We start from the raw sequence: 57671 nt of genomic DNA, 5'->3' as shown, positions 1-57671 counted from the left end.
CTCGCCAAAACCGGGCCAAACTCACCGCCGAGCGCAGTTCCCACATCTTGGCATCCTGCACGCGGGCGACGTGAAGGGCACGGCGGAAGCACGCCTCGACTGCGGCTGGGTCGCGCTCCGAGTGCGATGATATGAGCTCGCCTTTCAGCCGATGTAACTCCGCCTCACACCAGCAGTTGTGAGTGCGCGAGACAATGGTAAGCGCCTCATCAATCAAGGTGTGGCCGTCAACAAACCGGTCGGCCTTGCCATACGCTTCGGCGAGCAAGCCCATCGCCCAAGGCTCGGTCATTCCTGACCCGATCGCCCGCATGCCAGCCAGCCCTTCTCGCAACCGCTCGATGCCTGCCGTGACCTGATCCCGTTCGACCAGCCCCCACCCCTGCAGGAAAACCCCTTGGGTGTGCCAGAATGGAAATTCGTGTTCGGCCGCGAACGCTGACGCCAACTCCGCCGCCTCTTGCGCCTTCGCGACATCCCGTCGATGTACGTGGAGAATTGCCGCCCATGTCAATACGTAGGCGCGGCTGAACGAATGTCCGAGCTTCGCAGTCATGGCGAGCGCCTCGTCCATCAGTTCCAGCGCCCGGCCTTCGTGGCCGAGATACCACAGCGCCATACCGCCGCGGCACAGGCAGATCGGCCCGCCATCCTGTCCATAAAGTGCCAGATGCGCCCGGTGCTGGGCAACGTCGTACTGGTTGATCCCGTGTTCGAAGTGCTGCCATGCCGAGGCGAATTCGCCTAGCCAGGAGCAGGTAATGCCCAACGCGTAGGACGCTTCCACCACGAGCACGGGATCGGAGATTTGCTGCGCCAACTTCAGAAGCCGTTCGCCAAGGCCCCGCGCCGCGGAAAGCTCAGATCGCACTGCATGATGTATGGTGAGGCCAAGAAGCACCGGGAACAACCTGGGCGTTTCTTGAACCCCCTCAGCCAGGCTGAGGGCACGCTTGTAGGCGTGCTCGACCTCCGGGTGGCCATAGCCCTTCGCGGCGGTAAGCACTTGTCCTAGGGTAGTCAACAATGTCAGCTCAAGCTCGAGGCGCTCCGGGTTCTCGGGCATCTGAGCGAGCAAATCGAGGCCCTTGGCCAAATGGCCGGCAGCCTCGGCATTCGCCGCCCGCTCACTGGCGTGCCCGGCGGCACGGTGCCAGAACACGACCGCTTGCGGCCACTGTCCGGCCTCCGTCAGATGATACGCCAAGAGCTCCGGCTGCGCGATCACCACATGTGGGGCCTGCTCTTCCAAGACCCGGGCAATACGGCGATGGAGCTCCCGGCGACAGCTCTTGAGGAGGGACTGATATGCCGTATCTCGGACGAGCGCATGCTTGAAGGTGTAGATTGCTTTGGGTGGCCTTCCGCGCCGAAAAACGAGCTCAGTACCCACCAGTTGATCGAGCCCCTGCTGCAGCTCTCGTTCATCGAGCACTGCTAACGCCGCAATCAACTCATAGGAAAACTCGCGCCCTATGCAGGCGCCGATCTGGGCCACAGTCTTAGCCCTGCCGAGGCGGTCGAGACGGGCCATAAGGGAGTCGTGCAGCGTTACCGGGATGGCCAGCGGCGGTATATGTGCAGTCAGTCCAAACTGATCGCCGGCACCTTCCAGGAGGCCGGAATCGAGCATGGTCTTGGTCAACTCCTCAAGGTACAGCGGTACGCCGTCAGTGTTGGCCAGGACATATTCGAGCACCCCGACAGGCAGTGCCTTTCCACCGGTCAGCTGGCCGACCAGCGATTGAGCTTGCATCCGGTCGAGACGATTCAGGACCACCTTTGTCACGTGCGGGTAACTGCGCCAAGGCGGCACGAATTCGGGCCTGTAGGTAATGACCAGCAGCACTGAGAGCTGTCGGATACGCTCCACGAATAAGCTGAACAGCTCTAGGCTGCTTGCGTCCAGCCAGTGCGCATCTTCAAGTACAACGAGCACCGGCTGCTTCGCAGCCAGTCTGGCAAGGTGGGCGATCAACACTTCAAAGGTCAGATTCTTGCGCTGCTGGGGCGCAAGATTCAGTCTTGGACAGCGGTCGGTGCTTGGGACTCCGAGAAACTCTGCCAGCAATGGGACCGCTTCAATCATTTCATCCCCCTGTTTTGCGAGCAGTGCCTGGAGCTTGGCGAGCTTGACGGTCGATGAATCATCGCGTTCAAATCCCGCTTCCTGTTCGAACTCCGTAATTACCGGACGAAGCGCGCTGTTGACGTGATAGGGTGAGGCGAAGTAGCGGCGTAACAGATGTGGTTCCCGAAAGAGGCGCTCGCGAAGTGCCAGCGCAAGGCGCGACTTGCCGATTCCGGCCTCGCCCTCGAGCAGAACAACCTGACCTTTGTTGGCCTTTGCCAGACTCCAGCGATCCACCAGCAGTGCGAGTTCCCGATCGCGATCAACCAACGGCAGCACCGTCGCGTGACCGGCCTCGAAGCGGTCCTCGCTCTGCACCTCACTCAGTACCCGAAAGGCCTCAGCCGCCTCAGCAAACCCCTTGATCGGTCGCATCCCAAGGCTCTCGAGCTTGAACTGGCCCCGCAGCAGAACGCGTGTCGCTTCGGCAATGACGATTGTGCCGGGCTCGGCGAGCGCCTGCAGGCGGGCCGCTAGGTTCGGCGTCTCACCTACTACGCTGCGTTCCTCGGTCTCACCGGCCCCAATGATATCGCCCACCACGACCAGACCAGTGGCGATTCCGATCCGAGCAGCCAAGCGTTCGCCTGCCGCATCCAGCCGATCGACAGCCTCGACGACCGCGAGGCCGGCCCTCACGGCCCGCTCGGCATCCTCCTCGTGAGCCTGCGGATAGCCGAAGTATACGAGGACGCCGTCGCCCATGTATTTGGCAACGAAGCCGTCGTACCGTCCGACAATCTCGGTGGCGCAAGTACGGTACGCGACGATCGACTGCCGGAGGTCTTCTGGGTCGAGGCGTGTGGAGAGTTCTGTCGATCCAACGAGATCGCAGAACATCACCGTAAGCTGTCTCCGTTCCGCCTCGCTGTGGATTGGCGATAGCGGGGGCGGTGTCGCCGCCGGAGACGACGACTGCTGAGCCAGGGTCGCGGCCGCCCTGAGAAACCGCTTGCGGTCACCAAGGGACAAACCGAGCTCCTTTAGCTCGGCATCGGCGAGATCGCCGACAACGTCGAGATCGATGCCATTCTTCAAGAAGGTTTCGCGATGTCGCTCAAGCCTAATGCTGGCGAGCCAATCTCCGATGTCGGGCATGACCTAGCATCCCATTTGACATGGTCGAATACGGCTTGTTCTGATGCGCTCTCCCACAGATCCGGGATATACAGGTTACACGTGCTGCCCGCTCAGTCCTCATCAATTCAATCACACGAGCAGCACGCGGCCGACCACCCACCGCGGTTTTTCAGGGCTCGTCCGGCTTCACGGTTTTGCGCCGCAAAACTAAATTCCCGGACCCGGATTGAAAGCATCGGAAATGCTCGCCATACCCGCCGCTTAGCGCCCAGTCCCTAATCTAATCTACTACATTATATTCTAAGAAACGCGACCGTTTCAGTTACCTTGGGCACTTTATTCCGAGAATTTAGTTACCGTTGGCTGCTCAACTCGCCCTCCTGCCCCAACACAGGTGACGCTAAACTGCACGTCCCGCAGCTTAAGGCTCTCTATCAGCTAGAGGTCCGCGATGGACCGACTTGCATTGTCGTGAGCTTCGGCCCGAACGACCGAGAAGAGACGTTCCCGAACTTAACTGCAGCGCTCGATTTCCGGCGTGTTGACGGCGCACGGCGGTTAGGTCGGGCTGACTCAAAGGCAACGCTGTGGCCTTTTGGCAAAATAGCGTGGCGATCGACAATTGCGATATGCCGGAGCCTATTTACCCACCCATCGCCGCGACGGTGCGGTCACCGAATTGCGAACCACCAGATCCGGCCTCAGGAGGATCTCCGTCTCGGCGGGGCGCCTGTCGGAAAGAAGGCCAAGCAGGAGCGCCATGGCCTGCTTTCCAATCAGCGTGCGCGGCTGACGGATCGTGGTCAGCGCCGGCGTCATGAATGTCGCCTGAGGCACGTCGTCGAAGCCGGTCACCGAAAAATCACCCGGTATGTCATAGCCGCGCGCCTTCAGCCCGATCATCACGCCGAGCGCCGTCTGGTCGTTGACGCACATGAACGCGGTCGGCAGCGTGTCGCGCACGAAGAGCCGCTCGACGGCCGCCCTTCCGCTCTCGAGCGTGCCGTCGCCCTCCTGGACGAGCCGAAGCTCCGTCGGCACGCCCGCGGCGTCCAGCCCCGCGTCGTAGCCTTCCCGTCGCCTCTTGTAGGCGAGCCGCGTGCGGGAGTCGCCGATAAAGGCGATCTTGCGATGGCCTTCGGCAATCAGGAGGTCGACCACCTTGCGGGCCCCCTCGATATCATCGATGCCGACATAGGGGATGCCGCCGTTGAAGACAGGCTCGAAGATCCCGACGCTTGGCGGCAATCGCGCCGTCATCGTCTCATGGCCGAACGGCAGAATGCCGGTGAAGAGGATGAGGCCGGCCGCCTGATTGGAGTTGAGGAACTTCAGATATTCGAGTGCGCGCTGGGCGTCGTTCTGGGTGTGTCCGATCAGCACGCCATAGCCATGCGACCGCGCTTCGTTTTCCAGGCCGACGAGAATGCTGGAAAAGTTGGGGTCGCCAATGTCCGGGGCAACGACCAGAATCATGTTGGACCGGCCGAGCCTGAGGCTGCGCGCCATGGCATTGGTCGTATAGCCGGTAATGGCAATGGCCTGGTTGACCTTCAGTCGCGTGGACTTTGCGACCTTCTCCGGCGTGTGGATTGCCCGCGATACCGTCGCGATCGAAACTTCGGCGATCCTGGCGACGTCTTCGATGGTTGCGGGCGTGGATGACACTGCGCTCTGCCTTGCGTCTCGGACTGCATGTTTCCTTAAATCGCCGATCTAAGGAAACATGCAGCCATCCAAAGTGCTACAGCGTCCTTTGCGCGTCTGATAAGACGCGCGGCGCTGTAGGTGGCCGGACACTACACACAGTTCCGGAGACGTCAAAGACCGCTCCGAGAATTCCTATGCATGCCATGATGTAAACCTTTACATGGCGTGTGTAAAGGTTTACATAAACTCATAAAGCGGATGGGAGCCGCAAGGGGGAATCGATGAATCCGGAAACGGTCGAGGCCGGGAGCGTCGTGCTGGAGGCACGTCGCATCAGCAAGTCGTTCAGCGGCGTGCAGGTGCTCTTCAGCGTTAATTTCGAGCTTCGCGCCGGCGAGATCCATGCGCTGATGGGCGAGAACGGCGCCGGCAAATCCACGCTCGTAAAAATCCTTTCCGGTTTCGAGCAGCCTTCCTCCGGCGAAATCCTGCTTGACGGCAATCCGGTGACGCTGCCTGCGAACGGGGCCGCCGAGGCACTGGGCATCGTCATCATCCATCAGGAATTCAATCTCGCCGAACACCTGACCGTCGCGGAGAGCCTCTTTCTCGGCCGGGAGGTGACGCGCTTCGGTGTGCTCGACCGCAAATATATGCGCGCGGAGACGCGTCGGGTTCTCGATCTGCTCGGCTGTCGCGTCGACGCGAACGCGCTGATCAGCAGCCTGTCGATCGCCGAAAAGCAGATGGTGGAGATTGCCAAGGCGATCAGTCGCGACGCGCGGGTCGTCTTCATGGACGAACCGACGGCCGTCCTCTCCCGCGAAGAGACCAGTTTCCTCTTCCGCCAGGTGCGCAAGCTGCGCGAGCAGGGCACGAGCTTCGTCTTCGTATCCCATAAGCTCGACGAGGTCCTCGAACTGACCGACCGCGTGACCGTGTTGCGCGACGGGCAATGGGTAAAGACCGCCCCGACCGCGATACTCGATGGGGAGTCGATCGCCCAACTCATGGTCGGCCGCGAGATGTCGAGCCTCTACCCTGCCAAGACAGAGCCGGACGTCGACGAAGAAATCGTCCTGCGCGTCGAATCCGTCTCCACCGATTACGTCAAGGACGCCAGCTTCGAGGTGCGCAAAGGCGAGATCCTCGGCTTCTCGGGCATGATCGGCTCGGGACGAACCGAACTGATGGAGGCGGTGGCAGGCCTCCGCTCACGCCTTTCGGGCGAGGTGACGATCCGCGGCGAAGCGGTGACGTCGGGCGACGTCCACGCCGCCAATCGGCAAGGCCTTGCCTATATGACCAAGGACCGCAAGGCAAAGGGCCTGCTCCTGAACTCCGGCATGACGGCGAACCTCACCCTGCAATCGCTCGGTCGGCATGCCCGCCTCGGGTATCTCGACCCCAACAGCGAAGCGACGGCGCTCGAAAGGGCGCGACGGCGGTTCGACATTCGGGTGCGCGACGGCAACGTGGTGGCCAGACGCATGTCGGGCGGCAACCAGCAGAAACTGCTGCTCGCCAAGGTGATGGAGACGGAGCCGGAGATCATCATCATCGACGAGCCGACCCGCGGCATCGACGTCGGCACCAAGCAGCAGATCTATCACTTCATTTCGGCACTGGCGCGCGACGGCCGCTCGATCATCGTGGTCTCATCGGAAATGCCGGAGGTCATCGGGCTTTGCACCCGCGTCGCCGTGATGCGCGAGGGACGGATCGTCGGCATGCTCGAAGGCGACGAGATCACCGAGCAGGAGATCATGCGCTATGCGGCGGGACTGAAGAGAATGGCTGCCGCCTGACGGTCCTGCCACCGGCCACAGGCAGTCGCACGAATAAGAAATTCCCCCGCGCATCGGGGTGGGAGGTTTGGTCTGGACATGAGCGTGAACGAGGAAAGCATCCAAAGCACAAGTCATCGCCGTACATGGCGGGACGTCGATCTCAGAGCCGTGGCGCCGTTTGCCGCGCTCGCACTGCTTTTGATCGTCGGTGCGATCGTCAATCCCAACTTCATCGGTCTCAACAATCTCGCCAACGTCGCCACCCGTTGCGCCTTCATCGCCATCATTGCCGTCGGTGCAACGTTCGTCATCTCGGCTGGAGACCTTGATCTTTCCGTCGGTTCGATGGTCGCCTTCGTGGCGAGCCTGATGATTCTGTTCATGAATTCCGGTGTCATCGCTGATCCGACGCTGATGCTGACGGCGGCCGTCGTCTTTGCAGTCGCGGCCGGTGCTGCTTGCGGCCTCGCCAACGGGCTGATCACCACCGTCGGCAGGATCGAGCCCTTCATCGCCACGCTTGGTACGATGGGTATCTATCGCGGCCTCACCACCTGGCTTTCCCAGGGCGGCGCGATCACGCTTCGCGAGCCTGAAATACAGGAGCTCTATCGCCCCGCCTATTTCGGCAGCATTCTCGGCGTTCCCGTGCCGATCGCGATCATTCTCGCGGTTACCGCCGTCGCCGCGTTCATCCTCTACCGCACGCGCTATGGCAGGCACGTGGTCGCCGTCGGCTCCAACAGCGACGTCGCGCGCTATTCCGGCATCGCCGTCAACCGGGTGCGGACCATCGCTTTCGTGATCCAGGGCCTCTGCGTGGCGATTGCCGTGCTGCTCTATGTGCCGCGCCTCGGTTCCACCTCGGCTACGACCGGCATTCTCTGGGAGCTGCAGGCCATCACCGCCGTCGTCGTCGGCGGCACGGCGCTCAAAGGCGGCGCGGGCCGCGTCTGGGGCACGATCTGCGGCGCCTTCATCCTCGAATTGGTCGGTAACATCATGCTCCTGTCGAACTTCATCAGCGAATACCTGATCGGCGCGATGCAGGGTGCGATCATCATCATCGCGATGCTCGTCCAGCGCTCGCTGGTACGCAAATCGTGACAATGCCGGATCCTTGCGATCCGGCCACATCAGCGAAGACCCTGACACATTGGGAGGAAAGAAAACATGCGAAAGGGATTAATGGGCATTGCTGCCGTCGCGATGGTGGCCCTGACGGGCGTGGCCCACGCGGAGGAGAAGAAGGTCACGATCGGCGTTTCGATCCCTGCGGCCGACCATGGCTGGACCGCCGGTGTCGTGTTCCATGCGGAACGCGTCGCGAAAACGCTCATGGAGCAGCATCCGGGCCTCAACGTCATCGTCAAGACCTCGCCGGATCCGGCCAGCCAGGCCAATGCCGTGCAGGACCTCGAAACCCAGGGCATCGACGCGCTGGTGATCCTGCCGACCGATCCCGATCCGCTGGTCAACGCCATCAAGGAAGTCAAGGGCAAGGGCACGTTCGTGGCGCTCGTCGACCGCGCGCCGTCCGTCAACGACAACAGCGTGCGTGACCTCTATGTCGCCGGCAACAACCCCGCGCTCGGTCAGGTCGCCGGCGAATACATCAAGGCAACGACGCCGGAAGCCAAGGTGGTCGTCATTCGCGGCCTGCCGATCCCGATCGACCAGCAGCGCCAGGACGGCTTCGACCAGGGCGTCGCCGGTTCGAAGGTGGAAATCCTCGACCGCCAGTACGGCAACTGGAACCGCGACGACGCCTTCAAGGTGATGCAGGACTACCTGACCAAGTATCCGCAGATCGATGTCGTCTGGTGCCAGGACGACGACATGGCCGTCGGCGTCCTTCAGGCGATCGAGCAGGCCAAGCGCACAGACATCCAGTATGTCGTCGCCGGCGCCGGTTCGAAGGAAATGATCAAGAAGGTCATGGACGGCGACAAGATGATCCCGGTCGACGTTCTTTATCCGCCAGCAATGGTCGGCACCGCGCTCGAAATGACAGCCGCCAACTTCTACGGCCAGGTTCCGGTTCGCGGCGTTTACACCATCGACGCGACGCTGGTCACCAAGGACAATGCACAGGACTTCTACTTCCCCGACTCACCGTTCTGATCGGACGCATCGGCGGTAGCCTAAGCGGAGACCTGCCCGGGATTTCACGGGCAGGTCGTTTTGTTTGGGGCCTACTTGTGGTCCGCGCCGGAATCGCATCGGATTGCAGCGGCGGGCGAAGGCGGATAATGGCACACACCCCTCTGCCCTGCCGGGTGGCGCAAAACGGCGGCGCCTCGGTTTACCCATCCTGCAGCCTCGGCGAAAACCTCGATGCTGGCTGATCTCCCCCCTTGTGGGCGAGATGTCTGGCAGGGCAGAGGGGAGTGTCGCGCTCGCCAGTTCGGAGAGTGGATGGCCAACAGCCTGCGAGCACGCGCATCACCCCGCCGGAAACGCCGCCACCACCTTCAAACCTCGCCCACCCTCGCCCTCCTCCAGGCGCATCGTCCCGCCGTAAAGCGTCGCGATCTCCTCGACGATCGGCAGGCCGAGCCCGGTGCCGGGCGCCTCGTCGCCGCCGCGCCGGAAACGCTTGAGCACCGCTTCGCGCAGCTCCGGTCGGATTCCGGGTCCATTGTCCTCGACCTCAAGCACAACAGCATCGTTGCGCGCTTCGACGCGCACCGTGACCTCGGCGCCCCGTCCGGCATAGAGGAGCGCGTTGCCGATCAGGTTCTTCAGAAGCTCGCCGACGAGCAGCGGCTCGGCGCGGATCCAGTGTTCGCCGTCGCCGGCGAAGCCGAGGTCGATTCCGGCCTCGCCGGCCGCCGGCACATTCTCGGCAGTGATCTCACGCGCAAGCCCGACGAGTTCGATGCGTTCCGAACCGCGCGCCTCATCCTTGCCCGCGGCGTCGATCTTCGCCATCAGCAGCAGCTGCGCGAGAATGCGCTCTGCATTCGCGACTGCTTCATCCGCCTTGCGCGCGGCCGCCCGCGTTGCCTCAATCGTTCCCGCTCTCTGCGCAAGCGCCAGCTGCGTGCGGATGATCGCCAGCGGCGTTCGCAACTGGTGACTGGCGTTGCCGGTGAAATGGCGCAGCGCGTCGAGCGCCGATTGCAGACGCACCATGAACGAGTTGACCGTGTCGACGAGCCCCTGAACCTCGCTCGGCACGCGCTCGCCGATCGGATGCAGGTCATCGGGACTGCGCTCGGCGATGGCGTCGCCAAGCCGATAGAGTGGTCTCAGCGAAAAGGTGACGGCGATCCAGACGATCATCGCCGCGCCGGCGATCATCAGGCCGAGGCGCAGGGCGGAGCGCAGAAGGATGGTCTGCGTCAGTTGCCGCCTCGCGATCGTCGTTTCGGCAACGGTGACGACAAATGGAACGGAGCTGACACCCGTCGAGGCGGAACGCCGGAGCGCCGCAATGCGAATGGGTTCGCCGCGGAAGACGGCATCGCCGAACGTCGTCGACTGGTCCTGGCCTTTCGCGAGCGAGGGCAGCGTCTGATAGCCGGTGATGAACTGGCCAGGCGGCCCGTCCACCCGGTAGAAGACCCGGTCCTGCGCTGCGGACGTCAGCATCTCCAGCGCGACATAGGGAATATCGACCTGAAGCGAGCCGTCCTCGGCGACGACGACGCGCTCGGCAATCGCCAGCGCCGAACCGGCAAGCACGCGGTCCGAGACGACATTCGCCGTCTTGACCGCCTCCCGGTAGGTATCGGTCAGCGCCAGCACCCCGATCACGGCGGTGGAAATCAGGAGCCAGCCGAGCAGCCTGCGCCGCAGCGAATAGACCACCGTCTTCATTCGGGGCTGGCCGTCTTGTCGAGATAATAGCCGATGCCGCGCGCGGTGCGCACCGTCAGACCGTAGGGCGCCAGGCGCTTGCGCAGCCGGCTCACATATTGCTCGATCGCATTGGCGCTGAGATCGTCATCGAGACCGGTGAGCGACTGCACGATCGCCTCCTTGGCGACCACCTTGCCGGCGCGCATGAACAGAAGTTCGAGCAGCCCGAGTTCGCGGGCGGGGATTTCGATCGGCGCCCCGGCGGAGGAGAAACTGCGCGAGGTCAGATCCAGCGAGACATTGCCGTAGCTGACGACGGAGGCCCGCAATCCTGCCTGGCGGCGAAGAAGAACCCGCACCCGCGCCTCGAACTCGCCGATGTCGAAAGGCTTGATCATGTAGTCGTCGGCACCGAGATCGAGGCCCTTCACCCGCTCCTCCGGCGAGCCGCGCGCCGTCAGGATCAGGACCGCCGCCCGGTTCTGCCGCCCCCGCATGGCCCGCAGCACGTCGAGACCGTCCATTTCCGGCAAGTTCAGGTCGAGGATCACCAGATCGAAGCTTTCCGCGGCGGCAACCGCATGCGCCGAGGCACCGTCGCTAACGACATCGACGGCATAACCGCTTCCGCGCAGGATGGCGGATAAACCCTCCGCCAGCGCCTGGTTGTCTTCAACGAGCAAGATTCGCAATGTCGCTCTCCCCCGATCACTTTATCGGCCGCAGGCTTGCTTGTGAACGGCAGGCGGCTACTGCATAATTCCTCAAATCGGAATTGATTTAGGGAGAAAAACATGCAGCACTTCAAGCCGTTACGGCGGCTTTTGCGTGTCTAGAACAGCCGCGCGACGCTGTAAGGCATTGTGGAATTATGCGATACCTGATCTCCCTGCTTTTCTGTCTCTTTCTTCCCGGGCTGGCGTTTTCGGCGCCCGTGTTCTTCCCGGCCCTTTCCGGGGACGACAAGGCCCCCGTTCTCGTCGTTTATTCCTCGCTCGACGAACCCCTCGCGCGGCCGATGATCCTTGGTTTTCAGAAGGCCAATCCGGACGTGGCGGTGCGTTACGAAGACATGCTGACCGGCGAGATCTATGACCGGATCGTCAAGGAGACGGATGCCGGTGAGAAGACGGCCGACTTCGCCTTCTCGTCAGCCATGGACCTGCAGGTCAAGCTCAGCAACGACGGCTATGCGCAACGCAGCGATCTGCCGATGAGCGGCCGCTGGCCAGCCTGGGCAAACTGGCGTAACACGGCCTATGCGCTGACCTTTGAGCCGGCCGTCTTCGTCTATCACAAGCCAAGCTTCAAGACCGAGCCGCCGCCTGCAACACGCGCGGAATTCGTCGACTATCTCAAGCGCAAGGGCAGCGCCGTCTTCGGCCGGATCGGTACCTACGATATCGAGCGCTCCGGCGTCGGCTTCCTCTTCATGTCACGCGACCAGGAGCAATTCGGCGACATCTGGAGTGTCATCCAGGCGATGGGAGCGGCAGGCGTCAAACTCTATTCGACCAGCCAGGCGATCGTCGAACGGGTGGCGGACGGCCGGTTCGTTCTTGGCTACAATATCCTCGGCTCCTATGCCGCCGACTGGGCCTCGCGCCATCCCGATGTCGGGATCGTGCTGCCGAAGGACTATACCGTCGTGATGTCGCGCATCGGGCTCGTGCCGCAGGCGGCCGCCTCCCCCGATCTCGGCCGCCGATATCTCGAATTCTTCATGTCGAAGGAAGGCCAGACCATCATGGCGCGCGAGCTGCAGATCCCGGCCGTCAGCCCGGAGGTCGCGGGCGAGAATACGGCCAATACCATGCAGGAGATGCTCGGCGGGCAATTGCGGCCCGTTCCGGTCAGCCCGGGACTGATGGTCTATCTCGACCAGGTCAAGCGCGCCCGCCTGATTGCGCGCTGGAACGAGGTGCTCAGGCTCCACTGACGTTTCTGCAAGCCGAACAATCCATTTACGCAAGACCGACTTGATGTCAGGTTAATGTCAGCTTTCTATGGTGGCTTAGGGAACGCTGATGATCCGTGGAGGCGGGCCATCAGCAGCGCATCGGGAGGAACCACCACCACGGTCAGCGGCTGGCGCAAAAACCAGCCACCTGCTTCTCCCGTACGCGACGATAATCAACGCACGCGCGATCAAACGCGCCCTACGGAGGACCGACCTTGAAACACTTCTTCCTGGCATCCATTCTCGCTGGCGCCCTGGCGCTTCCGGCATATGCCGCCGACTACACGATCATCGCGCCGGCCAACCCCGGCGGCGGCTGGGATCAGACAGCCCGTTCGCTGCAGACCGTCATGCAGCAGGAAGGCATTTCCGGCAATGTCCAGGTGCAGAACGTTCCCGGCGCCGGCGGCACTATCGGGCTTGCGCAGTTCGCCAGCCAGCAGAAGGGCAACCCGAACGCGCTCCTCGTCGGCGGCTACGTCATGGTGGGCGCCATTCTCACCAACAATTCGCCGGTGACCCTCAAGGATGTGACGCCGATCGCGCGTCTGACGGGCGAATACGAGGCGATCGTCGTTCCGGCAGCTTCCGAAATCAAGTCGATGGCCGATCTCGTCGCGGCGCTCAAGAAGGATCCGGGCGCCGTTTCCTGGGCTGGCGGCTCTGCCGGCGGCACCGACCACATCGCCGTCGGCCTCATCGCCAAGGCTGCTGGCGTCGATCCGACGAAGATCAACTACATCGCCTATTCCGGCGGTGGTGAAGCGCTGGCCGCCATTCTCGGCAGCCAGGTGACCGCAGGCATTTCCGGCTATGGCGAATTCGAATCGCAGGTCAAGGCCGGCACACTCCGCCTTCTTGCGGTATCGAGCGCCGAGCGCCTCCCAAGTATCGATGCACCGACACTGAAGGAATCCGGCGTCGACGTCGTGGTTGAAAACTGGCGCATGGTCGCGGCCGCCCCCGGCCTCACCGACGAGCAGAAGGCCGCCGTCTCCGCCGACATCGAAAAGCTCGCCAAGTCCGCAGGCTGGCAGGAGGTCTTGAAGACGAAGGGCTGGCAGGACACCTATCTCGCCGGCGACGCCTTCAATGCGCAGCTCTCGAAGGACGTTTCGGCAACCGAAACCGTCCTCAAGGACATTGGACTGGTCAAATGAACAAGGGGAACCACCCTTCCGTCGAGACGCGCCGCCCTGACAGGGCGGCGCTCATCATCGCCGTCGTTCTGGCACTCATCGCCGGCCTGATCTTCTGGGACGTTTCGCGCCTGGCTGGGCTCGCCGGCTATTCGCAGATCGGCCCCACCACGGTTCCCTATGTGATCGCCTGCTGTCTCATCGGCCTCGCGATCTGGACCGCCGTCGAAGCAGCGAGGGGCGACTTCGGTCACGAGCGAGAGCATCAGGAGTTCGGCCCTGTCTTCTGGATCGTCGGCGGTCTCGCCGCCCAGATGCTGCTGCTCAACACGCTCGGCTTCTCGATTGGGACCGGCATTCTCTTTGCCATGACGGCGCGCGGCTTCGGCAAGCGCATGCTCTGGGTCACCGTGCCGGTCGGCATCGCGGTCAGCTTCATCGTCTGGCTGATCTTCGCCAAGCTCCTGCAATTGTCGCTGCCCGCAGGGCCGCTTGAACGCCTATTCTTCTGAGGGACCCGACGACCATGGGTACTTTTGATTTCCTGCTGCAGGGCCTGCTCGTTGCGGTCCAGCCGATGAATCTTGTTTACGCGCTGATCGGCGTCACGCTCGGCACCGCCGTCGGCGTCCTTCCCGGCATCGGCCCGGCCTTGACCGTGGCGCTGCTGCTGCCCGTCACTTACAAGCTCGATCCGGGCGGCTCGCTGATCATGTTTGCCGGCATCTACTACGGCGGCATGTATGGTGGATCGACAACGTCGATCCTGCTCAACACGCCCGGTGAAAGCTCCTCAATCGTCACCGCGCTCGAGGGCAACAAGATGGCGCGCGCCGGACGCGGTGGCCCGGCATTGGCAACCGCTGCAATCGGCTCCTTCGTCGCCGGTCTCATCGCGACACTCGCGCTCGCTTTCATCGCGCCGTACATCGTCAAACTCGCACTCGTCTTCGGCCCGCGCGAGTATTTCGCGCTGATGGTGCTTGCCTTCGTCACGGTCTCTTCGGCTTTCGGAGACTCGACGCTGCGCGGCCTCACCTCCCTGTTTGTCGGCCTGACACTCGCCTGCATCGGCATCGACCAATTGACCGGCCAGGCACGCCTTTCCTTCGGCGTGCCCGACCTGCTCGACGGCATCGAGGTGACGACGCTCGCAGTCGCCATGTTCGCGATCGGCGAGACCCTTTACATCGCCGCCCAGGGCGATCGCGGCCCGGACAAGGTCGAAGCCGTGAAGGGCTCCGTCTGGATGAATGCTGCGGACTGGGCGCGCTCCTGGAAGCCGTGGCTGCGCGGCACCGTGATCGGCTTCCCGATCGGCGCCATGCCGGCCGGCGGCGCCGAAATCGGCACCTTTCTCTCCTATGCAGCCGAGAAGCGCCTGACGAAACATCCCGAAGAGTTCGGCAATGGCGCCATCGAAGGCGTGGCCGGGCCGGAAGCGGCCAACAACGCCTCGGCCGCCGGCACGCTCGTGCCGCTGCTGACGCTCGGCCTGCCGACGACGGCGACTGCCGCGATCATGCTGGCTGGCTTCCAGCAATATGGCCTCCAGCCCGGACCGCTATTGTTCGCCACCAATCCGCAGCTCGTCTGGGGACTGATCGCGAGCCTGCTGATCGCCAACTTGATGCTGCTGGTCCTGAACCTGCCGCTGATCGGCCTCTGGGTGAAGCTCCTGACCATCCCGAAGCCCTGGCTTTACGCGGGCATCCTTTTGTTCGCGACGCTTGGCACGATCGGCGCCAATCCTTCGGTGTTCGAACTCGGCATGCTGCTCGCCTTCGGCCTCCTGGGCTACGTCATGCGCGTCTTCGGCTATCCGATCGCCCCGGTCGTCGTCGGCCTGATCCTCGGGCCGCTCGCCGAGCAGCAGCTGCGCCGGGCGCTTTCGATCAGCCAAGGCGACATGACCGTACTCTTCACCTCGCCGATCGCGGCAGTGCTTCTGGTGATCGCCGCCTTGGCCCTCATCGTGCCGCTCATCCTGAGAGCTCGCGGGCGCGGCCAGGTGCTTGCGCAACTCGCGGCCAGCGAGGACTAGCCTTCCGCCTCCCAAGGCGCTTCACGGAGCGGGAAGAGGGAGGGGCAGCCCTCTTTCCGCTCCAATTTTCGTCCTCCCCCAAAGCTTTAGGGCCACCCGCCTCATCGCTCGCGGGCGTGCTTGCGCTGCATGGCTGGCGTGAGGTTTTGTGCATTGCAAAAACACCTGCCCGAACCCATCTTTTGCTCATCGAATAGAAAACGAAAGCGAGCAAAGAGATGACTGCCACCACCAAGAACCGCATGGGTTTCATTGGCCGCGCCTTCGCCGTTCTCGGTGCTGCGAATGCTGCTGCCGCCGCCGTCGAAGGCCACCGCCGCCCGAATGCGCGCGACCTGCGTACCCTCGGCATCGACCCGGCAACCTTCCCGGACATCCGCCGCGGCTAACGCCGTGCGGCACGCCAAGATCCTGGCTATCCAGCCGACTGCCGGATAGCCCGCCGAAATACCGTTCGGCGGGCGAAGCGCCTCGCTCGACGAAGCCGAGGTTACTCTAACGCTCGGCACCAGACCCCAACTCAATTCTGCCCCCGCGGTAGCACGTGGAAAATCCCAGTAGAAGCGAGCGACCGCGGCATTGATCGCCGGCTGGCACACAGCGCAGCCACCGGGTGACGCTGCGGATTGCCGGACCTTGACCCCGCACGCCTCCATGTCATCCTGCTCAGATGATCAGCGGTGTACTCTTGGACCTTGCTGGCGTCATCTATGACGGCGAAGAGGCCGTGCCTGGCGCAACAGACGCCGTTCGCCGCTTGCGGGACGCCGGCCTTCCCATGCGCTTCGTCAGCAACACCACCCGCTCAACCAAACCAGCCGTTCTTGACCGGCTCGCCCGGCTGGGCCTTTCCGTGGCGGCCGACGAAGTCTTCACGCCGGCTGAGGCGGCACGCCGATGGCTTGCCGAGCATGGCCGATCGCCACATCTGCTTGTCCATCCTAATCTCGTACAGGAATTCGCCGATCTCAGCGCCGGTCTGCCGAAGGCCGTCGTTGTCGGTGATGCGGGAGAGGCTTTCGATTATCCGGCGCTCAACGCGGCGTTTCGCGAATTGATTGCCGGCGCGGAATTGCTGGCGCTCGCCCCGAACAGGACTTTCAGGGATTCCGATGGAAAGCTCAGCCTCGACGCGGGAGCGTTCGTGACAGGACTGGAATTCGCCAGCCAGAAGAGCGCGATTGTGCTCGGGAAGCCGTCGCAGCCATTCTTCCGGTCTGCGCTCGCAACGATGAGTTGTCCGGACGACCAAGCCGTCATGGTGGGTGACGACGCCGAAACGGATGTGGCGGGCGCGCTGCAGGCAGGTTTGGGACATGCCGTGCTGGTGCGCACAGGCAAATACCGCGAAGGCGACGAGCGCCGGTTCGAGCCGGTGCCGACCGCGACGCTTCGTGATCTTTCCGAAGCGGTCGACTGGATCCTCGACACAAGAACGCCCTGAAAGCGGCGATGGGTATTCCTGATCGCCTGCGGATCCCGGGAGAGAAACGATAGTGACCGGGAGAAAGAGACACGGCGCCGACATTCGCGTCGGCGCCGCGGGGAGTGTTTATGCGACTTTCGCGACGCTGCCTTCGATCGGAACGGTCGAGATGGTCTTCAGGACCTGCGAAGCGATCTGGTAGGGGCAACCCTGGGAGTTCGGGCGGCGGTCTTCGAGGTAGCCGCGGTAGCCGTTGTTGACGAAGCTGTGCGGAACGCGGATCGATGCACCGCGGTCGGCCACGCCATAGCTGAACTTGTTCCACGGCGCCGTCTCATGCTTGCCGGTCAGGCGCAGGTGGTTGTCCGGGCCATAGACGGCGATGTGCTCATGCAGGTTCTTGTCGAAGGCAGCCATCAGCGCCTCGAAGTAGTCCTTGCCGCCGACTTCGCGCATATAGGCGGTCGAGAAGTTGCAGTGCATGCCCGAGCCGTTCCAGTCGGTGTCGCCGAGGGGCTTGCAATGCCACTCGATGTCGATGCCGTACTTTTCCGTCAGGCGCTGCAGCAGGTAGCGAGCCATCCAGACTTCGTCGGCAGCCTTTTTCGAGCCCTTGCCGAAGACCTGGAATTCCCACTGGCCCTTGGCGACTTCGGCATTGATGCCTTCATGGTTGATGCCGGCAGCCAGGCAGATGTCGAGGTGCTCTTCGACGATCTGGCGTGCGATGTCGCCGACGTTCTTGTAGCCGACGCCGGTGTAGTACGGGCCTTGGGGCGCCGGATAGCCCTGCTCCGGGAAGCCGAGCGGGCGGCCGTTCTTGTAGAAGAAGTATTCCTGCTCGAAACCGAACCAGGCGCCATCGTCGTCAAGGATCGTCGCGCGGCTGTTCGACGGATGCGGGGTCTTGCCATCGGGCATCATGACTTCGCACATGACCAGTACGCCGTTGGTGCGAACCGGGTCCGGATAGATCGCGACCGGTTTCAACACACAATCGGAGCTGCGACCTTCGGCCTGCATCGTCGAGCTACCATCGAACCCCCAGAGCGGGAGCTGCTCGAGCGTCGGGAATGCATCAAACTCCTTGACCTGCGTTTTTCCGCGCAGGTTCGGTACCGGGGTGCAGCCGTCGAGCCAGATATACTCGAGCTTATACTTTGTCATTGCGAATCTCTCATAACGTGGTGTTGCGAGGCTTTGAACAAATCCTGACGGACAGACACGCTTGCGAAGCGCTGACCGCCAGGGATCCGGAACTGCTCAAGCATTTTGCGTGCCAGTTCGGTCCTTGCGGCCCGCCGATGATGAACGAATTGAATGACGGCCCGGATCCCGGGTCCGAGCGCGGAGCCATCCACTGCCCGCTAGGCAGCTGGAACGCTGTAATAGAGTCAATCGGTTAGTTGATTTCGGCTCAGCCCCGCATCGCACCGGGCCAAGCTCCCGCCGCGTCGGACCGACGCCATCGAACCACACGGCGGGGCGAAGCCAGATTTGCGTCGGAAGCGTATGGCCGCCGTAAAAATTCCCGCGCCGCGGTTAATTTTTAATCGCGCGAAAGCACGTGCCCACAAATACGGCGCGCAATTGATTGAGTTTTCATCATTTCGCGCAAACTATGTGCAAATCGGATGCGATGCGCTATGATCCCTCACGGAACTCAAGGGAGACCAGACGATGGCCGAGAGTTTGTACCGCAGGTCGGCGACGATTTATCCGTTCCCCGCGAAACCCTTGAGAAGGGTGGAAAATCGCCGGGACGAGAAGGCGGATCTCGACGCGCAGGACATTTGCGCCGCCGCCATCGACGGTTGCTGGTACCACGAAGAGGCCGTTCGCGCCGAAACCAAAGATCGCCCCGGCATTCCGGGCAAGCTGAATTAACGCGAACGCACCGCCTATTTTTTGATCATCTGCATGAATCGCGGGCGGTGCCGGCCTGTCAGTAACACGGCTACCCTTTCACCGCACCCGACGTCAGGCCAGCGACGATCTTGCGCTGGAAAATCAGCACCAGCACCAGCAGCGGTAACGTGACGGTCACCGACGCGGCCATGATCTGGCCGAACGGATATTCGTAGCGGCTGCTGCCGGTGAGCAAGCCGATCGCAACCGGCACGGTCCGGTTCTCGTCGGTCAGGATGAAAGTGAGCGCGAACAGGAATTCGTTCCACGCCAGAATGAACGAGAGCAGCCCGGTGCTGGCGATCGCCGGCCCCATCAGCGGCAGCAGCACATGGGTCAGGACTCTCAGCCGCGAACAACCATCAATGAGCGCCGCCTCCTCGAGCTCGGTCGGCAGATCGCGAATGAAGCTCGTCAGGATCCAGGTGGTGAAGGGCAGCGTGAGAATAAGATAGGAGACGATGAGCGCTGACGGGCGGTTATAGAGCCCAAGCCAGCCGATAACTTCGAACATTCCCGAGAGCACCACCACCTGCGGGAAAATCGAGATCATCAGGACGGCAATCAAGATGATCCGGCCGGGTGAAAAATGCAGACGCCCGAGCGCATAGGCAGCGAGAATGCCGATCACCAGCGAGATCATCGTACTCGCGAAAGCGACGAGACCGGAATTTATGAGCGCGCCCATGAAAACCGGATTGTGGAACAACTGCCAATAGTTGCCGAAATCCAGTGATGGCAGCAGACTGAACTGATAGAGCGCCTGGCCGGATTTGGTCGACGATACGATCGCCCAGTAATAGGGAAAGAGCATGTAGACGAGCACGGCCGCAACACCCGCATAGAGGCCGAAAGTCTTCACGCGCCGGATCGTGCGGTAGGTGCTGTTGGAATAGCGTTTTGCCGTGGCAGCCGTCGTCATTGCCATTTTCGTCAACCCGTCGCGCGATCGAGGCGCAGGACGCCAACAATGACGATCGCAATCAGCCCGATGATCATGAACACCCAGGTGGAGGCCGCCGAGCCGAGGCCGAGGTCCTGGAAGCTGATCAACTGGTCGCGGGCATAGATCGACATCGTCATCGTGTTTTCATTGTTGGCCGCGAGCACATAGCTGAGGTCGAACATCCTGAGCGCATCGAGCGTGCGAAACAGCATCGCGACGCCAATCGCGGGCGTCGCGAGCGGCAGCGTTATCGACCAGAAGCGCTTCCAGTGCGGCACGCCGGAAACCTCAGCTGCCTCGTAGATCTCTTCCGGAATCAGCTGGAGCCCGGCGAGAATGAGCAGCACCATGAACGGCGTCGTCACCCAGACATCGATGAAGATCACCGTATAGAGGATGAGCGAGGGTTCGGCGGTCCAAGCGATGCCCTTCTCTACGAGGCCCAGGGTCACCAGCAGCTTGTTGACGAGGCCGAACTGGTCATTGAGCATCCACTCCCATATCCGGGTCGAGACAACCATCGGCATCGCCCAGGGAACGAGGATAGCTGCCCTGACGATGCCCCGGCCGACGAAAGCCCGGTGGAGCAAAAGCGCGATTGCCAATCCCAGCAGCGTCTCCAGACCGACGGATATGACCGTGAAGAACAACGTGTTCTGGACCGCGCGCCAGAACACTGGGTCCTCGGCGACGGTTATGAAATTGTCGAGCCCGACAAAGCCGTAGTTCGCCGGCGCGTCGAGGAAGGCGTCGGTGAAGGAAAAGAAGATGCTGCGCGCGAGCGGCCAGATCGCAACGCCGACGAGCGCGACGATCAGCGGCAGCAGAAACAGCCACGCTGTGCGGTTCTGCTCTCGCCGCATCCTCTCGGCCGCACTCACAGCGAAGCTCCCGATGCCAGTTGCATGGCGCCGCCGTGATCGATCCGTCGCCCGTCTTCGGCGAAGAGATAGAGGTTTTCAGGCTGCCAGGCGAGCCCGACCGGCTGCCCCTCTGCAAATGCCGGCGGGCTTCCGGTCGAGCGCACGGTCCAGACCAGCGTCTCGCTGAGGCGCACATAGCAGACATATTCGTAGCCGAGGTCTTCCATTCGCTCGAAGGTTCCGCGGATCGCGCCCTTGGTCTCGGCGCTCACCAGCTTGAGGGCTTCGGGCCTGAGGCCGATCTCGACAGGGCTGTCGGCGTCAACCGGTTCAGCGGCATGGTAAAAGCCGCCGATGCCCCGGAGCGCGCCGCCGGCAGAGGCGGTGCGGTCGAGCGGCGCGAAGTTCATGCGCGGACTGCCGAGAAAACCGGCGACGAACCTGTTTGCCGGCCGGTCATAAAGCTCCCTCGGCCGACCGACCTGCTCTATGCGCCCCTGATTGAGGATGACGATCCGGTCGGCGAGCGTCATCGCCTCGGTCTGGTCGTGCGTCACATAGATCATCGTCGTCTTCACGTCGGCATGCAGCTTGGCGATCTCGAAGCGCATTTCCATGCGCAGATCGGCGTCGAGATTGGACAGCGGTTCATCGAAGAGGAAGACCTCAGGCTGGCCGACAAGCGCGCGGCCGATCGCTACGCGCTGCCGCTGACCGCCGGAAAGCTGCCGCGGGCGCCGGTCGAGCAGATGGCCGATCTTCAGCATCTCCGCGACCTTGGTCACCCGGCGGCGGATTTCGTCCCTGCCGAGGCGCGCCGTTTCGAGCGCGAAGCTGATGTTGCGCGAAACGTTCATGTGCGGGTAGAGCGCATAAGATTGAAAGACGAAGGCAAGCCCGCGCTTCGATGCCGGGACGTCGGTCACCTGCTCGCCACCGATGAAGACGTCACCTTCGGAGACCGGGACAAGCCCGGCGATCAGGCGCAAAAGCGTCGACTTCCCGCAACCCGACGGGCCGACGAACACCGTGAACTCGCCATCCGCGATTTCCAGATCGATCGACCGGATGACGTCGTAGGCGCCGAAGCTCTTGCTGACGTTTTTCAAGGTGACTGAAGCCATTCCGCTGTCCTTCAAAGGCCTGCCGCGGCGCGGTCGGCCAGGATTTCTCTGTCGCTGCATTCGAGCACGATGGTCGCGAGCCAGTCGGCGTCGAAGTTGCCTGCCGTTGTTATGCGCCTCAGCGCCTCCCACTTACCGCCGCCGCTCAAAAACAGCCTGCACTTGCGCGCCTCGCTGATCGTCCTCAGCCCGACACTTATCCCATGCGTCGGCACCTCGTCGATGGAAGCGAATGCCCGAAAGGCGTGGGCCCGGTCGGGCAACCGAGAAGATAGCGTTTTCCATCGCGGGCAGCCCTGTCGATACCGGTCAGGATCTGCGCGGCAACATAGGAGCCCATTTCCTCGGGTCCGTCGAAGACAATAGGCTTCGCCATCGGGAACTCATCGCATCGAACTGCAATGTTTGCGAAAAGGCACCTCCGAAGGATCCCCTCGGAGGTGCCGCGTTCATCATTCGCCCGCTTTCACGTCGCGCTGCAGCCGCCGTTCGAGATCGGCGAGTTCCTTCGCGACATCGTCCTTGCCGGAGATGATGTCATGGACAGCACGGTAGAACGTGCGGGAAATGCGGTTGTAGTTCTTGCCGGTCGCCGCGGACGGACGGGCGACCGATTCCTCGAAGGCCGTCTTTGCCATGCCGAGGAAGGGGATCTTCGCCAGTACGTCGGCGTCTTCGTAAAGTGCCGCGACAGTCGGGTTGTAGCCGCCGTCGATCGCGCGCATCTTCTGGTCCTCGGAGCCTACCATGTAGCGTAGCAGGTCAGCCGCGAGCTCCTGCTTCTCGGAATACTTCGAGACCCCGAGATAGGCCGTGCCGAGCGAGCCGCTTGACTTCTGCCCCTCGACTCCGAGCGGAAGGGCGGAGACACCTACCTTGCCGACAAGCTTGCCGCCTTCCGCCTGCGACGTGCCCCAGACATAGGGCCAGTTACGATGGAACACGGCATTGCCGCTTTCGAAGAGGGCGCGCGAATTTTCCTCGTCGTAGTTGAGGACGCCCTCGGGCGAAATCGTGCCGATCCAGCCGCGCGCACGGGTGAGCGCCGCTTCCGTCACGGGGCTGTTGATGGTGACCTCGCCATCGTCGGAGATGATGGTTCCGCCGCCAGCCGAGGCGATCCATTCGAGCGCATCGCAGGTCAGGCCCTCGTAGCTGCGGCCCTGCCAGGCATAGCCCCACATATCCGGGTTTCCGGCCTTGCGCTCGGCGTCCTGGATCTCCTTCGCGGTCGCGGTCATTTCATCCCAGGTCTTCGGCGGCTCTTTGCCGTATTTCTCGAGCAGGTCCTTGCGATAGAACATCAGCCCAGTGTCGATATAGAAGGGCATCGCCAGAAGCTTGCCGTCGAGGCGCGCGGCATCCGTGGCGGAGGCGAAATGCGCCTTCACCTCGTCCTGCGGGATCATCGACGTGACATCGAGCAGATGATCCTTGAACATGCCAAGCCAGATGACGTCGATATAGAGCACGTCGATGTCCGACGATTGAGCCGCGAAAAGCTGCTGGTAGATCGGGATCGCATCATCGAGGTTCTGCGGCATGCGGTTGAGCTTCACGTCGTTGCCGGTTTTCTCCGACCACTTCGCGACGGCCCTTTCACACAATTCGTAGTCGGTCGCGGAGCAGAACATCGAGACCGTTTCGGCTTTTGCCGGGAGCGCCGATGCGAAGGCCACCACGGCCATGCCTGCCAGCATTTTCAGTTTGTGTTTCATGTCGTTCCCTCATTCGTTCTCTTGTGAACGTCGCTATATCGCGGCCTCCCGCCGCCGATATTTCGTAAGATCTTTCTCGAAAGGCAGATTGCGGCCGCCATAGCCGGTCACGGCGAGCGAACCGCAGATGACGGCGATTTCGATTGCGCCGCGCAGGTCCGGCTCGTTGAGCATGCCGTGGACGAAGCCGGCATTGAAGCAGTCGCCGGCACCGGTCGTGTCGAACACGTCGACGGCGAGCGCCGGCACGCGGCAGTTCTCTCCCTTCGAGGAGGCGATGGCGCCGTCGGCGCCGCATTTGATGACGACAGTCGGGCAGAAACGGGCGATCGAGGCGAGCGCGCGCTCGACGTCATCCTCGCCGGTCAATGCCTTCGCCTCGGAGGAATTCGGCAGGAAGACATCGATCAGCCTCAGCATCTCTTCAATGCCGGGCGTCGAGAGCTTGTAGTCAACGTGCTGCAGGTCGGAGCAGACGATAATACCGAGATCGCGCGCCGCCTGGACGAGCGTGCGCCGCTCCTGGTCGAGCGAGAAGCCCTGAAGCAGCAGGATGCGTGGCCTTATGCGATCGAGATCCCCCGGCTTCGGCAGCGGGTCCGGCTGCTCGGCATAGCTGATGAAGCCGCGGTCATGCGCGAACGAGAATGCCGCACTCACACGGCGCAACGGCTTGTCCAGATGGATGAAGAGGCCGTCGTCGATATTTTCCCGCCGCGCTTCGTCGATGATCATGCGGCTGAAGATGTCGTTCCCGAAGGTGCACCACCACCCCGCTCTGGTGCCGAGGCGAGCAAGCGCCAGCGCCGTCGAATAGGCGGCACCCGGCACCCACTCGAACTCTTCGGCCCAAAGATCGGCACTGATCTTCGGCACGTCCGGGAGACCGCGGAAGATCAGGTCGAAGTAGTACTCTCCGACCACCATCACGTCGTAGCGGGAACCAAGAGCGTCATTCACGACCAGTCACCTGCATATGGCGCGTGGGCAGCAAGATATTCGTCGACCAGTGGTACCGCACGCGAATAGGAGAGTACCAGCGGGTGCGCCATCAGCGCCTCGACGGCGAGTTTGTGGCTCCGCTCCTTGATCGCGCGGACGGCCAACCGCTCATAGCGCTTGACGTTCTGGACGAGCTGCGCCTGAGCTTCGGGCATGGCGCCGATTTTGAGCGGTCTGATACCGCTCTTGTCGACTACGCAGCTCACTTCCACGACGTCGTCGGCACGCAGGCCGTCGATCGCGCCCTCGTTGCGGACGTTGAGGCCCGTATAGCAGGGCTTTCCGGTCTGCAGCGCATCGACGAGATTGAGCGCGACTCCGGCGTAGCCTTCCCCCTCTTCGCCGGTCTCTCCTGCCACAACGCTTTCGACGAACTTGTCGGCCTCTTCCATGCTCGGCGCATCGGCAAGCGCGTAATGCATGTAGGTTGCGTTGCGTCGCCGCTCATAGGCATAGTAGGCGGCCAGCGCTCCCTCGGCGTCCGTCTCCAGATCGATCGTGCCGAGCTTGGCGATCAATGCCGCGTTCAGGTCCTTGACCTCTTCACCACGCGTGCGCTCGTCGGACTTGAGCGCCTCGACGGCCCTTTCCGCATAGTAGTAGTAATAGAGATACTCGTTGATCCAATTGCGCTGGTGGCGGATCAGCTTGCTGTCGAACATGCGCTGCGACGTCGCGCGGATAAAAGCGTCGTCGTCAAGCAGCGGCTGGAGCACTTCCTTGCCGTCGATCTTTGCGCTCCTCGTAAAGGAGAGGTGGTTCAGACCGTAGACCTCGGCATGCACGTCATTCTGCGGCACCTTGTACCAGCGCGCCAAGGCTTCCTGCGCACCGTTCGCGCCATCGCAGATGCCGACAGTGCGGTGATAACCTTCGTTCTGCAGAGCCTGCGCGACGAGGCCCGCCGGGTTGGTGAAGTTGAACAGCCAGGCATCGGGGCTGACCTTCTTCAGGATTTCCGCGTATTTGAGGATGACCGGAATGCTGCGGAGCGCCATCGCAAAGCCGCCCGGACCGGTGGTCTCCTGACCCAGCACGCCATGGGCAAGCGCGATGCGTTCGTCCTTGATCCGGCCCTCTTCATTGCCGGGCCGGACCGTGGTCACGACGTAGCTTGCCCCTGCCAGCGCCCGCTCGGCATCGGCAGACATCGTGATCCTGACCGGGGACTGCATGCGCCGGGCCAGCTCCTGGCTGATCCGTCCGAAGAGATCGAGCTTCTGCTCATTGATGTCCTGCAAGCAGATCTCGGTCAGACCGCTTCGTTCCGCGCGCCGCAGGGCAGATCCGACAAACAGGGGTGCCCGGACTCCGCCGCCGCCAATCAAGGTCAGTTTCATTCTTTACTCCGCCGTTCCGATTGTGATATCGCTACTGGATATAACCAGTTATGTCAATTCGATCTGCAGGCGCTTTTCCAGCGATCCACAAGGTGGTCCGAGAACGGTATGCGGGGAAGCAAGGTTGGATGGAATCTCACCCGGGCTCTTGTCTTCAATCTTGCCAGGTGCAATGCAGAGGGGCATCCGGCAACTGGCGGCTGAAACGAACGGCGCATGGCACGACACGCAAATCTTCCGGACGAAAATCCCATCGATCGCAATCACCCGGATGCGCTCTACGTGCAATTGCGAAACCTGCTCAAGGGCATGATCGAAAGGCGGGAACTTGCGGTCAACGACAAGCTTCCGTCAGAGCGGGAACTGGTCGCAGCCTATGGCGTCAGCCGCATTACGGTGCGCCAGGCGATAAAGGAGCTCGAGAACCTCGGCTATCTGCAGACGCGGCCCGGCAAGGGCATCTATGTCACCGAACCAAAGCCGATCTATGAGCTCGAGATCGTGCGCAGTTTCACCCAGACGGCCTATGCGAACAATCTCAAGCCCGGCATGCGCCTCCTCGCCGGCAAGATCATCCGCGCTGACGCCGAGGTCGCGCGGCCGCTGTCCCTGCCGACCGGCGCAGACGTCGTTTTCCTGGAGAGATTGCGCCTCCTCGATGACGTGCCGGTCGTCATCCAGCGGGACTGGTTTTCCGCCTCGCTCGCGCCCGGCATCCTCGACATCGACTGGACGGTCGAGAACCGGTCACTATATGCGGAGTTCGAGAACCGCTATGGAATCATTCCGTCGCGCGGCCAATCGACCTTGAGCGCCCGGCTCGCCACCGACACGGAGGCGTCATTGCTCCAGCTCGACGTACCTGCTGCGGTTCTGACCCTAGACCAGATCGCCTACGACACGCACAACCGCACGGTCAATGTGAGCGCCGCTGCCTACCATCCGACCCGCTATCCGCTGTCGTTGACCCAGTCCCACAGAAGGCTGTGATCCGTCGTCATCCGAGCGCCTTTTCTCTGCAACCATAGATCTGCGTATGGATCGGGGAATCTACCCGTTTGGTCTGTTCCCGCGGAAACACAAAACGCTCTCGGACTCGGCAATATATGGCAGCAAGAACGGCAGGGAACGTTCTTCAGGTCACGCAATACCGCATGACTTGCGAGGGGTTCGACTGGGGAGACACTCCGTGAAACGGCGCCGCATCTAGTCTATTCGACGCCTTGTCGCTCGCGACGATGAGCGACCGCCCATCATGGGCGCCTCTTCCAAAAAACCATCCATCACCACGCCGAGGCAGCCGCCTCTGCGAACAGCGACGCATGTCCCGATGCGCAGGAACAAGGAAACACATATGGCGAATATTATGGGAACTGTCGGCAAGGACGTTTTGACCGGCAGCGATCTTGAGAATGATTTCATCAATGCTCTTGCCGGCGACGACATCGTCAACGGCGGCATGGGCGGCGACATGGTGAGTGCCGGCGAGGGCAACGACACGGTCAGCGGCTCGTTCCAGGGTGACACCCTCATGGGCGACGACGGCAACGACACGCTGAACGGCAACAGCGGAAGCGACATGCTGAGCGGCGGAGCCGGACAGGACAAGCTCAATGGCGGCAGCGGTCGGGATACGATCACCGCCTTTGAGCTCAGCGAAGTCTCCGGCGATGTGGTCGATGGTGGCTCCGGCACCGACATGGTCATGCTCGATTACTCGGAACACGGTGCAAAGCTTAACATCGCGATCAAGGATTGGATCGCACCGCAAACGCTGACCGGAGGCATCCAGACGACCAACGTCGAGGCGTTCAGCATCACCGGAACGGCCTTTGATGACGTCGTTACCGGCGGTAACTACTCAGACATGCTGACCGGGGGACTCGGACACGACCGGCTTTCGGGCGGACGCGGTCATGACCTGCTCCAGGGCGGAGACGGCAACGATACGCTCAGCGGCGGCTACGGCTTTGACTTCCTGAACGGCGACGCCGGAATTGACACCCTGTACGGTGACGCCGGGAGCGACTACCTGAGTGGTGGCGACGGCGACGACAAGGTCTATGGCGGCGACGGCGCAGACTCGCTGTCGGGAGATGCCGGCAACGACGTGCTTTCCGGCGGCAATGACAGTGATGTCGTTTCTGGCGGCGTCGGTAACGACAGCCTGGCAGGCGACGCCGGCAATGACTCGCTGGACGGCGGCATCGGTGACGACAAGCTTGAGGGCGGCGCCGGCGACGACACTCTCAACTACATCTACGGCCAAGGCAAGGACACGATCACCGACGTGAGCGGCAGCGACCGGCTGGTGGTCCGCAACTTCTCCGGAAACTTCGCCGCGAAGGCAGCCACCGAAATCAATACCCTCGCCGGCGGCACGACGTTCAAGGGTGTCGAGCACTACTCGATCTACGCGAGCGGCTCGGGCATCAACAAGGTCGTGACCGGCAGCGGCAATGACTATGTCGATGCCGCGGCCGGTGACGACTACGTCGACGGCGGTGCCGGCAACGACACGCTCCTCGCCGGAATTGGCCGCGACACCGTCAACGGCGGCATCGGCAACGACTCCGTCACTTTGGGCGACGGCGGCGCCGACAAGGGCGACGGCGGCACGGGCACAGACAGGGTCGCGGTGGACCGCCGGTCGCTGACAACCGCGCAGACGTTCTCTGCGACCGGTGCCACGGCGACGCTCTCCGACGGTACGAGCCTCAAGAACTTCGAGCATTACCGCGTCGAGTTCGGCTCCGGTAATGACGTGGTGAAGTCCGTCGGCTCAGCGCTCAGCGTTGCCTTCTACGGCTACGGGGGCAATGACACGCTGATCGGCACCAACGGCAATGACACGCTCGATGGCGGAGAGGGAAGCGACACGCTCAACTCGGGCGCCGGAAACGATGTGATTCGCGATTTTGGTGGCAAGAACTCGATCACGGCCGGGGACGGCAACGACGTGGTCAGCGTCGGCGACAGCGCAACGGGAGCGGCCAGCTACAACACGGTCAATCTCGGAACCGGCGACGACAGCTTCGCGCGCGCCGCCTCGACCGGCACGCTGGTCGTTGACGGCGGGACGGGGACCGACTTCGCCTCCATCAATTTCAGCAAGTACACGCAGGGCATCACCTTCAAGCTTGCTGCATCGGTGACAGCTACGAATGCTCCGGTCACGGTGAAAAACGTCGAGCGGGTCGCCCTCGTCGGTGGGACGGGCAACGACGTCTTTGCCGGCGGCAGCCTCAACGACGATCTGCGCGGCGGCGCCGGTCACGACAGTCTCAGCGCCGGGGCGGGCAACGATCTCCTGTCCGGCGATGCGGGCAACGACACGATCCGTGCAGGAACGGGCAACGACACCATTTACGGTGACACTGCGACCACCACGGGCGGCAGGGATGTGATCTACGCCGAGGATGGCAACGACAAGGTCTATGCCGGCATCGGCGATCGCTCCGACGGCGGCACGGGCACGGACGTGATCAGGCTGAACGTCTCCGAGCAGACGAAGGATATCGCCTTCAACTTCTCGACCGGCACGGTCAATGTCGATACGGCGACATCCTTCAACGCCTTCGAAGCGCTCGACTATGTCGGCAGCAAGGGCAAGGACACGGTCACGGGCGGTACCCTCAACGACATCCTCGACGGCATGTCCGGCAACGATGTCCTCAGGGGCGGCAACGGCAATGACACGCTGCGCGACGGCGCCGGTGACGACCAGCTCTTCGGCGACGCCGGGAACGACGTTCTCACCCGCACCGTTCATTCCGGAAAGGATCTCTTCGATGGCGGCGTCGGCATCGATACGCTGAGCTTCGCGGAGGGAGCGACATCAGTCGTGCTCGATCTGCAGACCCAGGCCAAGAACAAGGGGCTGGCGCTCGGCCTCACCGTCAAGAATTTCGAGACCATCATCGGCAGCGCAGCCGATGACGAAATTCGCGGTGATGCGACCGCCAACACCCTCTATGGCAAGGGCGCCGACGATATCCTCGATGGCCGCGACGGCAACGATACCCTGGTCGGAGGCGCAGGAGACGACTGGTTGACGGGAGGCACCGGCAACGACCGGTTCGTCTTCGACCGCGAAGGGCGTGACGGCGAAGGCGATGTCATCACCGACTTCGTCCGTGGCCAGGACAAGCTCGTCATCGACCGTGCCGCCTTCGGCATCGCCGCCGGCGACACGACGGTGACGCTGGTCACCGGTGCCGACCCGGTCGCGACAAGCACCAAGGGCACGTTCCTGTTCGAGACCGACAATGGCCGCCTCTGGTACGATGCCGACGGCAATGCCGCGACGGCGGACCTGGAATTGGTCGCGATCCTGCAGAACGTCAAGACTCTCTCGACGAGCGACTTCTCCTTCCTCTAAGGGGGGCCTCAAAGGGGGCTCTCTAAGGTAGAGCGTCGCCAGGATGCGCCCGTCCCGCGAAAGCGGGGCGGGCGTTTCGTCGTTTTCAGGCTAGATCATTTCATTGTTTCATTGAAACAGTGAAATGATCTAACTCTTTGAAACTACGCAATTCCGGACGGAAAACCGTTATACACTTTTCCTGGAATTGCTCTAGTTCTCTCGAAGGTCACCTCCGGCGGCCGGCTCTTAAAGCCGGGAGCCGTGCCTGGGCTGCGGCTTTTCGATCCCCGGAATGAGCCCGATTTGCTCGACGAGAAAATCGACCAGCAGCCGCACCCGCGCGATGCCCGCGCGTTCCGGAACGATCAGCATGCTCAGAGGAACGGACGGAAGCGAATAGTCGGCCAAGATCGCCGTCAGCCGTCCGCTCGCCAAGAGGTCGTCGACCAACCATCGATGTGCGGGCGCAATGCCACGCCCGGCGACAAGCGCTTCGCGGGCTGCAAGGCCGTGATCGACCCGAAGCCGTCCCCCGAAGGGCACGGTATGGGACCCTCCGCCTGGCCCCTGCAGGGTGAGGACGTCGCTTCCCGCCACGTTCGACATCCGGATACCCTCATGGCCGGACAGGTCCTGCGGCACCGCCGGCACACCCCGCGCCGCAAGATAGCCCGGCGCCGCCACCAGCAGGCGCCGCGACTGGCCGAGCGCTCTGAGTTTCATGGAGCTGTCCGCAAGCGGGCCCAGGCGAAGCGCGATATCGAACCCCTCGCGCACGAGGTCGATCCGCTCGTCGGTGAGGCTGAGGTCCACCCCGATGTCGGGATAGCGATCCTGGAAAACGAAAATCAGCCGGCTGACATGCATGACGCCGAAGGCCGCCGTGCAGGATAGACGGATGGTGCCGGCTGGAGCGCCACGCGTGCCGCGCGCCTCGTCCGTGGCCTGCTCGACGAGGCGAAGGACTTGAACGCAGTTTGCGTAATAGCGGCTGCCTTCATCGGTCATGGTGACGCGCCGCGTGGTCCTGCTGATGAGAGGCACGCCGACCGCCTCTTCGAGTTCCCTGAGATGACGCGTGACCGTCGACTGGCCCACTCCGAACTCGCGCGCGACAGCCGACAGGCTCCCACGCTCGGCCACCCGGACGAAGGTGCGCATGCGTTCCAGCGTGACGTCCGACTTATCCATTTTTCGGCAAAATCATATCCATTATGTAGATCTAGCGGATCACTGCCGCGTTGGCTAGCTAAGCGTCGATTTTACTATTGGAGGCCGACCTCATGAAAGTTCTGCTCGTCTTCGCCCATCCCGAACAGCGTTCGCTCAACGGCGCGCTCCGCGATATCGCCATGAAGGAACTGGAGGCCCAGGGCCACGAGGTGCGCATATCGGACCTTTATGCCGACCGCTGGAAATCCGAGATCGATCATGCCGACTTTCTCTCGCTCGCCCCGGACGCGCGATTGAAGGTGGCCAAGGCCTCGGGCGAAGCGTTCGCCACCAACGCTCTGACCGAAGACGTAAAGGCCGAGCACGAAAAGCTCTTGTGGGCTGACGTCCTGATCCTGCAGTTCCCGCTGTGGTGGTACAGTATGCCGGCGATCCTAAAGGGCTGGGTGGATCGCGTTTACGCCTACGGCTTCGCCTATGGTGTCGGCGAGCACAGTGACAAATATTGGGGCAACCGCTTCGGCGAAGGAACCTTCGCGGGCAAACGCGCGATGTTGCTCGTGACCACCGGCGGCTGGGAGGAGCATTACTCCGCCCGCGGGATCAATGGGCCGATCGACGAACTCCTATTCCCGATCAATCACGGGATCCTATTTTATCCGGGCTACGACGTGCTTCCGCCGTTCGTCGCCTATCGGGTCGATCGTCTCGACGAGACCAGCTTCGATGCCGTAGCCGAGCGCCTGCGCGAGAGGATGCGGACCCTCGGCTCCACGCCGCCTATTCCCTACCGGCGGCAGAACGGTGGAGACTATGTGATCCCGACCCTTCAGCTTCGACCCGGCCTCGGCGATCCGGGTGCGAACGGCTTCGCTCTTCACTTGAACGGCACGCGCTGACCGCTCGTTTCGCTTCGAGCGTCGCAGGGCAATGGCGCGACGGGCCACTTGCTGCCGTGAGCAACTCGTACGCCACTGCGATAAGGGCGGTGTCGTACGAGGCAGCGATCGACCAGGTGTTCAAACGCATGCGGTCGTCTCGTTCGCCCTAACCGCAGTAAGCGGTCAGTAGTCCCACCAGGCCGGTACCCATCGAAAGAGATTGCCGGCGGCCGCCACATGGCCGACGGAAGGGAATGGCATGTGCGTGGACACCAGCAACGAACCGGTGTCCGCCAGTTCCCGCATAAGACGGAGCCGAACGCGGGTCGCCTCCTCCGGGTCGTGTTCGAAACCGTTGTGCCACTCGGGGTGATCGAACGAGGCCGGGAGCAGGGCGTCGCCGGCGAACATCAGCCGATCGCCGCCGGATGCCAGCCGAACCACGCTGTGCCCTGGGGTGTGGCCGCCGGTGCGAGTGACGACCACGCCCGGCGCCACCTCGGACTCCTCCTCGAAGGTTCGGATACGGCTGCGGTACTCGTTCAGGAACTGCCTGGACGCCCGGCAAATCACCTCCACAAACTCCGGCGGTATGGCGGTGCGGGAGAAATCGGGCGACTCCCAGAACCTGGTCTCTGCGGCGGACACGTGGACACGCAGGTCCGGACGCAACCGGTCCTTCACACCGTCGACGAGCAGCCCGCCAACGTGGTCAAAATGCATGTGGGTCAGCACCACGTCGGTCACGGACGCGAAATCGACGCCGGCAGCCTCCAGTCGATGGACAAACTGCCCGGCGCGCGGGTAGCCCGCGTATTCTCCTCCGAGCCCGCTGTCGATGAGTATCGTCTGGCCGCCGCTGCGCACCACGAACGCGTTCAATGCCCAATCTAGCTCATCCTGCGGGAGGAACCTGTCGTCCAGCCACGCCGCGCGGACGGCCGGGTCGGCGTTGGTGGCCATCGCCTCGGCCGGTATCCATATCATTCCGTCGCTGATCACCAGCACGTCAATCTCGCCGACCCGCACCGCGTAGCGCGACGGAACCAGTTCGTCGCGACCCTGTCTACCGGGGTGTGAGGTGCCCGACCTCATGTTTTTCTCCTGCTGCACAATCGTTCGACGTTTTGTTTCTGCCTGCGACATGATGTACTCCTATTTTGTGTGATCGAGGCGTGTCGTCACGAGCGACGTCGGACGGCATGTGGAAGCGTCGTGGCCTGTGTAGACCGCAACGAAGCTTTGACCTGGACGATTCTCGAAACCCACGGCGGATCCATTTGTGTGACGCCTAATGAACCCCGAGGCGCCCTCTTTCATTTCGCTCTGCCGGAAAGCGATGCGGGGTAGGTTGCCAAAATGTAGGCCGAGATCGATGGGGTCTCTTGCGCAAGCTGTCCGTGAGGAGCCCCGCGAGCGCGCTACGGCGCCGCGCGCCTGATCGGACGCTCAAAGGTCGCCGCAGCGCGTTGAATTGCTTAGCGATTAATCCTTCCAACTTAAGGAATCATGCAGTTGTTCGATCCTAACCCAACAAGCGGTCAGTAGTCCCACCAGGCCGGTACCCAGCGAAAGAGATTGCCGGCGGCCGCCACATGGCCGACCGAGGGGAACGGCATGTGCGTGGACACCAGCAACGAGCCCGTGTCCGCCAACTCCCGCATGAGACGGAGCCGCACGCGGGTCGCCTCCTCCGGGTCGTGTTCGAAACCGTTGTGCCACTCGGGGTGGTCGAACGAGACCGGGAACAGGGCGTCGCCGGCGAACATCAGCCGGTTGCCGCCAGACTTCATGCGGACAACGCTGTGCCCAGGCGTGTGGCCGCCGGTGCGAGTGACGACCACGCCCGGTGCCACCTCGGACTCCTCTTCGAACGTCCGCAGATGGCTGCGGTATTCGTCCAGGAATTGCAGGGATGCTCGCCGTGCCAAATCCGCAAGCGCCGGCGGCATGGCGGTGCGGGAGAAATCGGGCGACTCCCAGAACTTGGTCTCTGCGGCGGACACGTGGACCCCCAGGTCCGGGCGCAGCCGGTCCTTCACGCCCTCGACGAGCAGCCCGCCAACGTGGTCGAAGTGCATGTGGGTCAGCACAACGTCGGTCACGGACGCGAGATCGACGCCGGCGGTCTCCAGTCGATGGACAAATTGCCCGGCCCGCGGGAAGTCCGGATATTCCTCCCCTAGACCACTGTCGATGAGTATCGTCTGGCCGCCGCTGCGCACTACGACAGCGTTCAGTGCCCAATCGAACGCGTCCTGCGACAGGAACATGTCGTCCAGCCAGGCCGCCCGGATGGCCGGGTCGGCGTTGGTGGCCATTGACTCGGCGGGTGGCGTCAGCACGCCATCGCTGATCACCAGCACGTCAATCTCGCCGACCGGCACGGCGTAGCGCGACGGAACCAGCTCGTCGGGTACCGGTCTACCGACGTGTGAGATGTTGTCCAAGCTCATGTTTGTCTCCTGCTTACCAATCGTACGGGGTTTGGTTCTGCCTGCGACATGATGTGCTTCTTGTTCTGCGTGGCCGACACGTGTCGGTCGCGAGCCACGTCGCGAACGCTATGTTGGAGCGTGTTGGCGGTCGAGCTACACATGAGGATAGGTAGCCGTGGCCCAATGGACCGCAGCGAAGATTTGGTGGTGAAGAGGCTGGTATGAAGGAGTAGACGCTCTGGCCCGCCGAACGCTGCTTCGCGCTCAGCGTTGGCTTGAGGCCCGCGGCCGGCCCCGTGGGCCGGCACGCGCCGCTGAACTCGGAATTAGCTTGCTCCGTGCGCAACCAGTTCGGGATGGAAAACCGTTGCGCACCTCCCCTTGAATCGCGCCGGACTAATCCTCCCGGAACGCATGCCTCATCTGGTCGGTGAGCGGTTTCGTCAGGTAGGAGATCACGGTGCGATCGGCGATCTTGATGAACACCTCGGCCGGCATGCCGGGATAGAGCGACAGCCCATTGAGCTTGGCGAGGCTCTCCTTCTTCGGCCGGATGCGCAAAGGGTAGTAGCTTGCGCCAGTGCGCTCGTCGGTGACGAGGTCCGGCGCAATCGTTGCCACCTCCGCCTCGACCTCGGGAGTCGTGCGCTGATTGAAGGCGCTGAAGCGGATTTCGACCGGCTGGCCGACATGGATCTGGTCGATGTCATGGGTCGCAACGCGCGCCTCTACCGTCAGATCGTCGGCCTCGGGCACGACGAGCATCAGCGTTTCGCCGGGATTGACCACCCCGTTCACAGTATGCACTCCGAGCTGATAGACTCGGCCCGAAAGCGGCGCCGTGATATCGAGCCGACGCAACTGGTCGGATGCGGCGGTCCGCCGCTCCTCGTATTCGGCGATCTTCGCCTCGACATCCGTCAGATCCTTTGAGATCTCAGTCCGCCGATCCTCGTCGAGCTGGAGGATCTGCAGGTCGATCTCGCTGGACTTGCCACGCGCCTGGGCACGGGCGGCGATGCGCTGTCCGCGGTCACCCTCGAGTTCGGCGCGTTGGCGCTTCAGCGTCGTTACACGCTGCATCGGCACCAGGCCCTGGCCGTAGAGCGAATCGACACCGGTCAGTTCCTCCGCGATCAGCTTGAGCGCGTCCTCGATCGCCTGCAGCTGAACGGTCAGTCCTTCGATCTCGTCGGCCAACTGCGCCTTTCGGGAGGCAAGCTGGTCCTTCATGCCGATGAGCGCCGACCGGCGGCTGGCAAAGAGTCTCTGTTCGCCATCGACGAGCTTCGTCGCCGCGGCACTGGAGATGAATTTGTCGAGATCCTTGTCGACTTCGAACGAGACGGCGCCGATGCGCTCGGCCTGAAGCCGGGCGCGGCGGGCATAGAGTTGCGCCAGGGTGCTTTCGACAATCGCCAGATTGGCGCGAACGGTGGTGCCGTCGAGACGGATCAGCACCTGCCCCGCATGGACCCGGTCACCTTCGCGGACCAGGAGTTCGCCGACGATCCCGCCGGTCAGGTGCTGGACCTTCTTGACATTGTCATCGACCACGACGACGCCGCCGGCAACGATCGCGCTCGACAGCTCCGTCGTCGCCGCCCAGCCGCCCACGCCGACGACAAGGGCGATAGCCAATGTGGAGACCGCGATCATGTGGCGCCCGAGCGAGCGGCGGGCAGTCAACATCTGCTTCATCCCGTCGCTCATTTTGCCACCTCCTGGCCGTCCCCGACAATTTTGAGCGGCGCCGGCCGCTCCGCCTGCTGCACGCGTTCCCGGCGCAGCACCTTGCCCAGCACCTCATCCTTCGGTCCGAAGGCCTGCATGCGCCCGTCCTGCATCATCAGCACGAGGTCGGTGCTCGCAAGCGCGCTCGGCCGATGCGCGATAACGACAACGATGCCGCCGCGGGCGCGAACATTCATGATTGCCTCGCTGAGCGCCTGCTCGCCTTCGGCGTCGAGGTTGGAATTGGGCTCGTCGAGCACGACGAGGAAGGGCTCTCCATAAAGCGCCCTGGCGAGCGCTATGCGCTGGCGCTGTCCGGCCGAAAGCGCAGTGCCGCCCTCGCCGATTTCGGTTTCATAGCCGTTCGGTAGGCGAAGGATCAGGTCATTGACGCGCGCCGCCGTGGCAGCCGCAACGATCGCCTCGGGCGTGGCGTCTTCAGCGAAACGGCAGATATTCTGTGCAACCGTTCCAGCGAAAAGTTCCACGTCCTGTGGCAGATAGCCGATATGCTTGCCGAGAGCATCGCTGTCCCATTGGTCGAGAGCCGCGCCGTCGAGCCGCACGGAACCGCGATAGGCGGGCCAAACGCCAAGGACCGCACGGGCGAGCGACGACTTGCCCGACGCGCTCGGACCGATGACGCCGAGCGCGCTGCCGGCGCGAACGGTGAAACTGATGTCGGTGAAGATCAACCGCTGGGCCGCCGGCGGTCCGCTCGCCAGTCCCTCGACGCTCAGGCGGTCGCGCGGGGCGGGCAGCGCCAGCGGCGCCTCGGCCTCCGGCAGTGCCTTGAGCAGGTCCTTCAGCCGTTGCCAGCTCTGCCGCGCGGCGACGAGACCGCGCCAGTTGCCGATGGCGAGCTCCACGGGCGCAAGCGCGCGTGCCGTCAGGATCGAGCCGGCGATGATGATGCCCGGCGAGGCCTCGCCCTTGATAACCAGAACCGCGCCCGCCGCCAGCACACCGGACTGCAGCGCCATGCGGAAGACCTTCGACACTGCGCCATAGCCATTGCCGATATCGGATGTGCGGCGGTTTTCCACGCGGAATTCCTCGTTGCGCCGTTCCCAGCGGTCGGTCATCCGCCCTGCCATGCCCATGGCCTGAACGACCTCTGCATTGCGCTGCGACGCTTGGGCGAACGCGTTGCGCAGCCCTCCCGCCTCCGCCGCCTTCTTGGCCGGCGCCTGGGTGCCGCTATTGGTGAGATAAGTCAGCAGCGTGAGGATCAGCCCGCCGCCGATCGCTATGAAGCCGATAACGGGATGGAAGAGAAAGCAGATGGCGATATAGAAGGGCAGCCATGGCAGGTCGAAAAGGGCGGCCGGACCAGCGCCCGACAGGAAGGACCGCACCTGGTCGAAATCACGCAGCGCCTGCAAACCATCTCCCTGCATCCTAAGCTTCAAGGGTGCCTTGACGAGCGCCCGGTAGATCCGTCCACTCATCGTTTCGTCGAGGGCGCCGGCGATACGCACCAGCATGCGGCCGCGGATCAGCTCGAACGCGCCCTGGAAGCCGTAGAGCAGCAGTGCCAGGAAAGAGAGCGCGATCAGTGACGGAATGCTTCGGCTCGGCAGAACCCGGTCGTAGACTTCAAGCATGAAGAACGAGCCGGTGAGATAGAGAATGTTGACGAGCGCGCTGGCGATACCGACGCCGATGAAGGCCGCGCGGCAGCCGCGCAACGCTTCCGCGGGATCGATGCTCGTTCGATTTGATGCTGCTTTTGATTTAGGCACTGACTGAAATCTCCGCGCCGGCCCATCGGGCCGCTTGAAATCTGCTGACCGATCTATCCAGAGGCAGCAATGTAGAGTTGTTCCCCGGGAAACAATGATCCCTTCGAAAGCTTAAATATTGACTGCTGTCGGACCGGGGGTGCATGACCGCGCATTCCGGCGCAACGAGCATGTCACTCCGGCCGCTCGGCGGCCGTTCCTTGGCGCCCCCTCAGTATATCCCCGCCGCGCAAGCACGCCTGCGATAACACCATACCAAACGCAAGATCGGACGGACAGCGGCACCGATCTTGTGCTATCGGATGAATCGCACATCCCGTCCTCCAATCCGATATTTTTCGGCACCATTGACCGAACATGAAATACTATCTCCGCAACCTGACTGCGAAGGAACGCAACGAGGCGACCGATCGCCATCTCGCCTTCTACCTGACATTCGTCGCTGGGGCTGCCAATGCTGGCGGCTTCATGGCTGTTAATCAATATACGTCGCATATGTCGGGCATCGTCTCGGCGATCGCGGACAACATGGTCCTTGGCAATATTGCACTGGTTGTTGCCGGCCTTGCCGCGCTCTTCTCCTTCGTTGCCGGCGCTGCCACCTCCGCCATCCTTATCAACTGGGGCCGACGGCTGGAGTTGCAGGCAGAATATGCGCTTCCGCTGCTGTTCGAGGCATTCCTGCTCATCTGCTTCGCGATAAGCGGGGCATTTTTCCACCTCAGCGAAAGTATCGCCGTATCGGCCACGATAATGCTTCTTTGCTTCATCATGGGGCTGCAGAACGCCATCATCACGAAGCTCTCCGGCGCAAGAATCCGCACCACTCACGTGACCGGCCTGGTGACCGACACGGGCATCGAGATCGGCAAGCTTATCTACTGGAACTGCGACAGCGCCAAGAGCTCCAGACTGCATGTCCGCGCCGACCGCCGCAAGTTGCGCCTTCTCACGTCCTTGATCGGGCTTTTCCTGGTCGGCGGGATCTGCGGCGCTCTTCTCTTCAACAAACTGGGCGTTTCTGCGGCGCTTTTTCTTGCCGCGCCCCTGATGCTCATCGCGGCGCTCCCCGTGATCGAGGACGTGCGGTCTGCCTTGAAGCGATAAACGGATCGCCCGTCACCTCAATCCAATGAGGGCCGGACATCGAGAAAAGAGGGGATGTTGGCCGCAGCCGGTTCCGCCGACGCTTCCGACGCCAGCTCCTGGGTCTCGATGTTGCCGCCCCTGCCCCAGGTCGCGGCAAGGCTCATCAATTCATCCATCTCCTTCCTGAGCCGGTGCCATGTCAGAATGTCTTCGGCATGGGTCGCATTCGTGCGAGGATCGTAGAAGCGGCTGATTTCCTCGGCGACGTCCTTCCGGGCGGCCTCCAGACGGGCCTTCAGGACGTTGACTTCGTCCTTCACCAGGAAATAGCGCCGCATCACCGCAAGAAGCGCAAGATCGTTCGGATTGACGCTCAAAGACATCCCTCCCCGCCGTTTCATGACCGCCGACCTACAGCGCCGCGCCTCTCAGACGCACAAAGGACGCTGTAGCATTTTGAATTGCTGCATGTTTTCATCCTCAAATCGGCTACGATTTAAGGAAACATGCGGTAGGTCGAACGGATGGGTGCCCCCGCAGCCGTCCACCGGGCACACACCCCATTACGCGAAACTTTGACGCTTTTCCGGCAACGGCAAAAAAATCCCGGCGTTGTTGAGACGCCGGGCCGAAAACCTGGGAAACTGGAGAAAATTCGTGGCGGTTTGACCGCTTCGCTCGCTATTTGTTTCTATAGATGAGCACCGGGATCGTCGAATGCGTCAGCACCTTCGCGGCGACGCTACCGATGATCAGGGCGCCGACGCCGCCGCGGCCGTGCGACGCCATGATGATGAGATCGGCGCCGATATCGTCCGCTTTGTTGATGATCGCACGATAGACCTCGTGGCTGCGGGCCTGATCCGTTTCGCACGGTACGCCGGCCTGCTCGGATTTCGCCGTAGCGGCGGCAAGTATTTCCCCGGCATGCTGACGGGACAACGCCTCATAGTCCTCTTTCGTGCTGGCGAGCTGTTCCGCATCAGTCGAAAAGAGATTGAATGGCTCCATAACGGTCAACACCGTGATCTTCGCTCCGGCTTCGTTAGCAAAGGCAATGCCGGCATCCAGGGCGAGCGTAGCGAGCGGCGAACCGTCGGTGGGGATGAGAATGTTGCGGAACATGAAAACCTCCCGTTGACTTCGGAATTCAGGCTAACCGAATCGCCGTCAGTCACATTGACCCAGATCAAGGGGCTTAGGCACCGCTCGTTGAACCGCACCCGACCACAGCAGAAACGGCCCGGCGGTTATCCCGCCGGGCCGTTTCTCGACAACGGTTCTACAGCGCCGCGCGTCTCATCAGAGGCACAAAGGACGCTGTAGCGCTTTGAAATGCTGCAGTTTTTATCCTTAAACCGGATACGATTTAAGGATAAATGCAGCGGCGCCTTGCCTCGCTCTCAGGCCTCGACGCGAAACCGCTGCTTCGGCCCGTTTTCATTGACCTCTGCGTGGCGCCGATTGTGACGGATCGACGACCAGAGCGAAAGGCCGATGAGGCCCGCGCCACCCAGACCGGTGATGACCTCCGGAATGTGGATCAGCGTCTGGAAATACATCACCACCGAAAGGATCAGGATCGCGTAGAACGCGCCATGCTCCAGGTAACGATATTCGTTGAGCGTGCCCTTCTCGACCAGCATGATAGTCATTGAGCGGACATACATGGCGCCAATGCCGAGACCGATCGCGATGATGAACAGGTTCTGCGTCAAGGCGAAGGCGCCGATGACGCCGTCGAACGAAAAGCTGGCATCGAGCACCTCCAGGTAGAGAAATGCACCGAAACCACCCTTCGCCGCCGCGCTCATCGTCTGCTGAGAAGCATCGAGCAGACCGCCGACAACCTCGACGATAAGGAAGGTAAGCAGACCATAGATGCTCGCGTAGACGAAGGTGTGCACATGCTCGGCTTCGAGCAAGGACGAGAACGCCAGGATGATGCTCAGTACAAAGGCGATCTCGATGCCCTTGATCGTTGCAAAGCGTGCCATCTTGCGCTCCAGCCAGGCGATCCAGTGCACGTCCTTCTCCTGATCGAAGAAGTAGGTGAGACCGACCATCATCAGGAACGTTCCGCCGAAGGCGGCGATCGGCAGATGCGCGTCGTTCATGATGCGGGCGTATTCTTCGGGGCGCACCGCCGCCAGGATGACCGCGTCAATCGGCCCGATATTGGCGGCGATGACGACGATCAGCAGCGGAAAGACGATACGCATGCCGAAGACGGCAATGATGATGCCCCAGGTCAGGAACCGGTGCTGCCAGACCGGCGTCATGTCCTTGAGCTTGTTGGCGTTGACGATGGCGTTGTCAAAGGAGAGCGAAATTTCAAGAACAGCGAGCACCGCGCAGATGAAGAAGACGGTCATGGTGCCGCTGAAAGTACCGGTCGACTGCCAGCCGAGCCAGACGCCAAGCAGCAGACCGAGGCCCGTCACGATAAAGGCCCACTTGAAATAGCCGAGGCTGGTCGTGTGCGAACGGGACTGGATCATGGACGACCCTCCCCGGCACGATGCGCCTTGGCGATTGCAAACGAGAGATCTTCAGTAGGGAAAAAGCGCACAGCCGAACAGGCGCATGCGTTGGGCATGAGTTGAGTTTTCATGGTAGCTAATCCGCCGGCTCATTTGCTGGCGGTACCGACATCACGAGAGCGCCGTAAAACTCTCGCCAGAGGGGCCCGGCACCAATGTTCGTCCCGCGGTTCGATGTCTAAAAGGCGGGATCGTTTCTTACTTAGCAGCGGCAAGCGTCTCGTCAAGAGGTGGGCACGTGACCGGCACACTACTGCGCCGTCTCATAGGGCGTGCGCAGAAGCGGCAATTGCGCGATAATATCGCACGGTTCACATGTTACGGATGGAACCAAAGCCGCCCCCAAAGGGTTTGAATTCCAACGATAACAACCCTGTGAGGCAACACGCCATGCACAGTTTCTGGTGGGACAGGAGTGTCCAGTTGGAACTCGGTGACGCAGGCAAATACCGCGACGTGAAGAGCACGCGCGAGGCCGTCGAGTGCCTGATGCTGCGTTGGCCCCATCAGGATGGGCGTGCCCTTGCCGCCGCAAAACGGGTCTGCCTGCAGGCCCTCGAGGGCAAGGTCAAGACCGAGAAGGCCCGCAGGGCATTTATCAAGGCTGCCGAAGAGGCGCACCTCTCCATCCGGAGTCAATAGGCATTCGCAACCCGGACGCTGTGGCTCCGCCGCACAAGAGCATCAGCCCGAAAGTCGATCTTTCGGAAACCATGATGCCACACGTTATTAAAAGTCGTTCGGCGTAATCCGGCAGGAGCCGGTTCAAAGTCATTCGGGCCCAATGGCCCAAACCATTCCAGCTCGCGGGATGCGCGGAAACCCGTTTCGCTCGTTCCTCACCCCGCGCCGATGCCCCCACTCGGGGACAGGAAAGGAAAGCGATGTACGAGATTCCATGGGGCGTGCCGGTCAGTATCAGCATGCTGGACGGGAAATGTCGCACGGTCGTCGGACCGCTCGACGCAATGAAATGTTTGGAGCGTGAATGGCCCGTTCGAGGTGGCGCCTATTACGGCTATGCGATGCGCGCCTGCGAGGCGGCGCTAAAACACCGGAAGAGCCCGGGGGAAGCGCGTGCGGCCTTCATTTGCGCCTCGAGGGAGGCCTTTCTGACGATCCTTGGAGGTCAGGCGTCCGAGGAAGGGAAAGACGGACATCGGCCCCTGGAATGAAGGCGTCCCGCCCCAATACCCAGGGAGACGGTGGGCACACGACCTTCAATAACCGCCCGGCAGCGGAACTGCTGTCGAAGCAGACTGGCCGACCACGCTGCCCTTGTCGCGGCGACGCCGGGAACCGCCTATCAGGCCGGATGATGGAGCACGCTAAGGCCGCCATCCACGGTCAGGCAGGTGGCATTCATGAACGTGCACTCATCGGAAATCATGAACAGGGCGGCGCGGGCGATTTCGTCCGGCGTCGCGATACGTCCGCCCGGATGCAGCTTCATCGTTTCCGCTTCGGCCGCTGCCGAATCGGGAAAGCTGTTCCAGTAGTCGATCACCTTCTGCGTTAGCACGTAGCCTGGAGCCAGGGCGTTCACCCGGATTCCCTTCGACGCATATTCGATCCCGAGCGACTTCGTCATGCCGATGAGGGCGTGCTTGGCGACGGGATAGGGGAAGGTATGCGGAATGATGGTGAAGGCATGCGTCGAGGCGATGTTGAGGATGACCCCACCGCCCGCCTCGATCATGCCCGGGAGTGCGGCCTTGCAGCAATTCCAGGCGCCCTTGAGGTTCACGTCGAAGCAGCGCTGCCAGTCCTCCTCGCTCGTCGCCAGTGGTTTCGCGAAGACGTTAATGCCGGCGTTATTGACCAGCGCGTTGGGGCGCCCGATGGTTTTCTCCGCCCTGGCAAAAGCCGCAGCGATTGCGGGAGCATCGGTAATGTCGGCGACCGCCGAGGAGACCGTACCGCCCTCGGCCCGGAGTCTTTCTGCTTCCTTTTCCAGAAGCGTCCCATCGCGGTCGATCAGAAAGAGGCTGGCGCCCTCACCGTGGAAGATCTCGGCCATGGCAAGGCCGATCCCCTGGGCGGCGCCCGTTATGACGATGCGTTTGCCGTCGAGCCGGTTGCCCATGATCTTTCCTCCACTTTCTACTGCATGTTTCCTTAAATCGGATCCGATTTAAGGATAAAACATGCACTAATTCAAAGTGCTACAGCGTCCTTTGCGCGTCTGATAAGACGCGCGGCGCTGTAGATCCGCCCGTTATCGCGTCACCACTCGGCGACGCTGCCATCCTCGTGGCGCCAGATCGGGTTGCGCCAGCGATGGCCTTCCCGCGCGCGCTCGATGACATAGGCCTCGTCGACCTCGACACCGAGGCCTGGCCCTTGCGGGATCGACACGAAACCATCCTCGTAGCGGAACACCTCCTTGTTGGAGATGTAATCGAGAATGTCGTTGGCGGCGTTGTAATGGATGCCGAGGCTCTGCTCCTGGATGAAGGCGTTGTAGCTGACGGCATCGACCTGAAGGCAGGCGGCGAGCGCGATCGGTCCCAGCGGGCAATGCGGCGCGAGCGCCACATCATAGGCTTCCGCCATCGCGGCGATCTTGCGGCACTCGGTGATGCCGCCGGCATGCGAAAGATCGGGCTGGATGATGTCGACATAGCCATCGGCAAGGACCGACTTGAAGTCCCAGCGGGAATAGAGGCGCTCGCCAAGCGCAATCGGCGTCGAAGAATGATTGGCAATCTCCTTCAGTGCCTCCCGGTTTTCCGACAGCACCGGCTCCTCGATGAACATCAGCTTGAACTGCTCGAGTTCCTTGGCGAGTACCTTGGCCATCGGCCGATGCACGCGGCCATGGAAATCGACGCCGATGCCGACATGCGGGCCGATCGCGTCGCGGATAGTGCCTATGGTCGCGACGGCCTTATCGATCTTCTCGTTGCTGTCGACGATCTGCAGCTCTTCGCAGCCGTTGAGCTTGATTGCCTTGAACCCGCGGGCGACGACATCCTTGGCATTGCGTGCAACGTCGCTCGGCCGGTCGCCGCCGATCCAGGAATAGACCTTGATCCTGTCGCGGCACTGGCCGCCGAGCAACTGGTGGATCGGCTGGCCGAGGGCCTTGCCCTTGATGTCCCAGAGCGCCTGGTCGATGCCGGCAAGAGCGCTCATGTGCAAGGCGCCGCCGCGATAGAAGCCGCCGCGATACATCACGTTCCAGTGGTCCTCGATCAGGAACGGATCCTTGCCGACGAGATAGTCGGCGAGCTCGTGCACGGCCGCCTCGACGGTCAGCGCGCGGCCTTCAACCACCGGCTCGCCCCAGCCGACAATGCCCTCGTCGGTTTCGATCTTGAGAAACAGCCAGCGCGGCGGAACGATATAGGTGGTGAGCTTGGTAATTTTCATGACGTGATGTCCATTGGGGGGAAGAGCAAACGGGCGGGATGCCCGCTTCAGGGGTTGTTCAGGAGACCGGCCCCTGCGGGCCGTTGCCGTTTGACGGCCGCGGCAAGGTCGCGTGCCGCAAGGTTCAGCATACGCATCGAACAGTCGCGCGCAGCCGCCTTGTCGCGCATGCGCAGCGCCTCCACCAGCTCACCATGGATGTCGATGGCCTCGTCCCGGCGTTCGGCGGCTTCGTTCGACGCGTGCAGCGAGAATTTGAGCGCCGCCTGGATGATGCCGACGAGTTGCAGGAAGACCTGGTTGTGGCTCGCCTTCAGAAGGCAGGTGTGAAAGGCGACGTCGGCTTCGGTGAAGCCCGCGACGTCGCGCTCGCCGTCACGCATATCGCGCCAGGCGCGGTCAAGATCGGCGATTTCCTGCACCGTCGCACGCTCGGCTGCGAATTCCGCCGCCGCCGGCTCGATCGCCCGGCGCGCTTCCAGAATGCAGTTCAGCAGATCGAATTCGAAGATGCGCTCGCCGATCCATTCCAGAACCTGCGAATCGAGAATGTTCCACTCTTCCTTGTTGCAAACGACCGTGCCGACGCGGGAGCGGCCGCGCACCATGCCCTTGGATTCGAGGATCTTAAGCGATTCCCGGATCACGGTACGGCTGACGCCATAGCGCTCGCAGAGATCGTTTTCGCGAGGCAGGAAGGTGCCGACGGGGAAGATCTCGGCGCAGATGTCGGAGGCAATGGCGCGCGTAGTGTTCTTCTGGACGCGAGGACGGCGCTGCGGGTGTTCCGCCACGATACCCTGATGCTCCTGCCCTTCCGCTGCCATCGCCTTCCCCACGCTGATCAAGTCGATGCTCCATAGCGCAGATCGCCGGGGCTGGCGACAGCGCGCCGAAGCGCACGCGTTTATCGTTATACATCACTATCGCATTCATCATACAATGGCAATTGACGAATATGATGATTCATCATACACAAATGCCAACTGCAGGAGGCAGTTCACCAGGGAGACACATCATGCGCTTCATCAAGGCAGCCATTCTGGCCGGTACCGTTGCGGTATTCGCCGCCACTTCCGCATTCGCCGCCGACGTCAAGATCGGCTTCATCGTCAAGCAGCCCGAGGAGCCGTGGTTCCAGGACGAATGGAAATTTGCGGACGCCGCCGCCAAGGAAAAAGGCTTCACGCTGGTCAAGATTGGCGCGGAAGACGGCGAGAAGGTCCAGTCGGCCATCGACAATCTCGGGGCCCAGGGCGCGCAGGGCTTCATCGTCTGCACGCCTGACGTCAAGCTCGGCCCGGGCATCGTCGCAAAGGCTGCCGCCAATGATCTCAAGCTGATGACCGTCGACGACCGCTTGGTCAACGCCGACGGCAGCCCGATCGAAGACGTTCCGCACATGGGGATCTCGGCCACGAAGATCGGCGAGGCCGTCGGCCAGGCGATTGTCGACGAAATCAAGAAACGCGGCTGGGACATGAAGGAAGTCGGCGCGATCCGTGTCTCCTACGACCAGCTCCCGACCGCCGTCGACCGCGTCGAAGGCGCCCTTTCCGTTCTCAAGGCCAACGGTTTCCCGGAAGCTAACATCTTCGATGCGCCGCAGGCCAAGACCGATACGGAGGCCGCCCTCAACGCCTCGACGATCGTGCTCAACAAGAACGCCGGCATCAAGAAATGGGTCGCTGTCGGTCTCAATGACGAAGCGGTACTCGGGGCCGTGCGCGCGACCGAATCCGTCGGCATTGCCGCCGACAGCGTGATCGGCGTCGGCATTGGCGGCGCGGAGTCGGCGATCAACGAGTTCAAGAAGCCTGCTGCCACCGGCTTCTTCGGCACCGTCATCATCTCGCCGAAGCGTCACGGCTACGAAACCGCGCTCAACATGTACGACTGGATTGCCAACGACAAGGAGCCGGAAAAGCTGATCCTGACCGCCGGCCAGCTGGCGCTTCGCGACAACTACGAAGCCGTCCGCAAGGAACTCGGCATCGAGTGACCGTTTCGGACGCCACCGAGCCCGGCGGCCTGCGCTGCAGCCCCGCCGGGCATTCCGCTTCGGAGCAACGCATGCAAGATTTCCTCGAATTCCGATCGATTTCCAAGGGTTACCCCGGCGTCCAGGCGCTGCGGGATGTTTCCTTTGCTGTTCGCAAGGGCGCGGTCCACGGGCTGATGGGGGAAAACGGCGCCGGCAAGTCGACGCTGATCCGCGTCCTCTCCGGCGACCAATCCGCCGACCACGGCGAGATCCGCATCGACGGAGAGGTGCAGCACTACCGCTCCGTGCGCGACGCCTTCCACGCGGGGGTCATCGTCATTCACCAGGAGCTGCAGCTCGTGCCGGAGCTGACGGTCGCCGAAAACCTTTGGCTCGGCCATTTCCCCGGCAAGGGCGGCGTGATCGACCGGCGGAAACTCATCGGCGTCGTCTCGGAGAAGCTTGCCGAGATCGGCATCGACGTCGACCCAACCACCAAGGTTGCATCCCTTTCGATCGGCGAGCGCCAGATGGTCGAGATCGCCAAGGCGGTGATGGTCGACGCGCGCGTGATCGCTCTCGACGAGCCTACCTCGTCGCTGTCCTCGCGCGAAAGCGAAATTCTCTTCGCCCTCATCGACCGCCTGCGCGCGAAGGGCACCGTCATTCTTTACGTCTCGCATCGGCTCGACGAGATCTTCCGGCTTTGCGACAGTCTCACGGTGCTGCGCGACGGCAAGCTCGCCGCACATCATCCCGACATTTCCGAGGTGACGCGCGACCAGATCATTTCCGAGATGGTCGGGCGCGAAATCGCCAACATCTGGGGCTGGCGGGGACGCAGCTTCGGCGCCGAACGGCTGCGGATCGAAAACATCGCGGGACCAAAACTAAGAGTCCCGTTGAGCTTCTCGGTCAGGCGCGGCGAGATCGTCGGCTTCTTCGGCCTGATCGGCGCCGGTCGCAGCGAGATGGCGCGGCTCGTCTATGGAGCCGATACGCGCAGCCAGGGCAGCGTCTCGGTCGACGGCGCGGCCGTGCCCGCAGACAGCCCGCCCAAGTCGATCCGGGCCGGCATCGTTCTCTGCCCGGAGGACCGCAAGTTCGACGGCATCGTCCAGGGCCGGTCGATCGAGGAGAATATGACGATCTCCTCGCGCCGCCACTTTTCTCCCTTCGGCATCATCAACCCGAAGAAGGAAAGCGAGCTCGCCGAAAAGTTCATCGCCAAGCTTCGCGTGCGAACGCCATCGCGTCGCCAGGACATCGTCAACCTCTCGGGCGGCAACCAGCAAAAGGTCATTCTCGGCCGCTGGCTGTCCGAGGAAGGCATCAAGGTTCTCATCATCGACGAGCCTACGCGCGGCATCGACGTCGGCGCGAAATCCGAGATCTACGAGATCCTCTACGGGCTTGCCGAGCAGGGCATGGCGATCGTCGTCATCTCCAGCGAACTGCCGGAGGTGATGGGCATTACGGATCGCATCATCGTGATGTGCGAGGGTCGGCTGGCGGCCGACTTGCCGCGCGCAGAATTCGACGAGCGGCGGATCCTCGCGGCAGCCCTTCCCGACATCAAGAACAGCAAAGACATTCCCTTCACACAGGTACAGTGACGATGACCTCCTTGAAAAAAATCCTTCTCGGCGAACAGGGCCTCGTCGTCATTTTCGCGGTCGCCTTTGCCATCGTGTCGTTGACGGTTCCGAATTTTCTCAGCGAACGCAACATGCTCGGCCTGCTGCAGTCCGTTGTCACCATCGGCATCATCGCCTGCACGATGATGTTCTGCCTCGCCTCGCGCGATTTCGACCTTTCCGTCGGCTCGACGGTGGCATTTTCCGGGATGGTGGCGGTCATGGCCTCGAACGTCTCGGGCTCGATCCTCGTCGGGCTGCTGGCAGCCGTCCTTTGCGGCGCCGTCGTCGGCACCATCAACGGCGTCGTCATTGCGCGTTTTCGCATTAATGCGCTGATCACCACGCTTGCCACCATGCAGATCGTCCGCGGTTTCGCGCTGATCGCCTCGGACGGCCGGGCAGTCGGCATCAACGACCCCGGTTTCTACCAGCTCGCGCTGTCGCGCTTCCTCGGCATCCCGACGCCGATCTGGGTCATGGGCCTGTTCTTCATCGTCTTCGGCTTCGTGCTGAACCGGACCGTGTTTGGCAAGAATACGCTGGCGATCGGCGGCAATCCGGAGGCCTCGCGGCTTGCCGGCGTCGACGTCGCCCGCATGCGCATCTGGATCTTCGCACTGCAAGGCATCGTCTGCGCCGTTGCGGGCGTGTTGCTTGCGTCGCGCATCACCTCCGGCCAGCCGAATGCCGCGACGGGGCTGGAGCTTTCCGTCATCTCGGCCTGCGTGCTCGGCGGAGTCTCGCTCGCCGGCGGCCGCGCGGCCATGACCGGCGTCATCGTCGGCGTCTTGATCATGGGCATCGCCGAGAACGTCATGAACCTGCTCAACATCCAGGCCTTTTATCAATACGTGGTGCGCGGCCTGATCCTGCTGTTGGCGGTGCTGCTCGACAATCTGCGCTCGGTCGCGGGCAGACAGCGCGTCTGATCGGCAATGCCGAACGATGTCCTGCATCTCAAGAACGACGAGCTCTCGGTCGAGCTGAGCCGCTTCGGCGGCTCGCTCCTCGCTGCCACCTGGCGCGGGATCCCTTTCCTGAAGCCTGCGACCACGGCCGGGGTCGCCTCGCAACGCTTCGGCGCCGAGGCGAGTTTCCCGCTTGTGCCGTTCGGCAACAGGATCGAGGGCAACAGTTTCACCTTCGATGGCGAGCGCTTCTTCCTCGAACCGAATACACCGGCCGATCCATTCTGCCTGCATGGGGATGGCTGGCTCAGCGAATGGGAGGTGAAATCGCACAGCGGAGAACAGGCCAGACTTTCCTACGTGCACGCCGAGCGGGCGGGGAGCCCCTATGCCTATGAGGCCGTAGAGGAAGTCTGGCTGGATGGCAGTACGCTGGTTCTTTCGCTGGCGGTCACGAACATGTCGCCTCGTACGTTGCCCTTTGGGTTGGGACATCACCCCTTCTTTCCGCGCACGGCCGAGACCCGGCTCAAGGCGAAGGCAAAACGCATCTGGGGTGAGAGGACCGGACACCTGCCCGACGCTCCCGGCCCGATTGCCCGCACGCTTGATTTCACCGAGGCTAATACGCTCCCCGCGCGCTGGATGAACAATGCCTATGACGGCTGGGACGGAGAGGCTGCGATCGAATGGCCCGAACATCAGCTTGCCTTAAGGCTTGAAACCCAAGGGCCATTCGGGTGCTTTATGATCTATTCGCCGGATGCGGATGCAGACTTCTTCTGCTTCGAGCCGATGACGCATCTGCCCAATGCGCACAACATGCCGAACGAAGACGGTGGCCTCGTTGCGTTGCATCCCGGGCAAAGTCTTGCAGGCACCATCCGGTTTCGATTAGCCCACTGACCGCAAGCGTTAGCTAAGTCGGAAGCGGGCGACCGGCCCCCAACACGAGCGCAAAAGAAAAGCGCCCGCTGGGAGGTGCAGGCGCTTGGACAGATCTACATCACTACCGACGTGGCGTGCCCGTCGAACGAGCCTTTAGCGGCCGACAGCAGCGCGGGCGACGCGATGGATATCGCCGCGGTTGATGCCGAGGTCGTTGAGTTCGCGGGTCGACATGCGGCCCAGTTCGGCGACCGTCTGACGATACTTGCGCCAGTTGTTAAAAGAGCGTGCTACGTTCATTTTGATCCCCCTTTCATGGGCTTTCGAAGCCCGGCTGCCAGTCCGTGGCGCCTCGTTTGCTTCGATGCGCAACATATAATGCGGAACCTCGGGGGATTGCAGCGCTCATACATCAGCGCACCCATGCGTCAAATGCATGGATGCGCGCGGTGATGGAGAGCCCTCCAGCGAGCAAGGGGCGGGACTTCAGGCTGGCCTTGCGGCTACGGGAGAGGGCGAACTTATTGCCGGCCCGCAGAGGCCGAGATTTGCGCCGCGGACCGGGAAAGGGAGCAGAACTCGTCCTCGAAGAGCTCCGGCATCAGGTCGGCAAGCCGGACCAGCTTGCCCGTGCGCGAACTCTGCAGTGCCGCGACACCGCAGAGGACCGACATCGCGCCGGCGCGGGCGCCTGCCCGCTGCCCCAGCGAGTCCTTCGCGTCTGGCTTGAAAAGCATGTTCCGCAAGCGGTCGTCGCCGCCATAGTGCCCGCCGGGCGAATGCTGCACCGCGATACGTTCCACCCCTGGGCGACCTTTCGGAAAATTGCGTATCAGCAGGATGACATCTTCCTCCGGCATCTCCCACGGCTGGTCCTCGTACTGGCGAAGCTCAATCCTGCCCTTCGTTCCGTTGAACGCGATGTGGTGGCCTTCGATCGGCTGGAAGGTGTTCAGCGAATAGGAGACGTGGACATTGTTCCGGTAGTGTATGTTCGCGACCATCGTATCGGGAATATCGATGTCCTCGCGGAAGACACAGCCGTCGCGGAAGTAGCCGTCAATCTCCGAGGGGTCTTCATAGAGCGCCTCAAGGAACGGATCGGCTTCGAGATCCAGGTAGAAATCGCACTCATTCTTGTGAGGACAGAGTTTGCAGCGCGGCCCGCGGAAGGGTCCCTTGCGCCCGTACATCTGCAGGTCGGCAAAGGCCGTGACCGCATCCGGATCGCTGTCGAGATACCAGTTCAACAGGTCGAAATGGTGGGTTGCCTTGTGCACGAAGAGGCTGCCTGACCGTTCCGTATAGGCGTGCCAGCGACGGAAATAGTCGGCGCCGTGCCTGGTATCGAGATACCAATGAAAGTCGACGGAGGTGATGCGGCCGATCTCGCCGGAATTCAACAGTTCCTTGATGCGCGCGGCGGTCGGCGCGAAGCGGTAGTTGAAGGACACGTCCACCCGCCGGCCCGTGCGCTTCTCGGCATCCAGAATGCGGCGGATCTTTTCGACCGTCGTCGACATCGGCTTTTCGGTGATGACATCGGCACCGGCCTCGAGCGCGCGGACAACGATGTCGTCATGCGTGCTGTCCGGCGTGCAGACGATCACGAGATCGGGTCGCGCTTCGGCAAGCATGGTGTCGACATTGCCGTAGATCGGCGCGTTGGTGGCGATCATCGTGCGGGCGCGTTCGGCTCTGAGCGCATTCGTGTCGGCTATGGCGACGAGATCCACCTGGCCGCGCCAACCGGCGAGCAGATCCTTGCCCCACATCGTGGTGCCGCGGTTGCCGGTACCGACCAGCGCAAAACGACGTTTGTTTTCCATCTTCCTCACGCAATCCTGTCTGGAATGAAGCCGCGCGACTGGCGGCAATGGCTAGTACAACATGTAAATTCAACATACATGCTAGTGGCTGAATTCCGGCAACGTCAAGGTATTTCCCGCCGGTTTGTGTCATCAGCTTGTAAGATGCATGATCGAGCAACCCATCTCAGCAGCAGCTGCGATAGCGTTCCACGCAGGTGGCGATCACCTCGTCGGCCGGGCGCTTCCACCAATTCTCGGCCGAGAAGATCTCGACCTCCTGCGCCCCGTGAAAACCGGCGGCCTCGATCCGGCGCCGGATCCCCTTCAAATCGATGACGCCGTCGCCCATCATGCCGCGATCGGACAGCATGTCCCTGGTCGGGACCAGCCAGTCGCAGATGTGATGTGCGAGGATCGCCTTCATTTCCCCGGCCCGCGCGATCTGGTTGGCGAGATCCGGATCCCACCAGACGTGATAGACGTCGATCGCGACGCCAACGCCGGCGCCGAGCGCCTCGCACATGTCGAGTGCCTGGCCGAGCGTGTTCACGCAGGCCCGGTCGGCGGCATACATCGGATGCAGGGGTTCGATCGCAAGTGGAACGCCGGCCGCGCGCGCATGGCGCAGCACCGTGGCGATGCCGTCCTCGACCATCCGGCGGGCCGCATCGATATTCTTCGACCCTCCAGGCAGGCCGCCGACGACCAGCACCAGGCAGTCGGCGCCAAGCGCGGCCGCCTCATCGATCGCGCGCCTGTTGTCGTCGATGGCCTTCTCGCGGCCCCCTGCGTCTGCCGCCGGGAAGAAACCGCCGCGGCAGAGGCCGGTCAGCCTCAATCCGTTGGACTTGACGATGCGGACCGCCTCATCGAGCCCGACCGCCGCCACCTGATCCCGCCAGGGAGCGATCGCCGTGATGCCGTGTTTCAGGCAGAGATCCACGGCCTCCGCAAAGCCGCATTGCTCGCGGATCGTCGCCAGATTGATGGAGAGCCCCTCGACCTGCATGATGTACTCCTCCCAGATTTCGTTTTGTGCATGTCGTTGTCCCAAAATCGCTGCACACTCTTGGGCGACATGCACTAGCTCGCCGTCATCGACGTCCAGTCCGGCTCGACCGACGAGCCGAGGCCGATCGCTTTCAAGGCAGTTTCAAAAGTGAGCTCGCCCCCCTTGATGGCGAGCCGCGCCCGTCCGGACGCCCCGTCATAAAGATCGCCATGGTCGGCCAGATAGGACGCCTGCTCGCCCATCGGGGCCCGCGCCATGCCGTCGACGTAATGATGACCGTTGCGCTCGACATGGCCGGCGCCGACGAGCGCCGCCAGAACGAGGTCCTGCTGCAGCGCCAAGCCCGATTGCGTCGTCAGGTCCTCCGCGGATATGAAATAGCGCGACGAACCCGCCTCGCCGTTCCACTTCTCGACGCGCGCACGGTTGATCAGCGCCCGGTAGAAACCCTTGCAGGATTTTGCGGAGATACCGGCATAGCCGAGTTCGCGTGCCCGCGGGAATGCGCCGATATCGCCGTCAGACTCATCGATTTCGAGTGGCATGCGCTGCGCAAGGCCGGCGACCGATTTCGACAGCGCCTCGGCGCGCGCGATCGGCTGCTCGAAGAAAAGTATGGACCGGCGCAGCCGCGCGAGGCGCGGCTCCTTCTCGATCCGGTCGAGAAGATCGGCAACCGCGTCGACATTTTCGAACTGCTCGTTGCCGTCGAGCGTCACCTGATAGCGGTCGGCCGTGAGATCAAGCACCGCGGCGATCGCTATCAGGCGCTCCAGGTCCTCTGCGGGGCGTCCGGAAACCTTGATCTTGAAATAGCGGTGGCCGTAGGCAGCGATCACCTCTTCGAGCGTCTGCGGCAGACTATCCTCGACCCGCTGCTTCGGCGCGAGATCAGCGGCTGTCAACGTATCGGCGAGCCCGACCGTATGGCGAGCCGCGAGCCGCGGCGACGGCTCCAGTCGTGAGAGAAAGTCTGCGAGATCGAAGCCCGCAAGGTCCGGCGCGGTGGCGTTGGTGATACCGAGCAGGTCTTGGCGGACGGAGTCGGCTGCACTTACGCCTTTCATCCGGCACACGGCATCGATGATGGCGCGATCCATGAGCGCCAAGCCGTAAGACGCCACCAGCGGCGGGAGGCCTCGGCCCGCAGCCGCCTGGTGATGATCGGCCTCGGCAGCGGCATGCAGCCCGAAGGGTGTCCTTGTGCCGGCCGCCCGCAACCCCGCAATCGCCAGATGCAGCGACGCGCGAAGCTGCGCGACATTGTCGTCGGGCGAAAGTGCCGGGTTCTTGTCGAACCATTTCGGCATCATCATTTCGGCCGACCAGCCGGTGGCCTCATGGCCGCTTGCGTCCGCGATCCTCACCCGGACAAAGGCCTGCGGCGCGCTTTCGACGCGCGCCCGCCCGAATCGGAATGGGAAGCGGAAGCCAACCTGCCGCTCGAAAATGTCCGCCTCGATGAGCCTGACGACGGGAGCCTCGGTCATGGCGGCCTCAGTTGATGCCGTGGACGGCGAGAACGCGCCGCATGCGCGAGACGGCCAGTTCCGGATCGGCAAGAGCGCCGGCCCTGTCCGCCAGACGGAAGAGCTCGGCGAGATGGGCAAGCGAACGCGCGCTCTGCTGCCCGCCGATCATCACGAAATGATCCTGCAGGCCGTTCAGATAGGCAAGGAAGACGACTCCGGTCTTGTAGAAGCGTGTCGGCGCCTTGAAAATGTGGCGCGACAGCGGCACGGTCGGCTCCAGGAGCTCGAAGAATTCGCCGTTGCGCCCTTCGCCGAGCGCCTCAAGTGCCGCTGACGCCACCGGCGCGATCGCATCGAAAATGCCGAGCAGCGCGTCCGAGTGCCCTTTTTCATCGCCGGCGATGAGCTCGGCATAGTTGAAGTCGTCGCCGGTATACATGCGCACGCCCTTCGTCAGCCGGCGGCGCATCGCGATTTCTTTTTCCTTCGAGAGTAGCGAAATCTTGATGCCATCGACCTTTTCGGCATGCGCTTCGATGACTGCGAGGCAGGTATTCATCGCCGCGATGTGATCGGCATTGCCCCAATAGCCTTCGAGCGCCGGATCGAACATCTCGCCGAGCCAATGGATGATCACCGGCTCCTTTACCTGCGAAAGAATGCGATCGTAGACGCGGATATAGTCCCCCGGCCCTTTCGCCGCCGCCGCGAGCGCCCGGCTCGCCATAAGGATGATGCGGCCGTTTTCGGCTTCGATCGTCTCGATCTGGCTCTCATAGGCCTTGAGAATATCGTCGATCGTGACGTCTGGGCCCGGCGCCAGATGATCTGTGCCGGCGCCGCAGGCAATCAGCGCGCCGGAGCGCCCGCGCGCCTCGGCCAGCGCGCGGCCGATGAGTTCGCGTGCTTCCGGCCAGCCGAGGCCCATACCGCGCTGAGCCGTATCCATCGCTTCGGCGACGCCGAGGCCAAGATCCCAGAGGCGGTGGCGAAATGCGAGCGTCCGTTCCCAGTCGATCGCCGGCGTCAGCCAAGGATCATTGTCGACAAGCGGATCGGCGACCACATGCGCCGCTGCAAAAGCAACTCTCGGGAAATCGGCCGGTGCACGCTTTTGCAAGGGTACTGGCCGACCGGTTAGCTCGTAACGGGCGAGCTGGCCTTCAAGAGGGAGATCGATGCTGGTCATGGCTCAGAACTCCAGTTCCGGCACATCGAGCCAGCGGCGCTCGGCCCAGGATTTCAGTCCCAGCTCGGCAAGCTGCACCCCCTTGGCGCCGGCTTCTAGCCCATAGGGCCAGGGACCGTCCTCGGCGACATGGCGCAGGAACATTTCCCATTGCGCCTTGAAGCCATTGTCGAAGACCTGCGTGTCCGGCACCTCGTCCCAGGTCTTGTAGAAATCGATGGTCTGTGGCTGGTCCGGGTTCCAGACCGGCTTCGGCGTGTTGACGCGGTGCTGGGTCCAGCATTTCGTCAAGCCCGCGACGGCGGAGCCGTGCGTTCCGTCGACCTGGAAGGTCACGAGATCGTCGCGGCGCACGCGCACGGTCCAGGAGGAATTGATCTGCGCGATGATGCCGCCTTCTAGCTCGAAGGTCGCATAGGCCGCATCGTCCGTGTCGCAGTCATAGGTCCGGCCCTGTTCGTCGACGCGGCTTGGAATATGGGTGGCGCCGAGGCAGGAGACGGCGCGGACTTCGCCGAAAAGGTTGTCCATCACGTAGCGCCAGTGGCAGAGCATGTCGAGAATGATGCCACCGCCGTCGCCCTTGCGATAATTCCAGGAGGGGCGCTGAGCGGGCACGCCCCAGTCGCCTTCAAAGACCCAGTAACCGAACTCGCCACGCACCGAGAGGATCTTTCCGAAGAACCCGGAGTCCCTGAGGAGAGCCAGCTTGCGGAGTCCGGGCAGGAACAGCTTGTCCTGGACGACGCCATGCTTGAGCCCAGAGGCGCGCGCCTTTCGCGCCAGCTTCACCGCCGTTCGCAAGTCGTCGGAGACCGGTTTTTCGCAGTAGACGTGCTTGCCGGCGTCCAGCGCCCTGCCGATGAGTTCGGCACGCATCAGCGTCGTGCCGGCGTCGAAAAAGATCTGGTCGTTTGGATCGGCAAGCGCCGCGTCGAGGTCGGTCGACCAGCGAGCGATGTTGTGACGCTTCGCCAGTTGCTCCATCTTGTCTCGGTTGCGGCCGACGATGATCGGGTCGATCTCCAGCCGCTCGCCCGACTTGAGCACGATCCCGCCCTGATCGCGAATGGCCAGTATCGAGCGCACCAGGTGCTGGTTGTAGCCCATCCGCCCGGTGACGCCGTGCAATATGATCCCCAAACGTGGCATACGGTCTCCTCCCTGCCAGGCCTCGTGGGAGCGGACCAGCCCTCCCAAGCCAGTAACTAAACGGTTACTTTGTGGCAGACAAAAAGCACACTTGTCAACAAAAAAAACGACATGTTAGCGATTCAGCGCCTGATCGAGGCCAAAGTCACATGAACGATGTGACGCTCCCAACCCTCGAGATTGGGTCGTTCGGCGAGATCGCGGCCGAAGATTGTCGAGAGCGTGTACTGGTTCGAGAGATAGAAATAGCCGAGTGCAGCCATCGTCAGATAGAGGTGCAACGGGTCGACATCCTCGCGAAAAAGGCCCTTTGCGCGACCCCGGTCGAGCAGCTCGGCCAGCTTGC

Annotated in this window: 51 protein-coding genes (2 of these 51 cut by a window edge); 19 read left to right on the top strand and 32 right to left on the bottom strand. The window is 62.5% G+C overall.

Features of this window, described 5'->3' with window-relative positions:
* Both FKV68_RS27145 and FKV68_RS27140 read right to left on the bottom strand, forming a co-directional pair.
* Nucleotides 1–3229 carry the 5' portion of an adenylate/guanylate cyclase domain-containing protein gene (locus FKV68_RS27145; RefSeq protein WP_180943611.1) on the bottom strand. It extends 137 nt beyond the left edge of the window, so 3229 of the gene's 3366 nt are visible here — the first part of the coding sequence; it begins with the start codon at nt 3227–3229; its stop codon lies beyond the left edge, outside the window.
* A 621-nt stretch (nt 3230–3850) separates the two neighbouring features.
* Complete coding sequence (locus tag FKV68_RS27140) at nt 3851–4879, bottom strand: LacI family DNA-binding transcriptional regulator (protein WP_180943610.1); 1029 nt, start codon at nt 4877–4879, stop codon at nt 3851–3853.
* 263 nt (nt 4880–5142) lie between these two features.
* On the opposite strand from FKV68_RS27140, the gene FKV68_RS27135 reads away from it, so the two are divergent.
* The 3 genes from FKV68_RS27135 to FKV68_RS27125 all read left to right on the top strand — a co-directional run bounded on the left by FKV68_RS27135 (nt 5143) and on the right by FKV68_RS27125 (nt 8775).
* A complete protein-coding gene (locus FKV68_RS27135; RefSeq protein WP_180943609.1) occupies nt 5143–6669 on the top strand; it encodes a sugar ABC transporter ATP-binding protein in 1527 nt (508 codons plus the stop codon).
* Between the two features lie 78 nt (nt 6670–6747).
* Nucleotides 6748–7758 (top strand): ABC transporter permease, encoded by a 1011-nt coding sequence (locus FKV68_RS27130; protein ID WP_180943608.1) that lies wholly within the window; start codon nt 6748–6750, stop codon nt 7756–7758.
* A gap of 66 nt (nt 7759–7824) precedes the next feature.
* A complete protein-coding gene (locus tag FKV68_RS27125; protein WP_180943607.1) occupies nt 7825–8775 on the top strand; it encodes a substrate-binding domain-containing protein in 951 nt (316 codons plus the stop codon).
* 321 nt (nt 8776–9096) lie between these two features.
* On the opposite strand, the gene FKV68_RS27120 is transcribed toward FKV68_RS27125, so the two are convergent.
* Nucleotides 9097–10476, bottom strand: coding sequence for a sensor histidine kinase (locus FKV68_RS27120; RefSeq protein ID WP_180943606.1), 1380 nt, complete (start codon nt 10474–10476; stop codon nt 9097–9099).
* Nucleotides 10473–11150 carry a response regulator gene (locus FKV68_RS27115; protein WP_180943605.1) on the bottom strand — a complete coding sequence of 226 codons (678 nt, stop codon included), beginning with the start codon at nt 11148–11150 and terminating at the stop codon, nt 10473–10475. The genes FKV68_RS27120 and FKV68_RS27115 overlap by 4 nt, the downstream gene beginning before the upstream one ends.
* 179 nt (nt 11151–11329) lie before the next feature.
* Between FKV68_RS27115 and FKV68_RS27110 the strand changes: the two genes are divergently transcribed.
* The 4 genes from FKV68_RS27110 to FKV68_RS27095 all read left to right on the top strand — a co-directional run bounded on the left by FKV68_RS27110 (nt 11330) and on the right by FKV68_RS27095 (nt 15601).
* Nucleotides 11330–12397 (top strand): ABC transporter substrate-binding protein, encoded by a 1068-nt coding sequence (locus tag FKV68_RS27110; RefSeq protein ID WP_180943604.1) that lies wholly within the window; start codon nt 11330–11332, stop codon nt 12395–12397.
* Between the two features lie 236 nt (nt 12398–12633).
* Nucleotides 12634–13578 (top strand): Bug family tripartite tricarboxylate transporter substrate binding protein, encoded by a 945-nt coding sequence (locus tag FKV68_RS27105; protein ID WP_180943603.1) that lies wholly within the window; start codon nt 12634–12636, stop codon nt 13576–13578.
* Complete coding sequence (locus FKV68_RS27100; protein ID WP_180943602.1) at nt 13575–14069, top strand: tripartite tricarboxylate transporter TctB family protein; 495 nt, start codon at nt 13575–13577, stop codon at nt 14067–14069. The genes FKV68_RS27105 and FKV68_RS27100 overlap by 4 nt, the downstream gene beginning before the upstream one ends.
* A gap of 14 nt (nt 14070–14083) precedes the next feature.
* Entirely contained in the window at nt 14084–15601 is a 1518-nt protein-coding gene (locus FKV68_RS27095; protein WP_180943601.1) for a tripartite tricarboxylate transporter permease, read from the top strand.
* 101 nt (nt 15602–15702) lie between these two features.
* Here the strand turns inward: FKV68_RS27095 and FKV68_RS27090 are convergent, their stop codons facing one another.
* Complete coding sequence (locus FKV68_RS27090; RefSeq protein ID WP_180944008.1) at nt 15703–16125, bottom strand: hypothetical protein; 423 nt, start codon at nt 16123–16125, stop codon at nt 15703–15705.
* A gap of 146 nt (nt 16126–16271) precedes the next feature.
* On the opposite strand from FKV68_RS27090, the gene FKV68_RS27085 reads away from it, so the two are divergent.
* Nucleotides 16272–17045, top strand: coding sequence for a TIGR01458 family HAD-type hydrolase (locus FKV68_RS27085; RefSeq protein ID WP_180943600.1), 774 nt, complete (start codon nt 16272–16274; stop codon nt 17043–17045).
* A gap of 108 nt (nt 17046–17153) precedes the next feature.
* Here FKV68_RS27085 and FKV68_RS27080 read toward each other — a convergent pair whose 3' ends face one another.
* Nucleotides 17154–18194 (bottom strand): glutamine synthetase beta-grasp domain-containing protein, encoded by a 1041-nt coding sequence (locus FKV68_RS27080; RefSeq protein WP_180943599.1) that lies wholly within the window; start codon nt 18192–18194, stop codon nt 17154–17156.
* Between the two features lie 513 nt (nt 18195–18707).
* Between FKV68_RS27080 and FKV68_RS27075 the strand changes: the two genes are divergently transcribed.
* Entirely contained in the window at nt 18708–18914 is a 207-nt protein-coding gene (locus FKV68_RS27075) for a DUF2735 domain-containing protein (RefSeq protein WP_180943598.1), read from the top strand.
* Nucleotides 18915–18984: 70 nt separating this feature from the next.
* Here the strand turns inward: FKV68_RS27075 and FKV68_RS27070 are convergent, their stop codons facing one another.
* The 8 genes from FKV68_RS27070 to FKV68_RS27035 form a co-directional block, all read right to left on the bottom strand.
* Nucleotides 18985–19863, bottom strand: a complete 879-nt coding sequence (locus FKV68_RS27070) for a carbohydrate ABC transporter permease (RefSeq protein WP_425347622.1) — start codon at nt 19861–19863, stop codon at nt 18985–18987.
* A gap of 5 nt (nt 19864–19868) precedes the next feature.
* A complete protein-coding gene (locus tag FKV68_RS27065) occupies nt 19869–20762 on the bottom strand; it encodes a carbohydrate ABC transporter permease (protein ID WP_180943596.1) in 894 nt (297 codons plus the stop codon).
* Nucleotides 20759–21868 carry an ABC transporter ATP-binding protein gene (locus tag FKV68_RS27060; RefSeq protein ID WP_180943595.1) on the bottom strand — a complete coding sequence of 370 codons (1110 nt, stop codon included), beginning with the start codon at nt 21866–21868 and terminating at the stop codon, nt 20759–20761. Before FKV68_RS27060 ends, FKV68_RS27065 begins: the two co-directional genes overlap by 4 nt.
* Before the next feature lie 11 nt (nt 21869–21879).
* The gene (locus FKV68_RS27055; protein ID WP_180943594.1) at nt 21880–22017 is read right to left on the bottom strand and encodes a hypothetical protein; all 138 of its coding nucleotides are present in this window, start codon (nt 22015–22017) and stop codon (nt 21880–21882) included.
* A 47-nt stretch (nt 22018–22064) separates the two neighbouring features.
* Nucleotides 22065–22244, bottom strand: coding sequence for a hypothetical protein (locus FKV68_RS27050; RefSeq protein WP_180943593.1), 180 nt, complete (start codon nt 22242–22244; stop codon nt 22065–22067).
* Nucleotides 22245–22320: 76 nt separating this feature from the next.
* Nucleotides 22321–23586, bottom strand: a complete 1266-nt coding sequence (locus FKV68_RS27045) for an ABC transporter substrate-binding protein (RefSeq protein WP_180943592.1) — start codon at nt 23584–23586, stop codon at nt 22321–22323.
* 33 nt (nt 23587–23619) lie between these two features.
* Nucleotides 23620–24552 (bottom strand): carbohydrate kinase family protein, encoded by a 933-nt coding sequence (locus tag FKV68_RS27040; RefSeq protein ID WP_180943916.1) that lies wholly within the window; start codon nt 24550–24552, stop codon nt 23620–23622.
* Nucleotides 24543–25928 (bottom strand): family 4 glycosyl hydrolase, encoded by a 1386-nt coding sequence (locus FKV68_RS27035; protein ID WP_180943591.1) that lies wholly within the window; start codon nt 25926–25928, stop codon nt 24543–24545. The genes FKV68_RS27040 and FKV68_RS27035 overlap by 10 nt, the downstream gene beginning before the upstream one ends.
* A gap of 216 nt (nt 25929–26144) precedes the next feature.
* On the opposite strand from FKV68_RS27035, the gene FKV68_RS27030 reads away from it, so the two are divergent.
* Together FKV68_RS27030 and FKV68_RS27025 are read left to right on the top strand one after the other, a co-directional pair.
* A complete protein-coding gene (locus FKV68_RS27030) occupies nt 26145–26918 on the top strand; it encodes a GntR family transcriptional regulator (protein WP_180943590.1) in 774 nt (257 codons plus the stop codon).
* Nucleotides 26919–27282: 364 nt separating this feature from the next.
* Nucleotides 27283–30309, top strand: a complete 3027-nt coding sequence (locus tag FKV68_RS27025) for a calcium-binding protein (protein ID WP_180943589.1) — start codon at nt 27283–27285, stop codon at nt 30307–30309.
* Nucleotides 30310–30537: 228 nt separating this feature from the next.
* Here the strand turns inward: FKV68_RS27025 and FKV68_RS27020 are convergent, their stop codons facing one another.
* The gene (locus tag FKV68_RS27020) at nt 30538–31482 is read right to left on the bottom strand and encodes a LysR family transcriptional regulator (protein WP_180943588.1); all 945 of its coding nucleotides are present in this window, start codon (nt 31480–31482) and stop codon (nt 30538–30540) included.
* 92 nt (nt 31483–31574) lie between these two features.
* On the opposite strand from FKV68_RS27020, the gene FKV68_RS27015 reads away from it, so the two are divergent.
* Complete coding sequence (locus FKV68_RS27015) at nt 31575–32363, top strand: NAD(P)H-dependent oxidoreductase (RefSeq protein WP_180943587.1); 789 nt, start codon at nt 31575–31577, stop codon at nt 32361–32363.
* A gap of 165 nt (nt 32364–32528) precedes the next feature.
* Here the strand turns inward: FKV68_RS27015 and FKV68_RS27010 are convergent, their stop codons facing one another.
* The 4 genes from FKV68_RS27010 to FKV68_RS26995 all read right to left on the bottom strand — a co-directional run bounded on the left by FKV68_RS27010 (nt 32529) and on the right by FKV68_RS26995 (nt 38262).
* Nucleotides 32529–33491 carry an MBL fold metallo-hydrolase gene (locus FKV68_RS27010; RefSeq protein ID WP_180943586.1) on the bottom strand — a complete coding sequence of 321 codons (963 nt, stop codon included), beginning with the start codon at nt 33489–33491 and terminating at the stop codon, nt 32529–32531.
* A 395-nt stretch (nt 33492–33886) separates the two neighbouring features.
* Nucleotides 33887–34801: an MBL fold metallo-hydrolase gene (locus FKV68_RS27005; RefSeq protein ID WP_180943585.1), complete on the bottom strand. Its 915-nt coding sequence runs from the start codon at nt 34799–34801 to the stop codon at nt 33887–33889.
* Between the two features lie 378 nt (nt 34802–35179).
* Nucleotides 35180–36496, bottom strand: coding sequence for an HlyD family type I secretion periplasmic adaptor subunit (locus FKV68_RS27000; RefSeq protein ID WP_180943584.1), 1317 nt, complete (start codon nt 36494–36496; stop codon nt 35180–35182).
* Nucleotides 36493–38262: a type I secretion system permease/ATPase gene (locus FKV68_RS26995; RefSeq protein WP_180943583.1), complete on the bottom strand. Its 1770-nt coding sequence runs from the start codon at nt 38260–38262 to the stop codon at nt 36493–36495. Before FKV68_RS26995 ends, FKV68_RS27000 begins: the two co-directional genes overlap by 4 nt.
* Nucleotides 38263–38619: 357 nt before the next feature.
* Between FKV68_RS26995 and FKV68_RS26990 the strand changes: the two genes are divergently transcribed.
* Nucleotides 38620–39369: a YoaK family protein gene (locus FKV68_RS26990; protein ID WP_180943582.1), complete on the top strand. Its 750-nt coding sequence runs from the start codon at nt 38620–38622 to the stop codon at nt 39367–39369.
* A gap of 17 nt (nt 39370–39386) precedes the next feature.
* Here the strand turns inward: FKV68_RS26990 and FKV68_RS26985 are convergent, their stop codons facing one another.
* From FKV68_RS26985 to FKV68_RS26975, 3 genes are all read right to left on the bottom strand, one after another.
* On the bottom strand, nt 39387–39734 hold the full coding sequence (locus FKV68_RS26985; RefSeq protein ID WP_245181736.1) for a hypothetical protein: 348 nt from the start codon (nt 39732–39734) through the stop codon (nt 39387–39389).
* Between the two features lie 298 nt (nt 39735–40032).
* On the bottom strand, nt 40033–40476 hold the full coding sequence (locus tag FKV68_RS26980) for a universal stress protein (RefSeq protein WP_180943580.1): 444 nt from the start codon (nt 40474–40476) through the stop codon (nt 40033–40035).
* Between the two features lie 278 nt (nt 40477–40754).
* Nucleotides 40755–41852: a DUF475 domain-containing protein gene (locus tag FKV68_RS26975; protein ID WP_180943579.1), complete on the bottom strand. Its 1098-nt coding sequence runs from the start codon at nt 41850–41852 to the stop codon at nt 40755–40757.
* Nucleotides 41853–42284: 432 nt separating this feature from the next.
* Here FKV68_RS26975 and FKV68_RS26970 point away from each other — a divergent pair, with 432 nt between their 5' ends.
* Entirely contained in the window at nt 42285–42536 is a 252-nt protein-coding gene (locus tag FKV68_RS26970; protein ID WP_180943578.1) for a DUF982 domain-containing protein, read from the top strand.
* A gap of 242 nt (nt 42537–42778) precedes the next feature.
* A complete protein-coding gene (locus tag FKV68_RS26965) occupies nt 42779–43069 on the top strand; it encodes a DUF982 domain-containing protein (protein ID WP_180943577.1) in 291 nt (96 codons plus the stop codon).
* A 131-nt stretch (nt 43070–43200) separates the two neighbouring features.
* On the opposite strand, the gene FKV68_RS26960 is transcribed toward FKV68_RS26965, so the two are convergent.
* The 3 genes from FKV68_RS26960 to FKV68_RS26950 form a co-directional block, all read right to left on the bottom strand.
* Nucleotides 43201–43980 (bottom strand): SDR family oxidoreductase, encoded by a 780-nt coding sequence (locus FKV68_RS26960; RefSeq protein ID WP_180943576.1) that lies wholly within the window; start codon nt 43978–43980, stop codon nt 43201–43203.
* 140 nt (nt 43981–44120) lie between these two features.
* Nucleotides 44121–45269 carry a galactonate dehydratase gene (gene dgoD, locus FKV68_RS26955; protein WP_180943575.1) on the bottom strand — a complete coding sequence of 383 codons (1149 nt, stop codon included), beginning with the start codon at nt 45267–45269 and terminating at the stop codon, nt 44121–44123.
* A gap of 47 nt (nt 45270–45316) precedes the next feature.
* A complete protein-coding gene (locus FKV68_RS26950; RefSeq protein WP_180943915.1) occupies nt 45317–46096 on the bottom strand; it encodes a FadR/GntR family transcriptional regulator in 780 nt (259 codons plus the stop codon).
* 191 nt (nt 46097–46287) lie between these two features.
* On the opposite strand from FKV68_RS26950, the gene FKV68_RS26945 reads away from it, so the two are divergent.
* From FKV68_RS26945 to FKV68_RS26930, 4 genes are all read left to right on the top strand, one after another.
* Complete coding sequence (locus FKV68_RS26945; RefSeq protein ID WP_180943574.1) at nt 46288–47271, top strand: arabinose ABC transporter substrate-binding protein; 984 nt, start codon at nt 46288–46290, stop codon at nt 47269–47271.
* A 71-nt stretch (nt 47272–47342) separates the two neighbouring features.
* Complete coding sequence (araG, locus tag FKV68_RS26940; protein WP_180943573.1) at nt 47343–48869, top strand: L-arabinose ABC transporter ATP-binding protein AraG; 1527 nt, start codon at nt 47343–47345, stop codon at nt 48867–48869.
* A 2-nt stretch (nt 48870–48871) separates the two neighbouring features.
* Nucleotides 48872–49822, top strand: coding sequence for an L-arabinose ABC transporter permease AraH (araH, locus tag FKV68_RS26935; protein ID WP_180943572.1), 951 nt, complete (start codon nt 48872–48874; stop codon nt 49820–49822).
* Nucleotides 49823–49828: 6 nt separating this feature from the next.
* Complete coding sequence (locus FKV68_RS26930; protein WP_180943571.1) at nt 49829–50707, top strand: aldose 1-epimerase; 879 nt, start codon at nt 49829–49831, stop codon at nt 50705–50707.
* A 135-nt stretch (nt 50708–50842) separates the two neighbouring features.
* Here FKV68_RS26930 and FKV68_RS26925 read toward each other — a convergent pair whose 3' ends face one another.
* The 7 genes from FKV68_RS26925 to FKV68_RS26895 form a co-directional block, all read right to left on the bottom strand.
* Nucleotides 50843–50989 carry a DUF1127 domain-containing protein gene (locus tag FKV68_RS26925; RefSeq protein ID WP_128370480.1) on the bottom strand — a complete coding sequence of 49 codons (147 nt, stop codon included), beginning with the start codon at nt 50987–50989 and terminating at the stop codon, nt 50843–50845.
* A gap of 221 nt (nt 50990–51210) precedes the next feature.
* Nucleotides 51211–52518, bottom strand: a complete 1308-nt coding sequence (locus tag FKV68_RS26920) for a Gfo/Idh/MocA family protein (protein ID WP_180943570.1) — start codon at nt 52516–52518, stop codon at nt 51211–51213.
* A gap of 166 nt (nt 52519–52684) precedes the next feature.
* Nucleotides 52685–53509: a sugar phosphate isomerase/epimerase family protein gene (locus FKV68_RS26915; RefSeq protein WP_180943569.1), complete on the bottom strand. Its 825-nt coding sequence runs from the start codon at nt 53507–53509 to the stop codon at nt 52685–52687.
* A gap of 74 nt (nt 53510–53583) precedes the next feature.
* Nucleotides 53584–55002, bottom strand: a complete 1419-nt coding sequence (locus FKV68_RS26910) for an enolase C-terminal domain-like protein (RefSeq protein ID WP_180943568.1) — start codon at nt 55000–55002, stop codon at nt 53584–53586.
* 7 nt (nt 55003–55009) lie between these two features.
* Nucleotides 55010–56173 (bottom strand): dihydrodipicolinate synthase family protein, encoded by a 1164-nt coding sequence (locus FKV68_RS26905; protein ID WP_180943567.1) that lies wholly within the window; start codon nt 56171–56173, stop codon nt 55010–55012.
* A 3-nt stretch (nt 56174–56176) separates the two neighbouring features.
* Nucleotides 56177–57325: a Gfo/Idh/MocA family protein gene (locus tag FKV68_RS26900; protein ID WP_180943566.1), complete on the bottom strand. Its 1149-nt coding sequence runs from the start codon at nt 57323–57325 to the stop codon at nt 56177–56179.
* 122 nt (nt 57326–57447) lie between these two features.
* Nucleotides 57448–57671, bottom strand: the end of a protein-coding gene (locus FKV68_RS26895; RefSeq protein WP_180943565.1) for a TetR/AcrR family transcriptional regulator. It continues 454 nt past the right edge of the window; 224 of the gene's 678 nt are visible here — the last part of the coding sequence; its start codon lies beyond the right edge, outside the window; it ends in the stop codon at nt 57448–57450.

Source organism: Sinorhizobium mexicanum (genome assembly GCF_013488225.1).
GTDB lineage: Bacteria > Pseudomonadota > Alphaproteobacteria > Rhizobiales > Rhizobiaceae > Sinorhizobium > Sinorhizobium mexicanum.
The sequence above is the reverse complement of the archived record's forward strand: the minus strand, read 5'-3'. Positions and strand labels throughout refer to the sequence as shown.

Bases quoted from the DNA above. Each gene is read 5' to 3' on its own strand.
- FKV68_RS27135 (WP_180943609.1), top strand. From the start codon at position 5,143: ATGAATCCGGAAACGGTCGAGGCCGGGAGCGTCGTGCTGGAGGCACGT.
- FKV68_RS27130 (WP_180943608.1), top strand. From the start codon at position 6,748: ATGAGCGTGAACGAGGAAAGCATCCAAAGCACAAGTCATCGCCGTACA.
- FKV68_RS27125 (WP_180943607.1), top strand. From the start codon at position 7,825: ATGCGAAAGGGATTAATGGGCATTGCTGCCGTCGCGATGGTGGCCCTG.
- FKV68_RS27120 (WP_180943606.1), bottom strand. From the start codon at position 10,476: ATGAAGACGGTGGTCTATTCGCTGCGGCGCAGGCTGCTCGGCTGGCTC.
- FKV68_RS27110 (WP_180943604.1), top strand. From the start codon at position 11,330: ATGCGATACCTGATCTCCCTGCTTTTCTGTCTCTTTCTTCCCGGGCTG.
- FKV68_RS27100 (WP_180943602.1), top strand. From the start codon at position 13,575: ATGAACAAGGGGAACCACCCTTCCGTCGAGACGCGCCGCCCTGACAGG.
- FKV68_RS27095 (WP_180943601.1), top strand. From the start codon at position 14,084: ATGGGTACTTTTGATTTCCTGCTGCAGGGCCTGCTCGTTGCGGTCCAG.
- FKV68_RS27085 (WP_180943600.1), top strand. From the start codon at position 16,272: ATGATCAGCGGTGTACTCTTGGACCTTGCTGGCGTCATCTATGACGGC.
- FKV68_RS27080 (WP_180943599.1), bottom strand. From the start codon at position 18,194: ATGACAAAGTATAAGCTCGAGTATATCTGGCTCGACGGCTGCACCCCG.
- FKV68_RS27075 (WP_180943598.1), top strand. From the start codon at position 18,708: ATGGCCGAGAGTTTGTACCGCAGGTCGGCGACGATTTATCCGTTCCCC.
- FKV68_RS27070 (WP_425347622.1), bottom strand. From the start codon at position 19,863: ATGGCAATGACGACGGCTGCCACGGCAAAACGCTATTCCAACAGCACC.
- FKV68_RS27060 (WP_180943595.1), bottom strand. From the start codon at position 21,868: ATGGCTTCAGTCACCTTGAAAAACGTCAGCAAGAGCTTCGGCGCCTAC.
- FKV68_RS27050 (WP_180943593.1), bottom strand. From the start codon at position 22,244: ATGGCGAAGCCTATTGTCTTCGACGGACCCGAGGAAATGGGCTCCTAT.
- FKV68_RS27045 (WP_180943592.1), bottom strand. From the start codon at position 23,586: ATGAAACACAAACTGAAAATGCTGGCAGGCATGGCCGTGGTGGCCTTC.
- FKV68_RS27035 (WP_180943591.1), bottom strand. From the start codon at position 25,928: ATGAAACTGACCTTGATTGGCGGCGGCGGAGTCCGGGCACCCCTGTTT.
- FKV68_RS27030 (WP_180943590.1), top strand. From the start codon at position 26,145: ATGGCACGACACGCAAATCTTCCGGACGAAAATCCCATCGATCGCAAT.
- FKV68_RS27025 (WP_180943589.1), top strand. From the start codon at position 27,283: ATGGCGAATATTATGGGAACTGTCGGCAAGGACGTTTTGACCGGCAGC.
- FKV68_RS27020 (WP_180943588.1), bottom strand. From the start codon at position 31,482: ATGGATAAGTCGGACGTCACGCTGGAACGCATGCGCACCTTCGTCCGG.
- FKV68_RS27015 (WP_180943587.1), top strand. From the start codon at position 31,575: ATGAAAGTTCTGCTCGTCTTCGCCCATCCCGAACAGCGTTCGCTCAAC.
- FKV68_RS27010 (WP_180943586.1), bottom strand. From the start codon at position 33,491: ATGTCGCAGGCAGAAACAAAACGTCGAACGATTGTGCAGCAGGAGAAA.
- FKV68_RS27005 (WP_180943585.1), bottom strand. From the start codon at position 34,801: ATGAGCTTGGACAACATCTCACACGTCGGTAGACCGGTACCCGACGAG.
- FKV68_RS27000 (WP_180943584.1), bottom strand. From the start codon at position 36,496: ATGAGCGACGGGATGAAGCAGATGTTGACTGCCCGCCGCTCGCTCGGG.
- FKV68_RS26990 (WP_180943582.1), top strand. From the start codon at position 38,620: ATGAAATACTATCTCCGCAACCTGACTGCGAAGGAACGCAACGAGGCG.
- FKV68_RS26985 (WP_245181736.1), bottom strand. From the start codon at position 39,734: ATGTCTTTGAGCGTCAATCCGAACGATCTTGCGCTTCTTGCGGTGATG.
- FKV68_RS26980 (WP_180943580.1), bottom strand. From the start codon at position 40,476: ATGTTCCGCAACATTCTCATCCCCACCGACGGTTCGCCGCTCGCTACG.
- FKV68_RS26975 (WP_180943579.1), bottom strand. From the start codon at position 41,852: ATGATCCAGTCCCGTTCGCACACGACCAGCCTCGGCTATTTCAAGTGG.
- FKV68_RS26970 (WP_180943578.1), top strand. From the start codon at position 42,285: ATGCACAGTTTCTGGTGGGACAGGAGTGTCCAGTTGGAACTCGGTGAC.
- FKV68_RS26965 (WP_180943577.1), top strand. From the start codon at position 42,779: ATGTACGAGATTCCATGGGGCGTGCCGGTCAGTATCAGCATGCTGGAC.
- FKV68_RS26960 (WP_180943576.1), bottom strand. From the start codon at position 43,980: ATGGGCAACCGGCTCGACGGCAAACGCATCGTCATAACGGGCGCCGCC.
- dgoD (WP_180943575.1), bottom strand. From the start codon at position 45,269: ATGAAAATTACCAAGCTCACCACCTATATCGTTCCGCCGCGCTGGCTG.
- FKV68_RS26950 (WP_180943915.1), bottom strand. From the start codon at position 46,096: ATGGCAGCGGAAGGGCAGGAGCATCAGGGTATCGTGGCGGAACACCCG.
- FKV68_RS26945 (WP_180943574.1), top strand. From the start codon at position 46,288: ATGCGCTTCATCAAGGCAGCCATTCTGGCCGGTACCGTTGCGGTATTC.
- araG (WP_180943573.1), top strand. From the start codon at position 47,343: ATGCAAGATTTCCTCGAATTCCGATCGATTTCCAAGGGTTACCCCGGC.
- araH (WP_180943572.1), top strand. From the start codon at position 48,872: ATGACCTCCTTGAAAAAAATCCTTCTCGGCGAACAGGGCCTCGTCGTC.
- FKV68_RS26930 (WP_180943571.1), top strand. From the start codon at position 49,829: ATGCCGAACGATGTCCTGCATCTCAAGAACGACGAGCTCTCGGTCGAG.
- FKV68_RS26925 (WP_128370480.1), bottom strand. From the start codon at position 50,989: ATGAACGTAGCACGCTCTTTTAACAACTGGCGCAAGTATCGTCAGACG.
- FKV68_RS26920 (WP_180943570.1), bottom strand. From the start codon at position 52,518: ATGGAAAACAAACGTCGTTTTGCGCTGGTCGGTACCGGCAACCGCGGC.
- FKV68_RS26915 (WP_180943569.1), bottom strand. From the start codon at position 53,509: ATGCAGGTCGAGGGGCTCTCCATCAATCTGGCGACGATCCGCGAGCAA.
- FKV68_RS26910 (WP_180943568.1), bottom strand. From the start codon at position 55,002: ATGACCGAGGCTCCCGTCGTCAGGCTCATCGAGGCGGACATTTTCGAG.
- FKV68_RS26905 (WP_180943567.1), bottom strand. From the start codon at position 56,173: ATGACCAGCATCGATCTCCCTCTTGAAGGCCAGCTCGCCCGTTACGAG.
- FKV68_RS26900 (WP_180943566.1), bottom strand. From the start codon at position 57,325: ATGCCACGTTTGGGGATCATATTGCACGGCGTCACCGGGCGGATGGGC.